The sequence below is a fragment of the Streptomyces sp. NPDC054796 genome (genome assembly GCF_053611545.1).
In genome coordinates this window covers 57,672-115,342 of the sequence record NZ_JBSHAO010000024.1, presented here as the reverse complement: position 1 = coordinate 115,342, position 57,671 = coordinate 57,672, and the positions used below count along the sequence as shown (strand labels likewise).

The following is a 57,671-nucleotide window of genomic DNA, read 5'->3' as shown; positions in this document are numbered from 1 at the left end:
TCGCCCGGCGGTGTCGCCTGGGACTGCCAGGGTGCTACGGCGAACAGGCCGCAGGCGGCGAGGACTCCGGCGAGGCTCCCGCCGAGCAGGCGTTTTCTCATGGTTCGCGGCTCCTTCTTCGTTCGGGCATGGGGGTGCCCTGAAGGCAGCCACGCGCCTGGGCCGCCGTGGGGGGAAGTACGCGAGCGAGCCTGCCGGTGACGGCGTGAGCACGTCAAGAGGTGACGCAAGGGTTTCCAGTGACTTGCAGAAAGTTCTTGCCGCGCGGAAGCCCGCATGGCGGCTTTCACGGAAGTCCATGAACCCGCGCGAAGAGTCCAAGGCGGTCCTCTTGCGCACCGTCAGCACCAACGGCGAGTGTCCTGGACGGAGTTCACGCATCCGACGTGCAGTACACCTGCTGGAGCAGTACACCTGCTGGAGGTCAGATGAACGACCAAGGGTTCAGCCGACGTTCCGCGCTGCGCGCGGCGGGGGTCGCCGGTGCCGGGCTGGGCATCGGTTCGATGAGCGCCCCTTCCGCCTTCGCTTCGGCGCAGGGGGTGGAGGCGGAGGCGGGAGTGGGCTCGGCGGCGGGGGCCGCGCCCGCCGCTCCCCCGCGCAGGGGCGAGACCATGATCGGCGTGCCCTTCGAGGGACGCGGCACCGTCCGGATCGGCATCATCGGGCTGGGCCAGCGCGGCGGCAGCATGATCGACCTGTATCTCGCGCTGGAGGGCGTACGGGTCGTGGCGCTGTGCGACCCCGTCAGGGAGAAGGCCGAGAGAGCGGCGAAGAAGGTCACCGACGCGGGCCAGCCAGCGCCCGCCCTCTACACCAAGGGCGACCACGACTTCGAGAAGCTCTGCGAACGCGGCGACCTGGACTTCGTGTACGTCGCCACCCCGTGGGACTGGCACTTCGAGATGGCCAAGGCCGCGATGAAGGGCGGCAAGCACGTCGGCGTGGAGTGTCCCGTCGCGCTGGAGCTGGACCAACTGTGGGAGCTGGTCGTCCTCTCCGAGCGCACCCGTCGGCACTGCATGCAACTGGAGAACTGCGCGTACGGGCAGAACGAGATGCGTGTGCTGCGCATGGCGCACGAGGGGCTCTTCGGCGACCTCCTGCACGCGGCGGGCGCCTACCTCCACGACCTGCGCGGGCTCATGTTCGACCCCGACTACTACGAGGGCCCGTGGCGCAGGCTCTGGCACACCCGCCTCCGGGGCGATCTGTACCCCAACCACGGCTTCGGGCCCGCGGCCAACTACATGGACATCAACCGCGGTGACCGGGCCGTGCGCATCGCCACCTTCGGCTCGCCCTCGCTCGGGCTGGCCGCGTACCGCGAGGAGAACATGCCGGCAGGGCACGAGAGCTGGAAGGAGAGCTACATCGAGAGCGACCTCTCGATCAGCCTCGTCCAGACGGCGAAGGGGCGGGTGATCCGGCTGGAGCACGGGGTGTCCAACCCGCACCCGTACAGCAGGCTCAACATCCTCGGCGGCACGAAGGGCGTCTTCGAGGACTATCCGCCCCGCATCTACCTGGAGCCCGACATGAGCGGGGACGAGTGGGGCGACTTCGCGAAGTACGAGAAGTGGGACCACTGGCTCTGGAAGGAGCACGCCGACCCGCCCGGCGGGCACGGGGGCATGGACTACATCATGCTGTTCCGGCTGATCCAGTGCATGCGGCTCGGCCTGGTCCCGGACTTCGACGTCTACGACGCGGCGACGTGGACCTCGCCCGTACCGCTGAGCCACGCCTCGATCAAGGCGCACGGCGCACCGCAGCGGATACCGGACTTCACCCGGGGGCTGTGGGAGAAGGAGCGGGACGGGGTGGACTCGGAGAAGCCCGAGGGGTAGGCGCGAGGGGCACCGGCCACGTTTCGCGGGGGCCGGTCTGTGCCTCGAACCACGAAAACCCCCGGTCGGCACCGTCACGTAGCACCATGAAGCGCGCTGCGCGGCCTGAACGGTGTCGGCCGGAGGGGAACGCCGGGGAAACGTCAGGAAGCAGCCGGATGCTGATCAGCCTCGGTCAGCTCTCCAGGGACGCCTTGTCCCCCATGACCACCACGGGGTGCTGCTTCGGATCGAGGGTGCGCAGCAGGTGCCGCATCGCGGACTTGGACATGCTGACGCAGCCCGAGGTCCCGCTGCCGTGGTCCATGTGCAGCCAGATGCTGCCGCCCTTGGACTGGCCCTGGGGGCGGGTCGGGTCGAGCGGGCTGGTGCCCTTGACCCGGTTGTAGTCGACCGCGATGACGTGATCGAAGTCGTGCCGCGTCGACTTGGGCCAGGACGGGGAGGGCGTGAAGGCTGAGGTGTGCGAGTACGGGAGCTTCGCGCCGGGGTCGGCGAGGAGACCGCCCGCGTCGGAGAGGGTGAAGACGCCGACGGGGCTGCGCTTGTCGCCCTCGTGGTGGTCGGGGGTCCAGCCCTTCTTGCCGTTGTGGGCCGCCCATCCGCTGTCGCGGGTCCACTTGTCGCCCTTCTTCGTGAAGAGCTTGACGGTGGACTCGGCGGAGTCCTCGCCCTCGCCGTAGACGGCCACGACCTGGCGCGAGTTCTCGGGAATCTTCTTCTGAAGGCGGTCGCCCACGCCGGGGATACGGGTGGGGTCGGCGGCCCGCACGGTGGTGTCTCCGGAGGATCCCGCGGCCTTCTTGGCGCCGGAGTCCCCGCCGCTCGCCTCGCTCCCGCCGCCGCACCCCGCGAGGGTGAGACCCAGCGCGAGGGCCACGGCCGTCGCACCCGCGGCGGTCCTCGCTCCCGTCGCCGTCCTCGCCCGCGCCCCGGCCCCCGGGCGCCCGCGCGAGGACGCGTCGCCCGCGTGGTCGCCGGCCTGCCGGTTCTCTTCCGTCGTGCTCTCTTCGGTCACCTGTGTCATGCCGCTCCGTACTCGCCGGGCCCCCGGTATGTGCATGCGCCCTATCGTCCCACTTGCTCCGTCGTGTGCGCGCGTGCACAGCCGTATCGCCTCCCTGAGCAGGGACGATGCCCTGGAATCCGGGCCTGGGGCCGCCCCGTCGCATACCACCTCGCGGCCGGGGCGCAACCGGGAGCGGGCGCGCGGTGGCCCGTGAGCGACAGCGGTGGCCCCTGAGCGACACGAGCGACGGCCACGCGAGGAGAGCGGGCGGAGCCCGTGAGGGAGGGAAGCCGGGTCCGAAAAGACGGGTTCCGGACGAATCCTGCACCGAAAAGTCAGCTTTGGGCCCCGTCGGTCCTTGATCTGTAAAAACCCATTGATTTACCGCCCCTAATTTCGCGAGCCTTTCACGGCCCCCCGCCCACAGCGAGCCGCTCGGGATGCCATGCTGATTCGCGATCTTCCCTTCTCCGACCCCGGCGTACCCGATGTCCGCTCGGGCTACCGCTTCCTGCTGTGGCTCGGACGTATGCAAGTCGGGGGCCAGGCCAAAGCCCTCGCCTGGGGTCTGCTGCATCTCATGGGCGTGGCCGGGCTGCCGCTGGTGGCCGGTCTTGCCGTGCAGGCCGCCGTGACCCGCTCCGGGACCGGCCTCGCCGAGGCGGGCGCCATGATGGCGCTCATCGCGGTGGCCGTGACCGCGGGCGACACGATGCTGCACCGCACCGCCGTCACCAACTGGATCACCAGCGCCGCGCGGGTGCAGCAGCTCCTCGCCCGCAGAACCGCCGAACTGGGGTCGGCGCTGACCAGAAAGGTGGCCGCCGGAGAGGTCGTCGCGGTCTCGACCGGCGACATCGAGAAGATCGGCTGGTGCGTGGAGTCCTTCTCCCGCTTCACCGCCGCGCTCCTCGTCACCCTCGGCGTGTGCGCGGGACTCGTGGCGTACGAGCCCGAGTTGGGCCTGCTCGTCCTTCTCGGGGTGCTGGTACTGGCGCTGACGGTGCTGCCGATGCTGCCGCGCGCGACCCGTCGGGCCGATCTCCAGCGGGAGAAGGCGGGCAGGGCCACGGAGCTGGCCGCCGACACCGTCGCGGGGCTGCGGGTGCTGCGCGGCATCGGCGGCGAGGAACTGTTCCTGACGCGGTATCGCCGGGCCTCCCAGGAGGTGCGGCGCGCTGCCGTGCGCACGGCGCGGATGTGGGCGCTGATCGAGGCCGTCCAGGTGGCCCTCCCCGGGCTGCTGCTCGTGGCGGTGGTGTGGCGCGGCACGCATCTGGCCCTGAGCGGACGGATCGAGGTGGGTGAACTGGTCACGGTGTACGGGGCGGTGACCTTCCTCCTCTTCCCGTTGCGGCTCTTCCAGGAGTTCGCCATGGCGTACTCCTTCTCCCGGCCGTCGGCGAAGCGGGCGGCGCGGGTGCTCTCGCTCCGCCGCGGCGCGGAGGGTACCGAGGGCGCGGAGGCCGACGGCACCGGGTCCGATGGCTCACGGGAGGAGGCGGCCCGGACCGGGCCCAGCACAGGCACAGGCACGGACACGTACCCGACGGGCGCCCGGAAGCCTGGCGACGCGCTCGCGGGCGACCTGTACGACCCCGCGACGGGCCTGCTCGCCCCCGCCGGGCTGCTGACGGCCGTGGTCTGCGGCGACCCCGACGCCGCCGGCGCGCTCGCCGACCGGCTCGGCGGCCACCCGCCGGACGGGGACGGCGGCGCCGCGGCCGTACGACTGGGCGGCGTCGCCCTGGACAGTGTGCCGCTCAGCGCCGCCAGAACCGCGGTCCTCGTCCAGGACAAGGACCCCGTCCTGCTGTCCGGCACCCTTCGCGAACTGCTCGACGTGCCCTCCTCGACCGCGACCGTCAGCGAGCCCGCGCCCGCGCCCGTGACGCCCGCCCTGGCGCTGGAGGCGGCGCAGTGCTCCGACGTGCTGGAGGCGCTGGTCCAGGGCAGCCCCGACGCGGAGGGCGACCCCATGCGGGCCACCCTCACCGAGCGCGGCCGGTCACTGTCGGGCGGCCAGCGGCAACGGCTCGCGCTGGCCCGCTCCCTGATGGCCGACCCGGAGGTGCTGGTACTCGACGAGCCGACCTCGGCCGTGGACTCCCACACCGAGGCCCGCATCGCCCTGGGCCTGCGACGGATACGCGAGGGCCGCACCACCGTCGTCTTCTCCTCCAGCCCTCTCCTCCTGGACCGGGCCGACAAGGTCGTCCTCGTGCAGGACGGCGAGGTCACCGCCACCGGGCAGCACCGCGAACTCCTGCGCACCGACCCGGCGTACCGCGCCGCCGTCACCCGCGAGACCGGCGACGGCGAACCGCCCGGGACCACCGCCGCTGACACCAGGAACGGCCGGTCGGGCCCGCAGAACCAGCGCGGACCCCACACACACCACGCACAGCACACACAACAGGAACCGCACCAGGGCCGACGCGGCCGACTCGCGGGGTCTGAAGGGGCTGAGAGCGCATGAGCCGGAGATTCGGCGTCGCACCTCCCTCGTACGATCCGGCGGGCTCCGAGTCCGCCACCACGCTCCCGGTGGGCGCGTCCGCGACGGTACGGGCCTATGTACGCAGGCTCGTCCGGCGGCATCGCGGCGCCTTCGCCGCCCTGGTGACGGTCAACTCCCTCGCCGTGCTCGCCTCCATGGTGGGCCCCTACCTGCTGGGGCGGATCGTGGAGGGCCTCTCGGAGGGAGCCGACGCGGGAGAACTCCAGCTCGGCCGCACCATCGCCCTGTTCACGGTGGCCCTCGCCGTCCAGACGTACTTCATACGGCAGGTGCGGCTGCGCGGGGCGATGCTCGGCGAACGGATGCTGGCCGATCTGCGCGAGGACTTCCTCGTGCGCTCGGTCGGCCTGCCACCCGGTGTGCTGGAGCGCGCGGGCACGGGTGATCTGCTCTCGCGGATCACCACGGACATCGACCGGCTCGCCAACGCCATGCGCGAGGCCGTGCCCCAGCTCGCCATCGGGGTCGTCTGGGCCGGGCTGCTGCTGGGGGCGCTGGCCGTCACGGCGCCGCCGCTGGCGCTCGTCGCGCTGATCGCGCTGCCGGTGCTGCTGACCGGCTGCCGCTGGTACTACCGCAGGGCGCCCTCGGCCTACCGCTCGGAGGCCGCCGGTTACGCCGCCGTCGCCGCCGCTCTCGCGGAGACCGTGGACGCGGGCCGCACAGTGGAGGCCCACCGGCTCGGGGAGCGCCGGGTGCGGCTGTCCGAGCGGCGGATCAAGGAGTGGACCGCGTGGGAGAGATACACCCTCTGGCTGCGCACCGTCCTCTTCCCCACCATCAACGTCTCCAACGCGCTCATCCTGAGCGCCGTCCTCATCCTCGGCGGCGTCTTCGTCCTCCACGGCTGGATCGGCGTGGGCCAGTTGACGACAGGGGCGCTGCTGGCACAGATGCTCATCGATCCGGTCGGGCTGATCCTGCGCTGGTACGACGAGCTTCAGGTCGCCCAGGTCTCGCTCGCCCGCCTGGTCGGGGTGCGGGAGATCGAGCCGGACTCCGGTGACGGGGCCCTCGCGCCGAGCGGGCGTGACGTGCGCGCCGACGAGGTGCGCTTCGGCTACCACGCGGGCACGGACGTGCTGCACGGCGTGACCATGAATGTCCCCAGCGGCACCCGGGTGGCCCTCGTCGGCCCCTCGGGCGCGGGCAAGTCCACGCTGGGGCGCCTGCTGGCCGGGATCTACGGGCCGCGCACGGGCGAGGTCACCCTCGGCGGCGCCGAGCTGGCCCGGATGCCCGCCGAGCGGATACGGCAGCACGTCGCGCTGGTCAACCAGGAGCACCACGTGTTCGTGGGCTCCCTGCGCGACAACCTGCTCCTGGCCCGTACGGACGCCGGGGACCCCGAGCTGTGGGCCGCGCTGGCCGCCGTGGACGCGGACGGCTGGGCCGGGGCGCTCGCGGACGGGCTGGACAGCGAGGTCGGCTCGGGCGGCCTCGTCGTCACCCCGGCGCAGGCGCAGCAGATCGCGCTGGCCCGGCTGGTGCTCGCCGATCCGCACACGCTGGTGCTCGACGAGGCGACCTCGCTTCTGGACCCCCGCGCCGCACGGCATCTGGAGCGCTCGCTGGCGCGGGTGCTGGAGGGGCGCACCGTGGTGGCCATCGCGCACCGGCTGCACACGGCGCACGACGCGGACGTGATCGCCGTGGTGGAGGGTGGACGCATCAGCGAACTGGGCAGCCACGAAGCCCTCGTCGCAGCGGACGGCGCCTACGCGGCGCTGTGGCGCTCCTGGCACGGCTGACGGCCTGGCCTCCGGTTCCACTGGCCCAGTCACCGGCCCCGCTCCCCCGCCTCCGGCCCCCGGGCCCGACGCCGAGGGGCGGGGGCGGGCGCGGGCGCCGGTGTCAGTGCTGGCGCCAGGACCAGGATCGAGGCGGGCCGACCAGCGGGGACGGGCCGCCCTGCGGAGGCCGCCCGACCGGCGGCAGTGGCGCGCGGCGGCCGGGGCCGCGCGCCGGGGCGTCAGCCGAGGACGCCCAGCGCTGACAGCGCCCCCGCGCCGCCGAGCAGCATGAACAGCGGCATCAGCACCTTGGTCTCCACCTTGGCCCCCGCGCGGAAGCGCAGGAAGCGCGGGGTGCCCAGTGGATACCAGCGCTTGCCCGCTATCGGCAGCGGCCACAGGATCGGGCAGCCGGAGATCGTGAGCGCGTCGCCGATGCTGTGGACCAGGGCTCCGAGGACGATCGGCAGCCCGAGCCAGAGATAGTCCTGGCCCTCGCCCGTGAAGAGCCAGTCCGAGCCGTTGCCCGGCTTGTCCATGATCCCCGCGAGGATCCACGCGGTGGCCGCTCCGAGCAGCCACACGAGCACGTCGCTGGAGACGCGGGCTGCCCGCCACAGCAGTCCCTCGACCGCCAGCACCATGTGGATGAAGAGGATCACCAGCACCGCCCAGCGGCCGCCGAAGACCGCGGCGGCCGAGAACCCGGCGCCGATGAAGACGGCCCAGGGCCAGGTGTGGGTCAGAGTGCGGTGACCACCGGAGCGGCGCCGTTCGCCCTGGCCCCTGGTGGCGTTGTAGACGGTCTCGGAGAGCTTGTCGATCACTCCGCAGAGGCCGCGGGAGATGGGCCCGAAGGCCCTGGAGATGGTCGCGGACTTCTGGTCCAGGTCGGGAGCGAGCGCCGCTCCCGAACAGATCAGGGCGCCCGCGACCAGCACTGGCCACGGCATCGGGTGGTCCAGCGCGGACGCCGCTGCCCCCACCCCCAGCCAGGCGGCTGCCCCCGAGAGCGAGTGCGCCGGTCCCATCATGGTCGTTTCCCACCCCTGTTGTCATTCGCGGTGCCGTTGGGCCGACCGGGACAGGAGCGGTGGCTCCGCGCGGCTCCGTCACCGTCGCGCGTGAGGGCATCACCCGTGACACGGACGGAGATGACGCCTTCGCATGCGACGGCCGCTGAACTGACGCTTCCGCTTCTGATGCCCGGTCGGCGACACAGCGTAGCGCCACATGATCACCGTAACCGCACCGGTTCTCTGATCCGGGGCCGGGGAAGGCAGTATGGGGGTTGTGACAGCCACCCTTATCGATCAGATCCCGAGCGACGCCGACCCCGATGCCCTTTTCGAGAATTTCTCGGGCTGGGCCGAAGAGCGGGGTATCTCCCTCTATCCCGCCCAGGAGGAGGCGCTGATCGAGGTGGTTTCGGGGGCGAACGTCATCCTTTCGACGCCCACCGGGTCCGGCAAGAGCCTGGTGGCGGCCGGTGCGCACTTCGCCGCGCTGGCCAAGGACGAGGTGACCTTCTACACGGCTCCGATCAAGGCGCTGGTGTCGGAGAAGTTCTTCGACCTGTGCAAGCTCTTCGGCACCGAGAACGTCGGCATGCTCACCGGCGACGCCTCCGTCAACGCCGACGCCCCCGTCATCTGCTGCACCGCCGAGGTGCTGGCGTCCATCGCGCTGCGGGACGGCGCGAACGCGGACATCGGTCAGGTGGTCATGGACGAGTTCCACTTCTACGCCGAGCCGGACCGGGGCTGGGCCTGGCAGATCCCGCTGCTGGAGCTGCCGCAGGCGCAGTTCGTGCTGATGTCGGCGACGCTGGGCGATGTCACCCGCTTCGAGGAGGACCTGACCCGGCGCACGGGCCGCGAGACCGCCGTCGTCCGCTCCGCGACCCGCCCTGTGCCGCTCAGCTACGAATACCGCACCACCTCGCTCACCGAGACCCTGACCGAGCTGCTGGAGACCCACCAAGCCCCGGTCTACATCGTCCACTTCACCCAGGCGCAGGCTGTGGAGCGGGCGCAGGCGCTGATGAGCATCAACATGTGCTCGCGCGCGGAGAAGGACGAGATCGCCAAGATCATCGGTAATTTCCGCTTCACCACGAAGTTCGGCCAGAACCTCTCGCGCTATGTGCGGCACGGGATCGGCGTCCACCACGCGGGCATGCTGCCGAAGTACCGGCGGCTCGTGGAGCGGCTGGCCCAGGCGGGGCTGCTGAAGGTCATCTGCGGCACGGACACGCTGGGTGTCGGCGTGAACGTGCCCATCCGCACGGTGCTGTTCACCGCGCTCTCGAAGTACGACGGAAACCGCGTGCGCACGCTGCGCGCGCGGGAGTTCCACCAGATCGCGGGCCGCGCGGGGCGGGCGGGCTTCGACACCTCGGGCTTCGTCGTCGCACAGGCGCCCGAGCATGTCGTCGAGAACGAGAAGGCCCTCGCGAAGGCCGGTGACGACCCGAAGAAGCGGCGCAAGGTCGTCCGCAAGAAGGCGCCCGAGGGCTTCGTCAACTGGAGCCAGCAGACCTTCGAGAAGCTCATCGGCTCCGATCCCGAGCCCCTCAACTCGCGTTTCCGTGTCACCCACGCGATGCTGCTGTCCGTCATCGCGCGGCCGGGGGACGCCTTCACGCAGATGCGCAAGCTGCTGGAGGACAACCACGAGGACCGCCGCTCCCAGTTGCGGCACATCCGGCGCGCCATCGCCATCTACAGGTCGCTGCTGGACGGCGGCATCGTGGAGCAGATGGACGAGCCGGACGCGGAGGGCCGGACCATCCGGCTGACCGTCGACCTCCAGCAGGACTTCGCGCTCAACCAGCCGCTGTCCACCTTCGCGCTGGCGGCCTTCGACCTGCTCGACCCCGAATCGCCCTCCTACGCACTCGACATGGTCTCGGTGGTCGAATCGACCCTGGACGACCCGCGCCAGATCCTGGCCGCCCAGATGAACAAGGCCAAGGGCGAGGCCGTCGCCCAGATGAAGGCCGACGGGGTCGAGTACGAGGACCGGATGGAACGGCTGATGGACATCAGCTACCCCCAGCCGCTGGAGGAACTGCTCTTCCACGCCTACGGCCTCTACCGCACCTCCCACCCCTGGGTCGGCGACCACCCGCTCTCCCCGAAGTCCGTCATCCGCGACATGTACGAGCGGGCGATGACCTTCACCGAGTTCGTCTCCTTCTACGAACTCGCCCGCACCGAGGGCATCGTGCTGCGCTACCTCGCCAGCGCCTACAAGGCGCTCGAGCACACCGTCCCCGACGAGCGGAAGTCCGAGGACTTCGAGGACATCATCGAGTGGCTCGGCGAGATGGTCCGTCAGGTCGACTCCAGCCTGCTGGACGAGTGGGAACAGTTGGCGAACCCGGCGGACGAGACCGCCGAGGAGGCCCAGGAGCGGGCCGACCAGGTGAAGCCGGTGACCGCGAACGGGCGGGCCTTCCGCGTCCTGGTCCGCAACGCGATGTTCCGCAGGGTCGAGCTGGCGGCGCTCGACAACGTCGCGGAACTCGGCGCGCTGGACGGCGAGGACGGCTGGGACGCGGAAGCCTGGGGCGAAGCGATGGACGCCTACTGGGACGAGTACGACGACCTGGGCACCGGGCCGGACGCCCGTGGGCCCAAGCTCCTCCAGATCGAGGAGGTGCCCGAGGACCGCCTGTGGCGCGTCCGCCAGACCTTCGCCGATCCGAACGGTGACCATGACTGGGGCATCTCCGCCGAGGTCGATCTCACGGCCTCCGACGAGGAGGGGCGCGCGGTGATCAAGGTCACCGACGTCGGCCAACTGTGAACGCCGCTGAGGCCGTGATGAAGGAGCACAAGAGTTGACCAGACCCGACCCCAGCCCGAGCCCGGCCGAACAGCTCGTCGGCCTTCTCGACCTGGAACAGATCGACCTCAACATCTTCCGCGGCCGGAGCCCTCTGGAGTCCCTCCAGCGGGTCTTCGGCGGACAGGTCGCCGGACAGGCGCTCGTCGCAGCGGGACGCACCACCGACGGGCAGCGCCCGGTGCACTCGCTGCACTCGTACTTCCTGCGCCCCGGGGTGCCGGGGGTGCCGATCGTGTACCAGGTCGAGCGGGTCAGGGACGGGCGGTCCTTCACGACGCGCCGTGTGGTGGCCGTCCAGCGGGGCAAAGCCATCTTCAATCTCACCGCTTCCTTCCATCAGCCGGAGCCCGGCTTCGAGCACCAGGTGCCGATGCCCGAGGTTCCGGACCCGGAGACGCTGCCGAAGCTGCCCGACGAGATCCGCGCGCACCTCGGCGAATTCCCCGAGTCGCTGGAGCGCATGGAGCGCCGGATGGCCTTCGACATCCGTTACGTGGAGCGCCTGCGCTGGGACACGGGCGAGCTGCGGGACGTGGAGCCGCGCAGTGGCGTGTGGATGCGCGCCATCGGGTCGCTGGGCGACGACCCGCTCGTGCACACCTGCGCTCTCACCTACGCCAGCGACATGACGCTGCTCGACGCCGTGCGCATGCCCATCGAGCCCCTGTGGGGTCCGCGCGGCTTCGACATGGCGTCGCTGGACCACGCGATGTGGTTCCATCGGCCCTTCCGCGCCGACGAGTGGTTCCTCTACCAGCAGGAGTCCCCCATCGCCACGGGCGCCCGGGGCCTGGCCCGCGGTCAGATCTTCAACAGCGAAGGCCAGCTCATCGTGTCCGTGATGCAGGAGGGCCTGTTCAGAAAGCTGGACGGCTGACGGGCGAGCCCTTCCGCAGCCACCCGCGCCAGCCCTGACGGCCCTCCGCCCTGGCCGTCCCTCCGCCACGTGGCTCCTGCTGCTCCGCTCCGGTCACACCGCGCCGGTCCGGCGCGGTGGCCTCCTCCCGCTGACGCGGAGGGCGAGAGGTCATGGCGAGCACCGGATCGCGGACCGGTCCCTGCCCGGAGCCGGAACCCGGCGCGAGACCGGAGCCGGCGTAGGAGACGGAACCCGAACCAGGGTCGGGGCCTGGCTCAGCACCTGGGCCCGGCGCGGGGGAAGAACCGTCCGCGGGAGGAGCCCCCGCACCGGCATGGGGAGAGAGCCTGGCCAGGGAATGGGCTCCGGGCCCGGAACGGGGCAGCGGGCAGGGCTCGGACGCGCGGGCCTCCTCCAGCTCGGCGCCGAGCATCAGCCGGTGCCCGGCCACCTCGTCCTCCTCCAGCGCGCGGCACAGCTCATCGACCGCCTCCTGAGTGGCCACCCCCTCGTGCCGCACCGTGACCAGCGCGGGGCGCAGAGCGGCGAGGCAAGCGCGCTCGGTGGCGTCCGGCACGGCCTCGGCCAGCGCGTCCTCGTCCAGCACCGACGCACGCGCGGCGGCCCGTTCCCAGGGGCCGGGGGCCTGCCGCACCAGCTGTTCGACACGGCGGGCGCGCCACAGCACCGGACGGTGGTCGGCACCGCGGTCCAGCAGGGCGCGCAGCTCCCCCGGGGTCCTTCCCGTGAGCAGTCCGGGGCGGCGCTCGCCGAAACCGCGCAGTTCCTCGGCCAGATAGAGCCAGACCACCGCGCGATAGCGATTGACGTAGAACCTCACCGGGCCGAAGCAGCCGCACCTCGCCAGGCGCGTGAACCGGGCCGGGCTCACTTTCAGCAGCGCCGCGCCCTCCGCCGCGCCCACGACCCGCAGCCGCTCCCGCAGCGCGCGCAGCGCACCCTCGGAAGCCGCCAGCCGGTCCACTTCCTCGCGCGGCACCCGGCGCGGCCCTCCGGCCGCACCGGGGACGGTCCGCACCACATCGAGCTGCACGGCGAGCTCCATCTCGCCGGGCCTCAGCCCCCACTCCTTCGCGGCCGTGCGCATCGCGACGTTCTCAGGCATCGCTCTCATCCCCCACTCACCTCGTGGTCACCCGCAGTGACTCAACTACTGTGAGTAATGACGATAGCTCGCGAGGAGGAATCCCGCCGCCCCTGTGGATAACCCACACCGTCGCAGGTCAGAGCGCCTTTGGCCGCGTCAGGCGCCTGCTAGGCGCCGTTCCGCACCGCCACGCCCAGATGCTCTCCGACCCGGTTCACGAGCAGGGTCATCTCGTACGCGACCTGGCCGATGTCGGCATCAGCACCCGCCAGCACGCACAGACAGCTTCCGTCGCCCGCAGCGGTCACGAACAGCACCCCCTCCTCGAACTCGATCATGGTCTGCCGGACCTGTCCCGCTCTGAAGTGCTGGCCCGACCCCTTGGCGAGGCTGTGCAGTCCCGACGAGACGGCCGCGAGGTGCTCGGCGTCCTGCCGCTCCAGGCCCTGGCTGTTCCCCGTCACCAGCCCGTCGTTGGAGAGCACCAGCGCGTGCCGTACGGAGGATATGCGCTGGGTCAGATCGTCCAGCAACCAGTCGAGCCCTGTATTCAGTGCCATCCCCGTGTCCCCCTTCTTCTGGGCAACTGCCGTGCCACCCTTACCCATGACAGTGCGGTGAGCAACCATCAAACGGTTCTGGATGCCCATGGCGCGCGAAGCGGTCCCGACTGCCGCAGGATGGGCGTATGGCACACAAGATGACCAAGGACGAGTGGCAGGCCTTCGTCTCCGAGGGCAGCCGCACAGGCAAACTGGCGACGGTACGGGCCGACGGCAGCCCCCATGTGGCACCGGTCTGGTTCCTCCTCGACGGGGACGACCTCCTCTTCAACACCGGAGAGGAGACCGTAAAAGGGCGCAATCTCGCCCGTGACGGCCGGATCGCGCTCTGCGTGGACGACGAGCGGCCTCCGTTCTCCTTCGTCGTACTGGAGGGGCGCGCCGAGCTGAGCGACGACATCGACACGATGCTCCACTGGGCGACGCGCATCGCCGCCCGCTACATGGGTGAGGACAAGGCGGAGCAGTTCGGCGCGCGCAACGCCGTCCCCGGAGAAGTGCTGGTCAGGGTGCGTGTGGACAAGGTGGTCGCGCTGGGGGACATCGCCGACTGACGGCGCGGGCCGCGTCCGTCCTCTTCACCGGCTCCCGTCAGCCCCCGCCCCCGTCACCCGGCTCCGCGTCACCCGTCCGTGCGCGCGGGAGCGCTCAGGTGCTCGCCCACCCGCCGCACCAGGCGCGTCATCTCGTAGGCGATGAGCCCCAGGTCGGCCTGTATCCCGCTGAGCACCGCGAGCGCGGAGCCCTGGCCCGCGGCGGCGATGAAGAGGTAGCCGTCCTCCATCTCGACCATCGTCTGGCGCACCTGCCCCGTGCGGAACTGGTGCCCCACGCCCTTGGCGAGGCTGTGGAAGGCGGAGGCGACGGCCGCCAGGCGTTCGGAGTCCTCGCGGGGGAGGTCGCCCGAGGCGCCCACGACCAGGCCGTCGTTGGAGAGCACCACCGCGTGCCGTACCTCTCCGACCCTGTTCGCGAGGTCGTCGAGCAGCCAGTCCAGTGTCTTGGAGCGGTGCGTCGCGTCGGACACGGCTGCCTCCCAGTGCGGCTGACCGGGCCCAGCGCCCGTACGACGGCCGCCCGTACGACAGTAGTGAGGGGCACACATGTGCGCCAGACACCCCGTGCGCGGCAACGGTGTCCAGGAGTCACGACGGGCCCGGCGTCCGACAGCCCGCGTAGTGCGCCGTACGGCCTTTCGCCCACCCCGTACGGCCAGGCGGACCCGTACGGCCCTGTACGGCCCGCTGGGCGCGACCCCACGACGTGCCTGCCCGAGCCGGACCCGAACGTGCGGCAGGAAGGCGCGATGATGGGCGCATGGCTCACGAGACGACCCACGACCCGGCACACGTCCGCGCGTTCTTCAGCGAGCGGGCCGCGGCCTGGGACGCCCGCTTCCCGCACGACGGCCCCGCCTACGCCGCCGCGGTCGCCGAACTCGGCCCGCTCCACGGCCGTACGGTGCTCGACGCGGGCTGCGGTACCGGCAGGGCACTGCCCGCGCTGCGCGCCGCGACCGGCCCCACGGGCAGGGTGCTGGGCGCCGATCTGACGCCCGCCATGCTGGAGGCCGCCGTACGTGCCGGGCGGGACCGGGACGCGCTGCTGCTCCTCGCGGACGTCTCACGGCTGCCGCTGCGCGACGGCGCGCTCGACGCCGTCTTCGCCGCCGGGCTCGTCTCCCACCTCCCGGAGCCGGAGGCCGGGCTGCGCGAACTGGCCAGGGCAGTGCGGCCCGGCGGCGTCCTGGCGCTCTTCCACCCCGTCGGCCGGGCCGCGCTCGCCGCGCGCAAGGGCCGCACGCTGACCCCGGACGACCTGCGCGCCGAGCCCAACCTGCGTCCGCTGCTGGCCCGTACGGGGTGGCGGCTCACCTCTTACACGGACGAAGACGACCGCTACCTGGCGCTCGCCTCGCGCACCGCCGTCTGAACCACACCACGCCCGCCCCGGAGCCCCCGCTCGCTCTCAGTGCCCCGTGCCGTGCGGCACGGGGCACGCGGAACGGCCCTGGCCCCCAGGACCGCCGGAGCCGCTCTTGCCGGGGAAGGTCCCCAGGTCACCGACGCGGTAGCCGGACGGGTAGCCCGGATAGCCCTTGATCTCGGGGTTCTGGCGGGCGAAGTGGGGCGCGCGGCGCGGCGGGAGAAGCCGGACGGCGCGCGCCCTCAACCGCAGCGCACCCCGCACCGCCTTGCGCACCAGGGGGCGCGGCTGGTCGTAGCGGAAGGCGCGCAGCAGGGAGTCGTCGAGCAGCGCCAGGCTCGCGCCGCGCACGGCGGGGGCCAGCGGACGCGGGTACCAGGAAGCCATCAGGGCGAGCGTGGAGTCGGAGACCCGGCGGGCGCCCTCGTCCCAGCCGAAGTGCGCCGCCTCGTAGTCGTCCAGGCAGCGCTCGAACTCCTCCCAGCTCTCCGGGATTCCGCTGATGCCCATGCGGCGGCCGAGGGCGCGGTAGTAGTTGGCCGTCGCGCGCTGCTCGTGCCGGGTCAGCGGGCGCCAGCCGTACGCGTCGAGCCAGCGCTTGGGCATCACGACGAACGTGCACAGTACGTAGCGCATGTCGTCGTTGGAGATGTCGTAGCTGCGGTGCATCTGGTTGATGCGGCGCACCGCCGTGCGGCCGTCGTCGGACTCGAAGCCGTGCTCCATCACGGCGTCGAGGAGGAGAGCGGTGTCGTCGTAGCGCTTCTGCGCGCGGTCGGTCAGCTCGGCGGTGCGCGCGAGCAGGTTTCCGATGCTGGGGACGGCATAGGTGCGGTACAGGGCGAGTTCCAGCGCCCGTGCCATGTCCCAGGGGAATTCGTAGGCCGAGGAGAGCCGGTAGATCTCCGCGTAGTCCCGCTCCGGGTCGAGCCTCAGAATTTCCTTGAGCCGGTCATAACGCTGCACGTAGCGTCGTCCCCTCTCTGCCTCGCGCCTGCGCCCTGCCTCTGTCGGAGGGGCAACTCTAGGGTTAGGGTGCCCCGGAACTGATCGAAAGGGGAGGCGTGGTGACCGCCGAAGAGGACGACGCACTCTACGTGCTGACGGCTGTGCTGCTCACGCCCGCCCAGTTCCCGAGCGTCCTGGGTGACGACTACCCGGAGGCGTGTGCCGCGCTCGGTCTCGAACCCTTCGCCGAGGGCTACGGCCTGGTGCTCGGCCAGGACGGCGAGGGCGCGCGCTGGACGGTGGCCACCGAGGACGTCACCCTCGTCGCCTGCGCGATCGCCGCCTGGGACTGCGGGATGGAGTACGACCTCTCCCCTGACGACCGCAGCATCGCCGCCGTGCTGCCCGGCTGGCCACTGGCCCTCGCCGTCGCGGCCCCCGGGGTGCCCGAGCCGCACGACCCGGCGCCGGATCCGGAGGCCGACGGCGGGCGCGCGGCGCTCGTGCCGCCGGACACCGAGCGCTGGGGACCGGCGCAACGGCGCCTCGGTGCGGACGAGATCGCCCTCCAGTGGGCGGTCTGGCGCGAACAGGTCGACGGCGACGTGGAGTTCGTGGACCCCGGTGCCGGTGAGGGCTCCGACGGGAGCGTGCGCCGGGTGCTGGACGAGGTGCGCGCGTATCTGGAGGAACCGCCACCGCCCGGACGTGTGCGTTCCGCCTTCGCCTCGGGCGAGTCGCGCACGCTGCGTGCCGACGGTCCTGGCTGGAGCATGGTCGCCCGTACGGACGACATCGCCTTCCTGCTGCTCGACGACGAACCCGGCGAGGTGCTTCCCGTGGGGCGCGGTCCCGAACTGCCGGGGCTCCTCGAAGCGCTGGACGGGATCGCGGTGCGCCCGGCGGCCTGAAGCCCCGCCCCACCGACTGTCCCCGCCCGCTGTCCCCGTCTGCCGCCCTCCGCCCGCTGTCTTCCGGCCCGCTGACCTCCGGCTCTGCCCGCGTCCCCGCCTCGCGGCCCGGACGCGGCGGCGACAGCGCCCTTAAGCTCGTACGCGGCCCGCTGTCCCGCCGCCCCGTCGCGTCACCCGGACGAGGACGCCCGGACGGGTTTCGCGGGCCGCCGCACGCGCACGCCGTACGTACCGCCGCACGTCCTGGGGAAAGGACAGCACCGTGCTTCGAGCGCGAGGAAGTCTCCTGGCAGTCAGCGATCTGCACATCGCCTACGACGAGAACAGAGCGCTGGTCGAGAAGATGCGGCCGGACTCGGACGAGGACTGGCTGATCGTCGCGGGCGACATCGCGGAGAAGGCGGCCGACGTCGAGTGGGCGCTGCGACTGCTCAGTGAGCGCTTCGCCAAGGTGATCTGGACCCCGGGCAACCACGAGCTGTGGACGCATCCCCGGGACCCCTGTGGGCTGCGCGGCGAGGAGCGCTACCGGTATCTGGTCGACAGGTGCCGCGCCCTGGGGGTGCTCACGCCGGAGGACCCCTATCCGGTGTGGGAGGGCGAGGGCGAGGGCGGGCCCGTCGCGGTGGCCCCGCTGTTCGTGCTCTACGACTACTCGTTCATGGCGCCCGGTGCCACCACGAAGGCCGACTCGCTGCGCATCGCGGAGGAGGCGGGCGTGGTGTGCACGGACGAATTCTTCCTGCACCCCGACCCGCACCCCGGCAGGGACGCGTGGTGCGCGGCACGCGTGCGGGAGAGCGAGCGGCGGCTGTCGGCCCTCGATCCCTCACTGCGCACGGTGCTCGTCAACCACTATCCCCTGGTGCGCGAGCCCACCCGCGTGCTGCGCTATCCGGAGTTCGCCCAGTGGTGCGGCACCGAACTGACCGCGAACTGGCATCTGCGCTTCCGCGCCGCCGCCGTGGTCTACGGTCATCTGCACATCCCCCGGACCACCTGGCATGACGGGGTGCGCTTCGAGGAGGTCTCGATCGGCTATCCGCGCGAGTGGCGCCAACGGTCACCGCGGCCACTGCTGCGGGAGGTCCTGCCCACGACCGCCCCCGGGGAGCCACGCGACGACCGCAGCGGCCGGAGCGACAGCTTTCCCTAGCGGCCCAGCTCCTTGCGGGAGACGCGGCGGAGCCTGCGCCGCTGCGACGGATCGAGCGCCAGATAGGCGACCGCCGGAACGCCGACGATCACCGCTACGGCGATCCAGAACGACGTCAGCCACCACAGGAGCAGCCCTACGGCCACACCGCCGACGGCGACCTTTCCTCTGTTGGTCATTTCTGCCTCCTCTGCGCAGCGGCGGCTGCCGCTGTCTCCATTGAACGCCCATTCCCCCCGGCAGGTTCCATTCCGCCGGGAATGGGCGTCCTCCGGAAAATGCGAAGAGGGCCCCGAAGACGTTTCCGGTACCGGTACACGGTGAGGTACCCTCGGCGCCCTCCGGCTCCACTAGTCAAATTTGAGGAATACGTCAGTACCGTGGCTCAGACCGTGGCACCACCGCCCTCCCTGCTCGCCGAACTCGCCGACTGCGCGGCCGTCCTGCTGCCCGCCGACCCGCCCCGCTCCTCACAGATCGCCTTCTGGCGCCCGGACGGCACCCCTCCGCTCCGTACCGACGACACCGGCGACACCGACGGCTTCGGCGCGCGCGGCGACGCCGCCGCTCCCCTGACCGTCGCGCTGCCCGACGAGGAGGGACACGCGCGCCCGTGCACCGTGCCCGCGCTGCGCCTGCCCGTACGCGAGGCGCTTCCCGTGCTGACGCGCGCCCGCGCGGGGGCAGGCGAAGGCGGCAACGGTCCCGGAGACGGAAGCGGAAACGGAAGTGCCGCGGCCTTCTGGGGCAGCGCGGCTGTCCTCGCACTGCACCTGGCCGCGCGCGGACGGCTGCTGCCCGGGCTGAGCCGCGAGGACCACGACGCCTGGCGGATGGGCCCGCTGGAGGCGGCCGACATCGAGCGGCTGAGGGACCTGGCCGCGTCGATGCCGCCGTACGCGCACGCGGTCCCGCTGCCCGGCGAGGGCCCGCTGCGGCTGCCCCGGCCCGAGGCGCTGGTGCGCGCCTTCCTCGACGCCGTCGCCGACGGGCTCCCCCGCACCCCGGCCGCCGCACTGGCAGCGGGCGGCCCCGCCTTCGCCGCCGACCCGCCCCAGCGGTTGCCCGAGCAGCGCGCGTGGGCCGCCGATGTGGCGGCGGGCCATGACGCGGGGGTACGGCTGTCGCTGCGCGTCGAGGTCACAGGGCTGGAGGCGGACGGGGAGGACGAGACACGCGAAGCGGAGGCGGGCGCCGCGGAGGCGGGCGCCGCGGAGACGGGCGCCGCGGAGACGGGCGCGGCGGCCCCCGCCCGTTCCGGCGGGCCGCGCTTTCGCGGGGTGCTGCAACTGCACAGCCTCACCGATCCCACGCTGGTCGCCGACGCGGCCGAGGTCTGGGCGGGCGGCACGGGAGGCACGCGCAGCGCGGGTGGTGCCGCCGAGGAGTTCGGACCGCGCGCCCGTACGGACACCCTGCTCACGCTGCGCCGCGCGGCGGGCGCCTGGGAACCCCTCGCCCCACTGCTGTCGGCCGCCGTACCCGACGCCGTCGAGCTGGCCGACGAGGAGATCGCCGAGCTGCTCGGCGCCCCCGTCTCCCGCGCCCTGGCCGCCGCCGGGCTCCAGGTGCACTGGCCCAGGCACCTCGCCCAGCGCCTCACGTCCCGCGCGCTCGTCAGCCCGAGCGGCGACCAGGAGGCACCGCCCCAGGGCGCCCCGCACGGGGCCCGCGGCCCGGACGGGTCCGCGCTGCCCTCCCTCCTCGGCGCCGAAGCGCTGCTCAGCTTCAGCTGGCGCTTCGCCGTAGGAGACCAGGAACTGACCCGCGACGAACTGGACCGGCTGGCCGAGACGGGCCGCCCCCTGGTGAGGCTGCGCGGCGAGTGGGTGCTGGTGGACCCCGAGGCCGTACGCAAGGCGCGTCGCCGCCAGGACCGCCGGCTCACCTCGCTCGACGCGCTCGGCTCCGTGCTGACCGGAAGCGTCGAGGAGGACGGCGAGCGGATCGAGGTGCGGGCCACGGGCTGGCTGGAGACGCTGCGGGAGCGGCTGGCCGACCCGGAGAGCGCGGACCGTGCCCCTCTCGCGCAGCCACCGAAGCTCGACGCGACGCTGCGCGACTACCAGTTGCGCGGCCTGGACTGGCTGCACCGGATGACGTCGCTGGGGCTCGGCGGATGTCTCGCCGACGACATGGGCCTCGGCAAGACCATCACCCTGATCGCGCTCCATCTGCACCGGCAGCAGTCGCCCGCGTCGGCCGGGCCCACCCTGGTCGTCTGCCCCACGTCCCTGATGGGGAACTGGCAGCGCGAGATCGAGCGGTTCGCGCCCGGCACGCCGGTGCGCCGCTACCACGGCACCGGGCGGAGCCTGGAGGGGCTGGCCGAGGACGAGTTCGTGCTGACCACCTACGGCACCATGCGGCTGGACGCGGCACAGCTCGCCCGACTCCCCGCCACCGGCCCCGAAACCGGAACCGGCGCCGGAACCAGCACCGGAGCGAGCACCGGAACCGGCTCCGAAGCCCCCGCCTGGGGCATGGTCGTCGCCGACGAGGCGCAGCACGTGAAGAACCCGTTCTCGCAGACCGCCAGGCAACTGCGCACCGTCCCCGCGCGCGCCCGGGTCGCGCTGACGGGCACGCCCGTCGAGAACAACCTCTCGGAGCTGTGGGCGATCCTGGACTGGACGACTCCGGGGCTGCTGGGCCGCCTCGGCACCTTCCGCAGGCGCTACGCCGATGCCGTCGAGGGCGGCGACCCAGCGGCCGGTGAACGGCTGGCCCGCCTCGTGCGGCCCTTCCTGCTGCGCCGTCGCAAGACGGACCCCGGCATCGCGCCCGAGCTGCCCCCGAAGACCGAGACCGACCGCGCCGTCGCGCTGACGACCGAGCAGACCGGACTCTACGAGGCGGTGGTACGGGAGGGCCTGGCCGAGCTGTCGGGCACCGACGGCTTCGCGCGCCGGGGGCTCGTCGTCAAGCTGCTGACCTCGCTCAAGCAGATCTGCAACCACCCGGCCCAGTACCTCAAGGAGGACGATCCGCGCCTTCCGGGCCGCTCGGGAAAGCTGGAACTGCTGGACGAGCTGCTGGACACCATCCTCGCCGAGGACGACGGGGAGGACGGGGAGACGGCGGGCGTGCTGGTCTTCACCCAGTACACGCGGATGGCGAAGCTGCTGGAGCGGCATCTCGCCGCCCGTGGGGTGCCCACCCAGTTCCTGCACGGCGGCACCCCCGTCGCGCGGCGCGAGGAGATGGTGCGCCGCTTCCAGGAGGGCGCGGCGCCCGTCTTCCTGCTCTCCCTCAAGGCCGCCGGTACGGGGCTGAACCTCACCAGGGCCTCCCATGTCGTCCACTTCGACCGCTGGTGGAACCCGGCCGTCGAGGCGCAGGCCACAGACCGCGCGTACCGCATCGGGCAGACCCGTCCCGTCCAGGTGCACCGGCTCATCACGGAGGGCACCATCGAGGACCGCATCGCCGGGATGCTCCGGCGCAAACAGGAGCTGGCCGACGCCGTGCTCGGCTCGGGTGAGGCCGCGCTGACCGAACTGACCGACGCCGAGCTGGCCGACCTCGTCGAGCTGCGGAGGAACGAGCGATGACAGGAACCGGCGCGTCCGGCGACGACGAGCGGACCTTCGACGCGCTGCCGCCCGCACAGGGCCGCGGCTTCGCGCGCACCTGGTGGGGTCTGCGGTGGCTCAAGGCCCTGGAGGACACCGCGCTCGACAACCAGCAGCTCAAGCGCGGCCGCGGGTACGCGCGGCAGGGCGCGGTCGGCGCCGTCTCGGTGCGTCCGGGGCGGATCACCGCTGTGGTACGGGACCGGGACGGCACTCCGCACCGCGCTGACGTCCTGCTCCAGGAGCTGAGCGAGGCGCAGTGGGACATGCTGCTGGAGGTGGTGACGGGCGAGGCGGGGCACATCGCGGCCCTGCTGGACCGCGACATGCCGCCGCACCTGGTGGAGGACGCGGCGGACGCCGGGGTCGATCTCCTGCCCGGCATCGGCGATCTGGAGCCCCAGTGCGCCTGCGAGGCGTGGGACCACTGTCTGCACACCTCGGCGCTGGCCTATCAGATGGCGCGGCTGCTGGACCAGGACCCGTTCGTGCTGCTGCTGTTGCGCGGACGGGGTGAGCGGGCGCTGCTCGAACAGCTCCAGGAGCGCAGCGCGGCCCGCGCGGCGGGTGCCCCGCGCGCCGCTCACACCTCGCACGCGCCGCACGACGCCCTCCGCGACGGGCCGGACGACGGCGAAGGGGGTCTCGGCGGCGTCCCCGCCGACGAGACCTTCGCGCTCGGCGCGATCCTGCCGCCCCTCCCGGAACCGCCACCGCATGTACCGGAGGCGGGCTCTCCGCCCGCGCTCGACGGGGGCACTCCCCCGGCCGCCGGGCTGGACGTGGCGGCCCTGGAGTTCCTGGCCTCGGACGCGGCGGAGCGGGCGCGGCGGATGCTGGCGGAGGCGCTGTCGCCGGGACACGCAGAGAGCGTGCCGGCCGGGCCGCTCACCGAGTGGCAGGACGCGGTGCGGCTGGCCGCGGCCCGCCCCGCACCGTGGATCGCGGCGCGGCTGGCCGGGGGCCGCGGCCATGCGGGCTCGGGTCGTACGGGTTCGGGTCGTACGGGTTCGGGCCGCGCGGTCCGGCAGCTCGAACCCGCGGTGCGCGCCTGGGAGTACGGGGGCGCGGCGGCGCTCGACGTGCTGGAGGAGAGCTGGGCCCCGGAGCCCGGCGCGCTGGCGCGCGCCCGTGACCAGTTGGAGTCGGCGTGGGCGGACGACGACGGAGCGCGCCCCCGGCTGCGGGCCACGCGCAACCACTGGACGGTGGTGGGCCGGGGCGCCCAGTTGCGCTACGGGAGGGACGGCCGCTGGTGGCCGTACCGCAGAGAAGACGGCGCGTGGTGGCCCGCCGGGGGCGCGGAGCGTGACCCGGCCGCCGCACTCGCCGTGCTCCTCGCGCACGGCAACGGGAACGGCGTGGAAGACAGCGCGAAGGGCAGCGGCGAGGGACGCTGAGCCCCGCCATGCGAGGTGCCAAGGCGTCGGGGGGGGGGGGGGGGGGACCCCCCCCCCCCCCCCGGGGGGGGGGGGCCCCCCGCCCCCCCCCCCCCCGCCGCCCCCCGCCCACGCCACGGGGCCGGGGGCGTACCACCGCGCCCGGGGCTGGGGGGGGGGCCCCGGCCCCCCCCCCGGGGTGGGCCCCGGGGGGGGGGGGGGGGGGGGGGCCCACCCCCCCCCCACGGCGGTGCGCGGCGCGCGCGGCGACGCGCCGCGTCCTCCGGCACGTCGCGCGTCACGCCGCACACGTCACACCGGAGACGTCCCGGCCTGGACCGGGCCCGGATCGGGCCGGACCGGCCGCTCAGGCGGCCTGTTCGAGCACCGGAAGATAGCCGCCGGACTGTCCGGAGGCGGTGGGGTGGTAGGACTCCTCGACCGGGAAGGTGACGCTGTGCAGCCACGGCGCGGCGGAACAGATCTCGTGCCCGCCGAACGCGGAGCGGACGTCGCCGTAGGTGAAGCCGTGGTCGGCAGCGCGCTTGGCGGTGACGTCGCTGAGGTCGTCGGAGGCGGCGTTGATGGCCGCCCTGGACTTCTCGCTGATGCCGGCCTTGCACTCTCCGTTCAACTGGTACATGCGCGGATACCCCAGGACGACGACCTCGGCGGAGGGCGCCTTCTGGTGGATGGCGTCGTACACCGCGTCGAGCTTGCCCGGGAGCGTCTCGGCGATGTACGTGCGCGCCTGGGCGACCCGTGCCAGGCACGCGCGCTCGCCCTGGAGGACGCAGGTCGTCATGGTGTCGCCGAAGCCCGCGTCGTTGCCGCCGATGCTGACGGTGACCAGCCCGGTGGAGGCGTTGAGGGGGCCCAGTTGTCCGGCGATGACGTCGGTCGTACGGGCACCGGCACAGGCGGTGAAGGCGAAGGAGGAGGGGGAGTTGGCGGCGCTCCACAGCCGTGGATACGCCTTGGCGCTTCGTTTGCAGGCGCCGCTGCCCGATTCGTAGCTCCCGGCTCCGACGCCGGAGGAGTACGAGTCGCCGAGCGCGACATAGGCGGGGCCCGCGTCCTGCGCGGTAGCGGGCGCGGCCCCGGAGAGAGCGGTCAGTCCGACGAGTGTCGCCACGGCGGTTGCCATGGACGTCCATCTGCGCAGCTTCATGGAACCTCTCATGGGTGACATGGAGGGAACATCTGCCACATAGGTCGTAGCAGCGCACATCCCGAACGAGAAGTGTCCATGCCAAGAATTACGTTGACTGCTACGGACTTGAACGACCGGGACCGGAAGGAGTGCTGACGACTCACCGGAACGAGGCCCGCCGTACACCCGAATGCCGCCCCCGAGTGCCGCCCAGCACTGCGAACGGGATGCCGAACGAGTGGTTCCGCAGAGACAAGATCCCTACACGCTCCGTCACTTGACAAAGGTATGGGCAGCGCACAGTGGGGAGGTGGGCGCTTTCACCAAGGGTTGGCCGAAGGGGTTGTCCAAGGCGCGGCCCGTCCGTAGCGTGACGGCCGTGAAGCGCTCCTCCCGGGACATAAGGACCGCCAACCGGTATCAGGTGCTCCGTCACGTCATCGGCGAACATCCCGTCTCCCGGTCCGCGTTGGCGATGCGGACGGGACTCAGCCTGGCGACCGTCGCCACGCTCACCGGGGAGCTGCTCGCCCTCGGACTGCTGACCGAAGCGGGCCACGAGGACTCCGCGGGAGGCCGCCCTCGCGCCCTGGTGGCCCCCGACGCCGGGGGCGGTGCGCTCGTCGGCGTCGACGTCGCCGAGACGTATGTGCGCGCGGAGGTCTACGACCTGGCCTTCGGCGTCCTCGCCACGGCGCAGGAGCAACTGCGCCCCGGCGAGCGGGCACCCGCCGAGGTCGTCGGCCGCATCGCCGACTCCGTGGAGCGCGCGCTCGACGCCTCGGGGGCCGAGGGGGGCCAGGTGCTGGGCGTCGGCGTGAGCATGCCCGGGATGGTGGACCGCGAGGGCGGTGTCTCGGTCTACGCCGCCAACTGGGGCTGGCACGACGTCCCCCTGCTCCGGCTCCTCGGGGAACGACTCCCCCACCCCCTCCACCTGGACAACCCGTTGCGTGCCTGCGCGGTGGCCGAGCTGTGGTTCGGCGCGGCGCGCGGATGCGAGGACTCCGTAGTCGTCAACCTCGGTACCGGCGTCGGCGCGGGTCTGGTACTTGGCGGTGAGTTGCACAGGGGCAAGGACAACAGCGCGGGCGAGTGGGGCCACACCCCCCTCGTCCTGGACGGGCATCCGTGCCTCTGCGGCGACCGCGGTTGTGTGGAGGCGTACGTCGGCGCCCACGGCATCATGCGCGCGCTGCGCGAACTCGCCCCCGGCAGCCCGCTGCACCACCCGGACGACCAGACCGCGACCATCGAGGCGCTCGGACGCGCCGCGGCCGACGGTGACCCCGTGGCCGTGCGGGTCGTCGCCGGGACGGGGCGGCTGCTCGGCGCGGCGCTCGCGGGCCTGGTCAACCTGCTCAACCCCGAGGTCGTCGTCCTCAGCAGTTGGGTGGCGTCCGCGCTCGGGCAGCCGCTGCTCGACGCGGTACGCGCCACCGTCGCTGAGCGTGCCCTCGCCCGCCCCCTGAGCGGCACCTCGATCGTCCTGTGCACCCTCAGCAGCGACCCCGTCAGCCTCGGCGCCGCCACCTTCGCGCTGGAGGGTCATCTGGCCGCGCCGCGAAACCGCACGCGCCGCCGAAGGAACAGCGCCCACACCCCACAGCCCTCTCGCACCGCCCGCACCCCTTGAGGAGAGCGATGAGCACGACGTACTACGAGGACGTGTCCCCCGGCAGCGGCACCCTCGCGCCACGTGCCTGGTCCGCCGCCTCCGACGCGCACAGGCTCAGCCTGAACGGGAGCTGGCACTTCCGTTTCTCCCCCACCGCGGAAGGCTTCGGCACCGGCTTCGTCCACGACGACTACGACTCCTCGGGCTGGGACAGGACCGCCGTGCCAGGCCACTGGGTGCTCCAGGGCCCCGAGGCGGCGCGCCCGGAGGAGCAGGTGCAGCGCGGGAGTTACGGCGCCCCCGCGTACACGAACGTCAAGTACCCCTTCCCCGTCGACCCGCCGCACGTGCCCGACGAGAACCCCACGGGCGACCACCTCCGCTTCTTCGACCTCCCGGAGGACTGGCCGGACGGCGGCGAGGCCGTGCTGCGCTTCGACGGTGTGGAGTCCTGCGCCCGCGTCTGGCTCAACGGGCAGGAGCTGGGCACCTTCCAGGGCTCACGGCTGCCGCACGAGTTCGCGGTGGGGGAAGCGCTGCGTACGCGCGGCAACGTGCTGGCCGTCCGCGTCCACCAGTGGTCGGCAGGCAGCTATCTGGAGGACCAGGACATGTGGTGGCTGCCCGGCATCTTCCGGGACGTCACCCTGCTGCACCGCCCGGAGGGCGCCGTCGCCGACTTCACCGTCAGCGCGGACTACGACCACGTCAGCGGCGAAGGCACCCTGCTGGTCACCTCGGAGCCGGGCGGCACGGTGAGCGTGCCCGAGCTGGGCGTCGAGGCGGCGCCCACCGGCAAGCCCGTGCGGCTGCCGGTGGAACCGTGGACGGCGGAGACGCCGCGGCTGTACGAGGGGGTGCTGAGCACGGAAGGGGAGCGGGTGCCCTTCCGGGTCGGCTTCCGCACCGTCGCCGTCGAGGACGGCCTGCTGAAGGTGAACGGCAGGCGGGTCCTCTTCCGCGGGGTGAACCGGCACGAGTTCCACCCGGAGACCGGCAGGGCCGTGGACGCGGCGACGATGCGCCGCGACCTGGAGCTGATGAAGCAGCACAACATCAACGCCGTGCGCACGAGCCACTATCCGCCCCACCCCGCGTTCCTGGACCTGTGCGACGAGCTGGGCCTGTGGGTCATCGACGAGTGCGATCTGGAGACCCACGGCTTCGTCTTCACCGACTGGCGGCACAACCCCGTCGACGACGTCCGCTGGACGCCCGCGCTGCTGGACCGGGCGCGGCGGATGGTCGAGCGCGACAAGAACCACGCCTCGGTGATCATCTGGTCCCTCGGCAACGAGTGCGGCAGCGGACGCGGTCTGTCCGCCATGGCCTCCTGGATCCGCGAGCGCGACCCCTCGCGCCCCCTCCACTACGAGAACGACCCCGCCTGCCCGGACAGTGACCTCTACTCCCGCATGTACGCGCGGCACGACGAGGTGGAGCGGATCGGGCGCCGCGAGGAACCCCCGCTGGAGGACGCCGAACTCGACGCGCACCGCCGCTCGCTGCCCTTCCTGCTGTGCGAGTACGGGCACGCCATGGGCAACGGGCCCGGCGGGCTCAGCGAGTACCAGCGGCTGTTCGAGAAGTACGAGCGGTGCCAGGGCGGGTTCGTCTGGGAGTGGATCGACCACGGGCTACCGCGCCGCACGGACGACGGCCGCGCGTACTTCGCCTACGGTGGCGACTTCGGCGAGGAGCTGCACGACGCCAACTTCGTGTGCGACGGACTGCTCTTCCCCGACCGCACGCCCTCGCCAGGGCTCGTCGAGTACAAGAAGGTCATCGAGCCCGTCCGCATCGAGGGCGACGCCTCGGCGGGCACCGTCACCGTCACCAACCAGCACGACTTCACCGGCCTCTCGCACCTCGCCTTCACCTGGTCGTACGAGATCGACGGCGAGACCGTGGACAGCGGCCCACTGGCCGTGCCCGTACTCGCGGCGGGCGAGCGGGCGACGGTGAAGCTGCCGCCCGCGCCGGACAGCCCGCGCGCGCGTGGGGACAGGGAAACCGGAGGCGGGGACACCGGAGGCGGGGACACCGGAGGCGGGGACACCGGCCGCGCCGCCGAGACCCAGTGGACCGTACGCGCGACGCTCGCCCACGACACCTCCTGGGCCCGTGCGGGGCACACCGTCGCGTGGGGCCAGCTACCCGGCGCACCGGCGCGCGAGCAGCGTCGCCCGCGCGCGCTCGGCGCCCCCGTACGGCCCCGCCGCGAGGACGCGGGGACCCCGCGCGAGGGCGAGCGCCATGGCGCCCCGTACCGCCTCGGGCCCGCCCGCTTCGACGCGGCGACGGGCGTGCTCACCCACCTCGGGGCCCTCGCGCTGACCGGGCCCCGGCTGGACGTGTGGCGGGCGCCGACGGACAACGACGAGGGTGCGCCCTGGCAGCCCGACACGCGGTACGGGCAGGTGTGGCGGCAGCGCGGGCTGCACCGGATGCGGCACAGGACAGACGCGGTCGAGGCCGACGGCGAGGCCCTGGTGGTCCGCACCCGGGTGGGCGCCGCCGCGACCGACCTGGCGCTGCGCACCACCTACCGCTGGACCGCCTCGGCGGAACGGGTGCGGCTCGCGGTCTCCGTCGAGCCCGAGGGCGACTGGGACTTCCCGCTGCCCCGGCTCGGGCTGCGCATGGGGCTGCCGGGCGCCTACGGCACGGCCACCTGGTTCGGCGGCGGCCCAGGCGAGTCCTACCCGGACACCCGCGCCGCCTCCCGCACGGGGCTGTGGCACAGCACGGTGGACGCGCTCCAGACGCCGTATGTGCGCCCGCAGGAGAACGGGGCGCGCTCCGACGTGCGGTGGGCAGAGCTGAGCGCGGACGGGAACGGAAGCGGGGGTGGGCCGGACGGTACGGACGGGACGCGGGCGGACGCCGCCCCGGCCGGGGGGCGGCTGCGCGTCGAGGGCGACTCGCACCCGTTCTGGTTCACGGCACGCCGCTGGACCAGCGAGCAGCTGGAGGCGGCGGAGCACACCACCGACCTGGTGCCAGGGGACACGGTGTGGGTCACCGTCGACCATCTCCAGCAGGGCATCGGCTCCCAGTCCTGCGGCCCTGGCGTACTGCCGCAGTACCGGCTGGAGGCGGCTCCCGCCGAGTTCTCCGTCGTCCTCGCCTTCCGCGAGGAGGGGCAGGGCGGGGCGGAACGGGGCTGAGCGCAGGGCCCGGGCGCGTGGCCGCCGCCGCCCGCCCGGCGCCCGGCACCCGGCTCAACGAACAGGCAGCCAGACGGAAGGCCCAACGGACGGACGGTCCGCCGGCACGCTTATCGCGTTACCGCCGACGGACCGGCCGCCACGCCCCCGATCTCCCCCGTCGTCCTCATCTGCCGCACGGCGCCGCTTACGCGCCGCCCTTGATCCCCATGCCCGCGTATCCCGCGTGCTGGGTCAGCTCCTCCTTCGAGGGGGCCTGCCCGTCGGGCCGCCACAGCGGCGGCTGGACGAGGCCCGGCTCCAGCAGCTCGAAGCCCTTGAAGTAGGGCAGCACCTCGTCGTACGTGCGCAGGGTGAGCCTCGCCGTCGCGCTGTCGTAGACGTGCGCGGCCTGGCCGATGGCGTCGCGGTCCTCGTCGAAGTCACTCGTGACGTGGGAGAGGATCAGCGCGCTGCCGTCCGGCAGCCGGTCGGTCAGCTCCTTGAGGATGCCCGCGGGGTCCTCGTCCTCGGTGATGAAGTGGAGGACGGCGACGAGCATCAGGGCCACGGGCTTGTCGAAGTCGATGAGCTGCCGCATGCCGTCGTGCTCGATGACCGACTTCGGGTCGCGCAGATCCGCGAGCACGAAGTCCGCGTTGCCGAGGTTGGTCAGCTTCGCACCCGCGTACGTGGCGACGATCGGATCGTTGTCGACATAGGCGACCCTGGCGTCCGGAGCCGCGGCGCGGGCGACCTCGTGGGTGTTGGGCGAGGTCGGGATGCCCGTGCCGATGTCGATGAACTGGCGGATGCCCATGTCCACCGCCGTGCGCACGGCGCGGTGGTGGAAGTCCCGGTTTCCGCGCGCCGTGGTGCGGATGTGCGGCACCAGCTCCAGCACCCGCCCGGCCGCGGCGCGGTCCACCTCGTAGTTGTCCATGCCGCCCAGGTAGAAGTCATACATACGCGCCGGGTGCGGCTTGGTGGTGTCGATCTGCTCGGGGCTGAAGCCCGTTTCCGACACGACGTCCTCCGTCTCTCTTTTTGCTGGTCAGGCGAGCAGGAAGTCGGCGTCGCCGGCCTTTGCGCCTTGAATGAACTTTTCGATCTCGTGCGAGGTGTAGATCAGGGCGGGCCCGTCAGGATCCGCTGACTGGCGCAGGGCCACCCTGCCGTCCGCGAGCTTCAGTGCCTCGACGCAACTTCCCCCGTTGCCGCCGCTCCACGGCTTGTGCCAGCCCTCGGTCCCGAGGTGTTTCGCCGGCATGCCGTTGTAGATCTGACCCATTTCAGAGCTCCTTGCGCATTGCACTGAGGATCGCCTCAGTCCGTGCCACCGGCGCGGCCTGAGCGCACATCCGGTCCAGTGCTTCCAGGAACGACGAGACATCGTCGCGCTGGTCGAAGTAGACGGCGCCGACCAGACTCTCCGAACAGGCGAAGTCCGGCAGTTCCTCTATGGGGAACCTGAAGAGGTGGAACGGGCCGTACATGGCCGGGTGAGGCCCCACACTGAAAGGCATGATCTGAAGCCTGATGTGGGGCTGTTCACTGGCCTCGATGAGGTAGTCGATCTGCTCGCGCATGACTTCGGGCCCGCCGATGGAGCGGCGCAGTACCGTCTCGTCCATCACGACCCACAGCATCGGGGGCTCTTCGCGCCGGAGGACCGTCTGACGCTCCAGCCGCAGCGCGACCTGGCGTCTGATCTCCTCCTCGGGCGCCTGCGGCATCCCCGCGCGCAGCACCGCACGCGCGTAGCCCTCGGTCTGGAGCAGACCGGGCACGTAGTGCGGCTCGTAGGCGCGGATGACGTGGGACTCGCTCTCCAGGCTGACGAAGGCGCTGAACCACTCCGGGACCACGTCCCGGTACCGGTGCCACCAGCCGGGCTGGTTCGCCTGCCGGGCCAGCGCGATGAACTCGTCTATCTCGTCCTGACCGCTGACGCCGTACGTGCTCAGCAGCTTCTCGACGTACGGGACTTTGAGGCCGACCTCGGCCTTCTCCATCCTGCGCACCGTGGCGTGGGTGACATCGAGAGCCTGGCCCGCCTGCTCGTACGACAGGCCCGCCTTCTCCCGCAGGTGCTGGAGCCGCTTGCCGAGCACCACTCGCAGCACGGTGGGGGCGGCGCCACCGCCGGAGCGTGAGTCCACCACCACTATTGCTCGCCTCCAACTGCCGTCATGGTTACGCAGTTTGGCATGTGCTCCAGGTAAGGCAACAGCCTGCCCCCTGCGAATCTGTAAATTACAGATTGATCCTTGCCATCCGTCACTGGCGCAACGCATAGTGGACCGGTGGCTTCCCCCCATGACGCCCCCTCCTTAGAACACCAGCACGGTGCCCTGCTGGCACGCCCGCTCAGGGACTGGTTCCACCTACCCGCCCTCGACACCTCCGTGGCGACGGCGCGAAGACGAGTGCTCGACCGCCTCCGTGAGTGGCGTGTCGACCAGGAGTCCCGCGACGACGCCGAGTTGCTCGTGTCCGAGCTGTTCACCAACGCGGTGCGGCACACCACGAGCGACCGGGTGAGCTGCGAGCTGTGGGTCATCGGCGTGCGACTGCGCGTCGAGGTGACCGACCAGGGCGGCGGCAACCGTCCCGTCGAACCGCGGGTGGGCGACTGCCCGGACGCCGACGGCGAGAGCGGCCGTGGCCTGCTGCTCGTGAGCGTCCTCGCGGACGACTGGGGCATCCGCCCCGAGTGCGGCGACGGAGGCGAGAAGGGGCACGCCGTGTGGGCGGAGCTGCCCTGCGCGCGCACCCTGCGCTGACCGACTGACACCGCGTGCCTGTGACGCCAGGGCACCGGTGCACCACGGCGTCCACGGAGTGAGGCCCGGCACACACCACTGCCGGGCCTCACCCATGCCGCCCGTGCCATCCATGTTCACCCGTGTCACCGGCTCCGTGACGCCACCGGTGCCGGGCCGCCCCCGTGGCGGCCGTGCTCCCCGTGTGCCCCCTCCCCTGACACCGTCGTCCCGCTGTGCGGACACCCCGGCGACCGCGTACAGCCGTGGACTACGCTGCCGCGCATGGACACCACGTACTGGCACGCGGTCACACCGCCCCCCGCGTCCCGCTGAGGGCGCACTTCCGCTGACGGGCCGCGAACGCCCGCCCACTACGGCAGCCCGAGGCCGCCGCGGTCCTCCGTGACCCGCACCGCCGCCCGGCTGCCGATCACTGCTGCGCCCATCCGTGACCCCTTGCTCGACTCGCTCGACCTCAACGGATCAGGACGCGTCTCCCATGTCTTCTCGTTCTTCCTCCTCGCGTGCCGCCATGCGCTCCCGCGCGGCCGTGCCCGCGCACACCGGTCTCCCCGCGGGCGCCGCTCCCGCAGACGGACCCTCGCCCTCCGGCTCCCCCACCCCCTCCGAGGCACCTCGCGCGGCCTCCGGGCCGCTGCTGGTGCTGGCCGCCGCGGCGCTGTGGGGCACGACGGGCACCGCCGCCAGCTTCGCGCCCTCCGGCGCCTCGTCGCTCTCCATCGGCGCCGCCACCATGGGCGTGGGCGGGCTGCTCACCCTCCTCATCGCCGGGCGCTCGGCGCTGGGGGTGCTGCGGGGCGGGCGCGCGACGCTGCTGTCCGCGCTGGTCGGGGGCCTGGCGGTGGCCGTGTACCCGCTGGCCTTCTACACCTCCATGGCCTGGTCGGGAGTCGCCACGGGCACCGTCATCACCATCGGCAGCGCGCCCGTCTTCGCCGCCCTGCTGGAACGCGTGCTGGACGGCACCCGGCTCACCGCACGCTGGACGGCCGCGACGGTGGCCGCTGCGGCGGGCTGCTGCGCACTGGCGCTGACCGGGCACGGCGGCGCGGCGACGGGCGGGAACGTGCCCGGAGGGGTGGCGCTGGGGCTCCTCGCGGGTGCCTCGTACGCCGTCTACACGTACTGCGGAGCGGGCGTCATCCGCGCGGGCCACTCCTCGCGGGCCTCGATGGGCGCCCTCTTCGGGCTCGGCGCCCTGGTGCTGCTGCCGGTCTTCGCGGCGACCGGGGGCCCGCTGCTGGGCGAGGGACGGGGCATCGCCGTCGCGGCCTATCTGGCCGTGGTGCCGATGTGCGTCGCGTACGTCCTCTTCGGCGCCGGGCTCGCCCGCGTCAGCGCCAGCCAGGCGACGACGCTCAGCCTCTTCGAGCCCGTGGTGGCCGCGGTCCTGGGCGTCGCGGTGGTCGGCGAACGCCTCGGCGCCTGGGCGTGGACGGGCGTAGCCCTGGTCCTCCTGGGCCTGCTGATCCTCACGGCCCGCCGGCCCTGACACCTGGGACCCGCCGGTCCTGGCGCCCGACTGGCACATGACGCCCGGCACCCTACGACGCGGCCCCGCCCCCTCGCGCGAAGGCGGAGGGGGCGGGGCCGTGAGCCGGGGCGGGAAAGCCGGGGCGGCTTCGTGCTGCGGCTGCGCGCGAGAGACGTCCCCCGCGAGGGTTACACGCGGCGGCGCTGGCGCTGGCGCCAGACGCCCAGGGCGAGGACCAGTGCGCCGACGACCACGGACATGATCATCTGCTGGCGTCCCTCGGCGTCGTAGAACATGTAGCCGATCACGAAGAGGATCAGCGCGATGGTCGCGTACGTGAGGTACGGGTACAGCCACATGCGCACCGTGTGCCTCTCCGGCATGTCCCGCTCGATGATGCGCCGCATCCGCAGTTGCGAGAAGCAGATGACCAGCCACACGAAGAGGGCCACCGCGCCGGAGGAGTTCAACAGGAACTCGAAGACCGTTTCGGGCGAGGTGTAGTTGAAGATCACGGCGACGAAGCCGAAGGCGACCGAGGACCAGATGGCGGCGGCCGGTACGCCCCGCTTGTCGGTCTGTCCGAACGCCTTGGGCGCGTCGGAGCGCTGTCCCAGGGAGAAGGCCATGCGGGAGGCCGTGTAGAGACCGGAGTTGAGGCAGGAGAGCACGGCCGTCACCACGATCACGTCCATGATCGTCCCGGCGTGCGGGATGCCGATCTCGTTCAGCGAGGCGACATAGGGGCCCTCCTTCAAGAGGGCGTCGGAGTTCCACGGGAGCAGCATCACCGCGAGGCCGATCGAGCCCAGGTAGAAGATGCCGATGCGCCAGATGACGCTGTTGGTGGCGCGGCGCACCATCTTCGACGGCTCGGCGGACTCGCCCGCGGCCAGCGTGACGATCTCGCTGCCCATGAAGGAGAAGACCACCAGGAGCATCCCGGACAGGATCGCGCCGGGCCCGTTGGGCAGGAAGCCGCCCTGTCCGGTCAGGTTCTCCGTACCGACCGCGTCCGTCCCGGGGAGCACCCCGAACACGGCGAGGCCCGCGATCACGATGAACGCCACGATCGCGACGACCTTGATCCCCGCGAACCAGAACTCGAACTCCCCGTAGGAGCCGACGGAGGCGAGGTTGGTCGCGGTCAGGACGACCATCACCAGCAGTGCCCACGCCCACTGGGGCACGGCGGGCACCCAGCCGGTGAGGATGGTGGCCGCCGCCGTCGCCTCGACGGCGAGCACGACGACCCAGAAGAACCAGTACAGCCATCCGATGGTGAAGCCCGCCCAGCGCCCCAGGGCGCGGTCGGCGTAGGTCGAGAAGGAGCCGGAGGAGGGGTCGGCCGCGGCCATCTCACCGAGCATGCGCATCACGAGGACGACGAGCAGTCCCGCCAGCGCGTAGGAGATGAGGATGGCGGGTCCGGCCTTGGCGATGCCCGCGCCGGAGCCGACGAAGAGTCCCGCACCGATGACGCCGCCGATCGCGATCATCGAAAGGTGGCGGTTCTTCAGTCCGGCCTTGAGCGAGTCGCCCGGGGGCGTTCCGGGGTCACCGGATGCCGCTGCCTCTGAGGCGCTCGGCGTTTGCAGGCCCATGCGTAGTCCTTTGAATCCCAGGTTTTAGCCCTGCACTGAGCCCGGATCGAAGATCCCAGTTGAATTTCGGGCAGGGACCGCTTGCGTCAGTGGGCCACTACAACCCTGTTCCCAACGTGAGGTCAATGTGATCTGTCTCATAGGTTGCGTCCCGCCCAACGAGACAGAAGTGAGGGCCACGGAACAACGGCCGACCCCGGGACGTTGCCCTTTTACCAAGCCTTGACCGACGATCCGGTGAGGGGACCCGTCGGGCAGTGGACGGAGGCAGCTCATGGGCAGCGAGGCGAACGGTCACGGAACGGAGCGTGGCGGCGAGGGCTCCGGTGACCGCGAGGAGCGCTGGGACGATCTCGTCCTCGACGAGGACTTCATCCGGAGCGCGGAGGTGAACGAACCGGCGGCCCGCACCCGCATGCTCCGTGAGCGCTGGCGGGACCGGCCTCCGGAGCCGCAGCCGTGGCGCGCGGACGAACCCCCCGCGGGCTGGTTCTTCAGCAAGGGCCGCCGCCGGGCCCGTAAGCGCCGCAGGGGCAAAAACGGCTGAGGAATCCGGGTCCGCGGGCACGCGTACCGACGGGCCTTTCGTAGCAGGGCCGGGTCCCCGGGGCGCGGGGCCCGGCCCGTTACGTGGTCGCAACCTCCGCGGCGGCGACAGGCAACGTGACCGGTGGCAGGATGCAACGGCACTTGCCCGTCTGTTCGAACCCACCCGTTCGCGCGGGTCACCGACACATCCCCGGAGGCGCTGTGTCCCCATGGTCTTCTCGTAAGTCCCTTCCGCGGACCCTCACCGTCACCGCGTGCGCGGCGCTGCTCGCGGCGCTCACCTCCGCCTGCTCCAGCACGGAGACCACGGGCAAGGGCGGCAACGAGGTGGAGCTGGTCTCGGCGGGGCAGCTCAAGACCTGTACGCACCTTCCGTACGAACCCTTCCAGTTCCGGGAGGGCAAGAAGGTCGTCGGCTTCGACGTGGACCTCGTGGACCTCGTGGCCAAGGACCTGGGAGTCAAGCAGGAGATCGTCGACACGCCCTTCGAGGGCATCCAGTCCGGCGAGGACCTCAACGCGAACAAGTGCGATCTGGCCGCAGCGGGCATGACCATCACGGACGTGCGCGAGAAGAACGTCGACTTCTCGGCGCCGTACTTCGAGGCGACGCAGGCCCTCATCACCAAGAACGGCGCGGACTACAAGTCCCTCGCCGCTCTCAAGGGCAAGAAGCTGGGCGTCCAGGAGTCCACGACGGGCGCTGAGTACGCGAAGAAGAACGCCAAGGGCGTCGAGCAGGTCACCTTCGAGGACGTCGGGCTGCTGCTCACCGCCGTGCAGACGGGCCAGGTGGACGCCGCCATCAACGACAACGGCGTCCTCTACGACTACGCCAGGAAGAACAAGGACACCGAGGTCACCGCCGAGTTCGACACCGGCGAGCAGTACGGCATCGCCGTCCGCACGGGCAACGACGCGCTGCGCAAGCAGATCGACAAGACGGTCAAGGACGCAAAGGCGGACGGCCGTTACGACAAGATCTACAAGAAGTGGTTCGGTGAGGAGCCGAAGTGACCGCTTCCCCCGCCCGTAGCCGCACCCGATCCCTCTCCCGCCGCCAGCGGGCCCGCGCGATCCGCGGCACGCAGTACGGGGTGCTCGTCCTGGGGCTCCTCGTCGTCGCGCTGGCGGCCGACTGGGGCGAACTGCGCCGCGCCTTCTTCGACATCGAGGTCGCCAGGGCGCAGTTCCCCGACGTGATCACGACGGCGCTGGTCAACACCGTCGTCTACACCGTGCTGGGCTTCGGCTTCGGCCTGGTCCTCGGGCTGCTGCTGGCCCTGATGCGGCTCTCGAAGGTGCCGCCGTACCGCTGGCTGGCCGTCGGGTACATCGAGTTCTTCCGCGGTGTGCCCGCGCTGCTGGTCTTCATCGCGCTGGGCTTCGGTGTTCCGCTCGCCTTCCAGGTGTCGATCAACCAGTACGTGACGGTGATGCTCGCGCTCGGCCTCGTCGGCGCCGCCTACATGGCGGAGACGATCCGCGCGGGCATCCAGGCGGTTCCCAAGGGGCAGACGGAGGCGGCCCGTTCGCTGGGCATGTCGCAGTCGCGGGCCATGTTCTCGATCATCATCCCGCAGGCGTTCCGCATCGTGCTGCCCCCGCTGGCGAACGAGCTGATCCTGCTCACCAAGGACTCCTCCCTCGTCTATCTGCTGGGGCTGTCCATGGGGCAGTACGAACTGGCCAAGTTCGGCCGCGACGCGCTCAACCAGCACCGCAGCCTGACCCCGATCCTCATCGCCGGACTCTTCTATCTGGCCATCACCCTCCCGCTCGGCCATCTGGTGCGGCGCCTGGAGGCCCGTACCGCGAGAGCCAGGTGAGCGTGCGGGAGCGTGCGGCGGGCCGGGCGGGACGAACGAGGCGGCAGCGGAAGGACGGCGTGAGGCGCGGGTGAGCGTGAGCGAGGCGAACGTGGGGGGACGTGAGGCGGGCGTGGACGCGACAGGCAGGATCGGCCCAGCGGGCGCGGCGGGTACGTCGGGCACAGCGGGCACGACGGGCGCCGGGACGGGCGGCGCGGCGGCCATCGAGATCACCGGGCTGCACAAGTCCTTCGGTGACCTCGAGGTCCTGCGCGGCATCGACCTGTCGGTGTCCCCCGGAGAAGTGGTCTGCGTCATCGGCCCCTCCGGGTCGGGGAAGTCCACGCTGCTGCGCTGTGTGAACCTGCTGGAGGAGCCGACGTCGGGCACGGTGACCGTGGCGGGCGCCGAGGTGACCGATCCGGATGTGGACATCGACAGGGTGCGGCGCAGGATCGGGATGGTCTTCCAGTCCTTCAACCTGTTCCCGCATCTGACCGCGCTCGGCAACCTCACCATCGCACAGCGGCGCGTCCTCGGCCGCGGCAAGGCCGAGGCCGAGGAGACGGCCCGGCACAACCTGCGCCGCGTCGGGCTCACCGACAAGGAGAGCGCCTACCCCGCGCAGCTCTCGGGCGGCCAGCAGCAGCGCGTCGCCATCGCGCGCGCCCTGTCCATGGACCCGCGGCTGATGCTCTTCGACGAGCCGACCTCGGCGCTCGACCCCGAGCTGGTCGGGGACGTGCTCGCGGTGATGCGGACGCTGGCGGACGAGGGCATGACGATGCTCGTCGTCACGCACGAGATGAGCTTCGCGCGGGAGGTCGCCGACCGCGTGGTGTTCATGGACGGCGGGGTGATCGTCGAGGAGGGGGCGCCCGAGCAGGTCGTGGTCGAGCCCCGGCACGCGCGCACCCGCGCCTTCCTGGCCCGGGTGCTCGATCCCGCGGCGGCCGAGCTGCCCGCAGCGCGGGACGAGGAGTCCGGCACGGAGTCCGGTTCGGGGCCCGGCGCGCAAACCGCCGCGGAGACCGGCCCTGAGACTGGTCCGGAGACCGGTCCGGAGACCGGCGCACGTCCCTGAGCACGGCGGACTCCCCGCACGGGCGCCCAGGCCGACGGCCCTCGGCGTGCCGAGCATCACGCGCGCGCCCGCGCGCATTTGAGCTGGCCGAGGAGCCCCGGAGAGAGCCGGGAAGCGCCGCCCCCATGCGGAACGGAGAGGGCCGCGGGGGAAAGAGCCCAAAACGGCACGCCCTTGCCGCCCGAAAGGGGCACACTGGGCGGTGTCGGCACGGTCGGCCCCGCCGCCTGGCCGTCCGGCGCGAGTGCGGCCCCCGGGCCCCGCGTGTGCCTCGCGTGCCTGTTGCCCATGTTCGTCCTTGTTCGTGAGCGGGAGAAGACTCCCCTCACGAATTCGCACAAACGAGCGACACGGACGCCGCGCCCCTGGGAAACTCACTTCGAGCGGTGAGCGAGCGTTGAGACCGGCGAAAGGCGAACGACCATGGCAGACGGCCCGATCGGCGACCCCAGAGGGGCCATGAGCGAACCGGCGGGCGTGCCGGGCGGCAGCGGCGACAGTGGCGACAGCGGCGTGCCCGGCGGTGAGGGCGCCGGAAGCGATCTGCTCGACCGCGCCCACCCGTACCGCCGCGAGCTGCTCGCGCACTGCTACCGCATGCTCGGCTCGGTGCACGATGCCGAGGACCTCGTCCAGGACACGTATCTGCGGGCCTGGCGCGCGGCGGACCGCTTCGAGGGCCGTTCCTCGCTGCGTACGTGGCTGTACCGCATCGCGACGAACGCCTGCCTGACCGCGATCGAGAGCCGTGGGCGCCGCCCGCTGCCCTCGGGCCTCGGCGCGCCCAGCGACGATCCCGAGCGTCCCGTCGTCGAGGCCCCCGAGGTGCCCTGGCTGGAGCCGATCCCGGACGCGATGTTCGCGACGTCGCAGCCCACCGACCCCGCGTCGGTCGCCGTCTCCCGCTCCAGCATGCGGCTGGCGCTGGTGGCGGCGCTCCAGCATCTGCCCGCGCGTCAGCGCGCCGTGCTGCTGCTGCGCGATGTGCTCAAGTGGCGGGCTGCCGAGGTCGCCGAGCTGCTCGACACCACCACGGCGAGCGTCAACAGCGCGCTCCAGCGGGCGCGGGCCCAGCTCGAGGCGGCGGCGCCCGTCGAGGAGGAGCTGGCCGAGCCGACCGACCCGGACCAGCGCAAGCTGCTGGACCGGTACGCGGCGGCGTTCGAGCACTCCGACGTGAGCGCGATCGTGGAGCTGTTCAAGGAGGACGCGGTCTGGGAGATGCCCCCGTTCCCCGAGTGGTTCTACGGAGCGGAGAACATCGGCCGTCTCATCGGCACCCAGTGCCCGATCGGCCCCGGAGAGGGACTCATGCTGCCCACGGCGGCGAACGGACAGCCAGCCTTCGCGCTCTACAGCCGTCATGAGGGCGGGGACTACCTCCCCTTCCAGGTGCATGTACTCACGCTGGACGGGGACCGTGTGGAGCGGGTCGCGGCGTTCTTCGGGGACGCGCTGTTCCGCGTCTTCGGCCTCCCGGAGTCCCTGCCGGCCGACACACCGCACGGCATGTACGGCGCGAACGGCGGACACGGCGACACCGGCAGCGGCACCAGCACCAGCGGCAGCGGCAGCGGCTGAGCGCGGCCGGGGCCGTGTGTCCCGGGCGGCCCCGGCAACCTTCCCCGCACGGGTGGCGACTGGGAAACGACAGTCGCCACCCAGGGAACGGACGTACCCCCATGAGCCGCACACCTCCCGACTCCCCCGGGCGCCCCACACGCCCCGGGGACCCCACCCCCGTAGGCACGCGGACGCGCCCCCCGCACCGGCGCCGCACCGGTCTGTTCGCCGCGGTACCGCTCGCGCTGACGCTGGCGGGCGGCACGCTGCTCGGCCTCGGGCCCGCCGTCGGCTGGCCCGCCGACTGGCCAGGCGGCGACGGGCGGGCAGACGCCGCCATCGCCAACGCCCCCGCCCACGGGCCCAAGGCATGGGCCGAGGAGGCCGACGGCTTCGCCTCCGTCGACGCGCTCGGCCAGAACGGCACCTACGGCGGGCGGGACGGCAAGACGGTCACCGTCACCACGGAGGAGGAGCTGAAGAAGTACGCGACCGCCGCCGAGCCGTACACGATCCGGGTGGCCGGAGCGATCAAGTACGCCGAGAAGGGCGAGGAGATCAAGGTCGCCTCGGACAAGACGATCGTGGGCGCCGGGAACTCCGGGGAGATCGTCGAGGGCGGCTTCTTCCTCGGCCAGGGCGTCCACAACGTGATCATCCGGAACCTCACCATCCGCGACACCTACGACGGCGACTGGGAGGGCAAGGAACACGACTGGGACGCCATCCAGATGGACGGCGCGCACCATGTGTGGATCGACCACAACGACCTCACGCACATGGAGGACGGCCTCGTCGACAGCCGCAAGGACACCACGAACGTGACGGTGTCCTGGAACCGCTTCCAGCAGCACAACAAGGCGTTCGGCATCGGCTGGACGGAGAACGTCACCGCCGACCTGACGATCCATCACAACTGGTTCCGCGAGACGCAGCAGCGCAACCCGTCGACGGACAACGTCGCCCACGCCCACCTCTACAACAACTACCTGCTGGACGAGCCGGACGGCGAGGTGGCCTCCGCTTACGGCAACTGGTCGCGCGGACACACGAAGATGGTGCTGGAGAACAGCTACTTCGACGGTTTCCACGACCCGTACATGGCCGACGAGACCGCCGAACTCGTGCAGCGCGGCAGCATCACCAGGAACACGTCGGGCCGCACCGACACCCGCGGCGACGCCTTCGACCCGCGCGACTTCTACGACTACACGCTCGACCCGGCCAAGGACGTCCCCGCGCTGCTGCGCGAGAGTTCGGGCCCGCGGCCCGACATCGGCGCCAAGAAGACGGGTGCCAAGAAGACGGGTGCCAAGAAGACGGGTGCCACGAAGGCGGGCGCCAAGGCGGCGAGCGAGATCACCGTGGCCAAGGACGGCAGCGGTGACCACACCACCGTGCAGGGCGCGGTGGACGCCGTGCCGGAGAACAACGGCTCCCCGGTCACCATCTCCGTCGCACCCGGTGTCTACCGCGAGACGGTGAAGGTGCCGCGCACGAAGCCGCACATCCGCCTCCGGGGCACGGGCGGGGACAGGGACGACGTGACCGTGGTCTACGACAACGCCTCCGGGACGCCGAAGCCGGGCGGCGGCACGTACGGCACCAGCGGCAGCGCGACCGTCGCCGTCGAGGCCGACGACTTCCAGGCGCGCGACCTCACCATCGCGAACGACTTCGACGAGTCCAGAACGGACATCACGAACAAGCAGGCGGTCGCACTGCGCACCAACGGCGACAAGATCGTCCTCGACGGCATCGCGGCGCTCGGCAACCAGGACACCCTGCTGCTCGACTCCGCGGCGAAGGGCACCGTGGGGCGGGTCTATATGACCGGTTCCCGCGTCGAGGGCGACGTGGACTTCGTCTTCGGGCGGGCCAGTGCCGTACTCCACGACACGGACATCGTGCTCCTCCCCCGCGACAGCGACCCCGGCGGCTACGTCACCGCGCCCTCGACCGTGGCGGGACAGCACGGGATGCTCATCACGAAGAGCCGGATCGGCGGCGACGTGCCCGCCGACAGCTTCTACCTCGGCCGCCCCTGGCACGCGGGCGGTGACGCCGCGCTCGACCCGCAGACCGTGATCCGCGAGACCGAGCTGAGCGCGGCGGTGAAGGACGCGCCCTGGACGGACATGAGCGGCTTCCCCTGGGAGGAGGACCGCTTCGCCGAGTACCGCAACACGGGTCCCGGCGCCGCCACCGGCGCTTCCTCGGCCGACCGGCCGCAGCTCAGCGACAAGGAGGCCGCCTCGTACGAGGTCGCCGACTGGCTCGACGGCTGGACCCCCGCCGGCTCCTGAGACCACACCCCGCGAGTCCACGGGGGCCGCCGTCCCGTACGCGTACGGGACGGCGGCCCTCTCGCACGAGCCGTCTCATACGGCCCGTCTCACGCGGCCCGTCTCACGCGGCCCTGTTCACACGGCCCGGCTCACACGCCCAGCAGGTGGTCCATCGCGAGCTGGTCGAGCCGCTCGAAGGCCATGCCGCGCGCGGCGGCGGCCTCGACGTCGAAGTCCTCGAAAGCGGACCGGTCGGCGAGCAGCGCCGCCGGGGTCTCGCCCTCGTCGAGGGTGGTCAGCTCCAGCTCGTCGAGCCGCGAGGCGCGCAGCGCCTCCTGGACGGCGGGGTCGGCGCGGAAGGCGGCGGCACGCTCGCGCAGGATCAGGTAGTTGCGCATACAGCCCGCTGCCGAGGCCCACACGCCCTCGTAGTCCTCGGTACGCGGCGGCTTGAAGTCGAAGTGCCGCGGCCCCTCGTACCCCGCGCGCTCCAGCAGGTCCACGGTCCAGAAGGCGGCACGCAGATCGCCGGCGCCGAAGCGCAGGTCCTGGTCGTACTTGATGCCGTTCTGGCCGTTGAGGTCCAGGTGGAAGAGCTTGCCCGACCACAGCGCCTGAGCGATGCCGTGCGGGAAGTTGAGCCCGGCCATCTGCTCGTGGCCGACCTCCGGGTTGACGCCGAACAGCTCCGGGCGCTCCAGGCGCTCGATGAAGGCCAGGGCGTGGCCCACCGTCGGCAGGAGGATGTCGCCGCGCGGCTCGTTGGGCTTGGGCTCGATGGCGAAGCGCAGCCCGTAACCCTGCTCGGTGACGTACTCGGCGAGCAGGTCGAAGGCTTCCTTCATGCGGTCGAGCGCGGCCCGTACGTCCTTCGCCGCACCGGACTCGGCGCCCTCGCGTCCGCCCCAGGCGACATACGTCTCCGCGCCCAGCTCGGCCGCGAGGTCGATGTTGCGCATGGTCTTGCGCAGCGCGTAGCGGCGTACGTCGCGGTCGTTGGCTGTGAAGGCGCCGTCCTTGAAGACGGGGTGCGTGAAGAGGTTGGTGGTCGCCATGGGGACGCTCATGCCGGTGGCGTCCAGCGCCTGCCGGAAGCGCTTGACGTGCGCCTCCCGTTCGCCCTCCGGGGTCGTGAAGGGGATGAGGTCGTCGTCGTGGAAGGTGATCCCGTAGGCGCCCAGTTCGGACAGCCGCCGCACGGCCTCGACCGGGTCGAGCGCCGTCCGGGTCGCGTCTCCGAAGGGGTCCCGTCCCAGCCAGCCCACGGTCCACAGACCGAAGCTGAACTTGTCCTGCGGCGTCGGCTCGTAGCTCATCTCGTCGCCCTTCTCCTCGCGCACGTCCTCGTGCGCACGGGTATTCGTCATGGCCGTTGACAAATTAGTATGCGCTCACGACCTGTAGCGAGGGAAGAGGGAGCCGCGAGGCATGTCCGCACCAGAAGGTCCGCTCGTCATCGGCGTGGACAGTTCCACGCAATCCACCAAGGCACTCGTCGTGGACGCGGCGACCGGCCAGGTCGTCGCACGCGGCCAGGCCCCACACCCCGTGACCTCGGGCTCCGGCCGCGAGACGGACCCCGAGAAGTGGTGGGAGGCGCTGGAGGCGGCGCTCTCCCAGTGCGGGCGCGCGGCCCAGGAGGCCGCCGCCGTCTCCGTCGGCGGCCAGCAGCACGGCCTCGTCACCCTCGACGCCGACGGGCGGCCCGTGCGGCCCGCGCTGCTGTGGAACGACGTGCGGTCGGCGCCGCAGCGCGACGCGCTCGTCGAGCGGCTGGGCGGGCCCGAGGCGTGGGCCGAGCGCGTGGGCAGTGTGCCCGCGACGTCCTTCACCGTCACCAAGTGGGCCTGGCTGCGCGAGCACGAGCCGGACGCCGCGGCGGCCACGCACGCCGTGCGGCTGCCGCACGACTATCTGACGGGGCAGCTCACCGGAGAGGGCACGACGGACCGGGGCGACGTCTCGGGCACGGGCTGGTGGGCCTCCTCCACGGAGGCGTACGACGAGGAGATCCTCGGGCTCGTCGGCCTCTCCCCCGCCCTGCTCCCGCGCGTCCTCGCGCCCGGAGAGGCTGCCGGAACGGTGCGCTCCGGGCTGCCGCTGCCCGCGGGCGCCCTGGTGGCCACGGGCACGGGCGACAACATGGCGGCGGCGCTCGGGCTCGGGCTGCGCGCGGGACAGCCGGTGCTCAGCCTCGGCACCTCCGGCACCGTCTACGCCGCCTCCCCGCACCGCCCCGCCGACCCGACCGGCACGGTCTCCGGCTTCGCCGACGCGCGCGGCGAGTGGCTGCCGCTGGCCTGCACCCTCAACTGCACGCTCGCCGTCGACCGGGTGGCCGCGCTGCTCGGGCTCGACAGGGAGGCCGTCGAGGGCGGCGGCGAGGTCGCGATGCTGCCCTTCCTGGACGGCGAGCGCACGCCCAACCTGCCGTACGCTTCCGGCCTGTTGAACGGCCTGCGGCACGACACGACGGGCGGCCAGGTGCTCCAAGCCGCCTACGACGGCGCGGTCTTCGCACTGCTGCGCGCGCTGGACGAGGTCCTGGACGAGGAGACCGACGCGGACGCGCCCCTGCTCCTGATCGGCGGCGGCGCGAAGGGCACCGCCTGGCGGGAGACGGTCCTGCGCCTGTCGGGGCGCCCCGTGCGGGTGCCGCGGGCCGAGGAACTGGTCGCGCTCGGCGCCGCTGCCCAGGCCGCCGGACTGCTCCTGGGCGAGGACCCGGCGGCGGTGGCCCGGCGCTGGGGCACGGCCGACGGACCCTCCTTCGACGCGGTGAAGCGGGACGACGCGGCGCTCGCGCGCATCGCCGACACGCTCTCGGGCGGGGATACGCTGCTGCGACGGCACTGACGTCCACACTGACGAGGGCGCCTGCCCGCGCCGGTGAGGGGCGGGTGTCCGGGCCGGTCCCGGTGGACGGGCCCGGCACTCGCGGTGTCCGCAGGAGCGGGGTGCGGTGGCGGTTCGTGGTGACGGGTGGCTGGTGTCTGTTGTCTGGTGGCCGTGGGCTGGCGGCGGGGGCCGTTCCGGTTCACGGTCGCGACGATGACGTGCCGGTTTTGGGCCCACGTCAGCACCCTTCCACGTCCGCCCACGTTCACGACTGCTCACGCCTGTTCACGCCTGTTCACGCCTGTTCACGTCGTCGGCGCGTCGCCGCCGCACGAGGAGGAGTCGATTCCCATGGCAGCTCCGGCGCCCACGTCGCAGCGGGAGATGCGCAGGCGCAACCTGTCACGCGTGCTGTACGCGGTCGCCGAGGGCGGCCCGTCCTCCCGTGCGACCGTCGCCGCGCACATCGGCCTGACCCGCGCGGCCGTCTCCACGCTCACCGACGAACTGCTGCGCGCCGGGCTCCTCGTCGAGCTGGGCCCCGGCCGTTCGGGCGGGGTCGGACGCCCTGGCAGCGCGCTGGCCCTCACCGACAGCGGGCCCTGCGGGATCGGCGCGGAGATCGGGGTGGACCACCTCACGGTCTGCGCGGTCGATCTGCGGGGGCGGGTGCGTGCCCGTACGAGCGAGGAGGCGGCCAACCGGGACAGCGAGCCGTCGGCCGTGCTGGCGCGGCTCGGCGAGCTGACGCGACGGGTCACCGAGGACGCCGCAGCCGAGGGGCTGGCCCCCGCGGGGCTCGCGCTGGCGGTTCCCGGGCTCGTCACGCGCGGCACCTCGACCGTCGTCCGTGCCCCCAACCTCGGCTGGCAGAGCACGGACATCGCCGCCCACTTGAATCATCTGGACGGGCCGGGCGGGCCGCTTCCCCTGGCCGTCGACAACGAGGCCAACCTCGGTGCCCTGGCCGAGCTGTGGCTGGGGCGTGGCGAGGGGTCGGCCCGCGACTTCATCCACGTCTCCGCCGAGGTCGGCATCGGCGCGGCCATCGTGCTCGACGGCGAACTCCTGCGCGGCACACGGGGCTTCGCCGGGGAGCTGGGCCATGTTCCGGTGCGCCCGGAGGGGCCCGCGTGCGCGTGCGGCGGGCGCGGCTGCCTGGAGCAGTACGCCGGTGAGGCGGCGCTGCTGCGGGCGGCGGGGATCACGGCGGGGGCCGGGACGGGAGGGCGCGGCGGCACGGGCGGCGGGGCGACTCAGGGTGACGCGCTGGCCGCGCTCGCCGCCAGGGCGGGGGACGGCGACACGGCGGCACTGGATGCGCTGAGCGGCGCGGGCACGGCGCTGGGCATCGCCCTCGCGGGCGCCGTGAACCTGCTGGACCCCCGCGCCGTGGTGCTGGGCGGGGCGCTGGCGGGGCTGGCCCCCTGGCTCCTGCCGTCGCTGGAGGGCGAGTTGGAGCGGCGCACCGCCGTGCCGGACGGTGTACCGGAGGTGTCGGTCTCGGCGCTGGGTCCCGAGGGGCCACTGCTGGGCGCGGCGCACTCGGTGGTACGGGCCGTGCTGGACGACCCCGGCGGGTATGTGCCGGTCCGGCGACGCGGCGCGTAGGGGCGACGGCACACGGGCCCGACCGGGCCTGACCAGGCCGGACGGCGCACCGCGACCGGTCGCCGGTGGTGCGACCAATGGCAGTTCCGAGCAGTGTTGTCAGCGCGTGGCCGGGATGCGACTATCAACGCGCGTCAACTTGTCATGTACGTGCCCCCATTTCACCCCCCACTGGGAGACACGATGAGCCTCGCACGGCACAGCCGCATCTTCAGCCACTCCAGCAGTCACACCAGTCCCTCACGACGCTCCCTGCTGCGTGGCGGGCTCGCCTTCGGGGTGGCCGCCACAGGTACCGTTCTCGCCACCGGGTCCGCGCTCGCCACCGGCAGGGGCAACGGCGCACAGGGCGTCGCCGACATCCCCGGCGCCGAGTGGATCCCGGCCAACAGCGCTAACTTCACGGCCGCCGACCGCCCCACGGAGTACCCGGTCGAGTTCGTCGTCATCCACGTGACCCAGGGCAGCTACGCGGGAACCGTCCAGCACTTCCAGAACGCGTCCGCGCAGGTCTCCGCGCACTACGTGGTGCGCTCCGAAGACGGGCACGTGGCCCAGATGGTCCACGACAAGGACGTCGCCTGGCATGCGGGCAACTGGGACTACAACACCCGCAGCATCGGCATCGAGCACGAGGGCTTCATAGACGACGCGGCGTGGTTCACGGACGCGATGTACCGCTCTTCCGCCGCCGTCACAGCCGCCGTCTGCGACGCCTACGGCATCCCCAAGAACCGCGAGCGCATCATCGCGCACAGCGAGGTCCCCGGCGCGGACCACACGGACCCCGGCCCCCACTGGGACTGGGACCGCTACATCGGCCTCATCAACGGCGGCTAGGCGCCCGTGCGCCCCCCGTCGCGTCGCGTCGCGGCCGACGGGGGAGCGGCGTGCGCGTCAACGCGGCTACGGCCCCGGCGGTTCAGTTCGTGAAGCGCGCCCCACACGGACGCGGCGGTCACTCCCGCGGCCTTCAGCCCATGGAGGCGTTCTAATCAACAGAAGCGGGGAGTTCAGCCGTTCGAGCGATTATCGGGCGAACGGCTTTCCGGGACGCTCCGGAGCCGCGCATGCTCAACCGCGTGACGGGACGACACCGGTGGAGACAGACCTCGGCAACAGCCCTTGCCTGCACGACACTCGCGATGATCTGCGCCGCGCCCGCCGTCGCCGACACGGTGCCCGGCTCTCCCTTCGCCGCCCCGGAGAGCCAGCGGGCACGCGCCGGTGCGAGCGCCGGGCTCTCCGTACGGGCGGGTGAGACCGAGGTCCGCGCGAACGCCCGGCACGGCGGCTGCGGTTCCCTCTCCGTGCGCGTTCCAGGGGTGAGCGTGGATCTGGTGACACGGCACCACTGCTGGTGCCCCCCACCACCTCCACCCCCGCCGCCTCCGCCACCACCACCTCCACCGCCCACTCCCACACTGCCGCCTCCCCCGCCGAGCAGCAGCCCGCCGCCGGAGCCGACTCCCACGCCAACGCCGACGCCCACCCCCACGCCGCCGCCGAGCAGCACGCCGCCCCCCGAACCGAGCAGTCCTCCGGCACGCCCCGAGGCTCCGGCGCCCGAGCCGAAGCCCGTACCGCCGAAGCCGGAACCGGAGCCCGAGCCCAGCGCGTCCTCCCGCGCGCCCGAGCCCGAGTCACCGGAGCCCGAACCGGAGCCGGACGATCCGAAGCCGCCGCACGCCGAGGCCGCGGCCCCCGCACCGGCCCATGTGACGCCCGACAACGAGCGCCCGAGCGGCAGGTTCCCGATGGTCACCCGCACCCTGCTCATCCTGGCCCCTGCCGTGCTGGCCGCCGCCGCGCTGCGCCCGCGCGGGAGCGGCGGTTCGGGCTCGGGCAGCTCCGGCTCCGGGACCGCTTCGGGCGGCGGAGGCCCCGCCTCCTCCGCATAGCCCCGCTCCCTCCCGCTCCCGAGCCGTCACTCCGGTGACCGGCGCCGACCCCGCTCCCGGCCACAGGCCCCGTACACAAGCCCTCTTCCGGGAGGGCGCAGGAGAACACCCATGTCCGACTGGCTGGTTCTGACCCTCGCGGTGCTCGCCGCGTGCGCGTTCGTCGTCGTCATCGTGCTGCTGCGGCAGCGGCGCGTGGGCGAGGACGACGACCCGTCCGAGACGCCCGACGTCATCGAGTACATGACCATGATGATCGGCGTGGTGTACGCGATCGTGCTCGGTCTCGCCATCGCCGGAGTCTGGGAGGCCCGCAACATCGCCGACGACTCGGTGAAGGCCGAGGCCCAGGCGCTGTACGAGGTGCACCAGCGCGCCGAGGTCCTCCCGCAGGCCGACCGTGAGCGCGTCCGCGACGACGTGGACGCCTATGTGCGCTACACGGTCGACAAGGAGTGGCCGTACATGGCGAAGCACGGCAAGGTCACGGAGCACGGCGCGAAGCTGATGGACCGCATCCGGCACGACGTGGTCTCCTTCGAGCCCAGTACCGTCCAGCAGGAGCAGTCCTACCCGTCACTGGTCGACCAGGTCGCCGAGGCCGACGCGGCCCGTACGGACCGCGCGTCGAGCGCGGAGCCGACGATGCCCGGCGTGGTGTGGGTGGGGCTCATCGTGGGGGCCGCGGTGGCGGTCGGGATGCTCTTCACGCTCCAGATCCAGCGCTCGGGGCGGGAATTGCTGCTCGCGGTCCTCTTCACCTCGCTCATCGCCTTCCTCGTCTTCCTCGTGTGGCACTTCGACTCGCCCTTCGCGCGGGGCCTCACGGACGCGACGGAGTCCTTCACGTCGCTCTTCCCGCATGTGAGCTGAGCACCGTGTGACCCGCCCGCCGTACTGCGTGGAGGGGGCGTGTGACAGGTGCGCCGTTGGCCGCATCCCGCTGGGTCTCACACCGCCGCGGGCTTTCACCACGTTCACGCCTCCCCCGACTGCCCGGGGTGGCATCCCCCGCGGCGGAGCAGTGTCATGAACTGACGCCCATACGTGGTCACACGCGTGGAGTCGTGGCCTGGCCCCCGCCCGCAGTCGGTGCGGTATCGGGGTGCCAGCTCCTGCCAAGAGGGAGGGCGGCACAGTGGCCGACAATGAGATCGCGTCACCTTCGCGCCCGCCCCTCCCCGGAACACGCGAGCAACCCGGGCAACAGGGCGAAGTGGCCGTAGTGGGCTCGGGTGCGGCGGGGCTCGCCGCCGCTTTCCGGCTCCGGCAGGCGGGATACCGGGTGCGGCTGTTCGAACAGGGCGACCGGCTCGGCGGCCGGATGCGGACTCTTCACCGCGACGGCTTCCTCATCGAGGAGGGAGCCACCCAGCTCGCCCGGGGCTACGGCAGCTTCATGGGTATCGCGCGCGACGCCGGGCTCGGCGGTGAATTCGTCCCGGCCTCGTCACTTCTCGGAATGCTCGATCGCTTCGGCACGACCCATAACTTCGCGGTCGAGCACCTTCCGCGTGATGTGACGCGGACCGGTCTGATCTCCCCGAGGAACAAACTGGCGCTTGCCAGAATCGCGTATGACCTCATGCGATACCGGAAACAGCGGGATGTCGAGGATCTCTCCAGACTAGCCGGGATCGATCATCTCTCCGCTGAGCAGTACGGCCGACAGCGCGTGGGCGACGAGGTGTTCGACCACTTCATCGATCCCGTCGTCCGTGGTTTCGTCGGCACCGCGCCCTCCGAGATCTCAGCCGCCTGCATGCTGTACGCCTTCGGGCTGTTCATGCGACCTCAGCCCTTTTTGGCCCTCCGCCAGGGCATGTCCTCCTATGCGGACCTCCTCTGCCGCCGCTTCGAGGTCACCCTGGGGGCGCGGGTGACCTGTGTGGAACGACACCGCGACGAGGTCAAGGTGGTCTGGCGCGACGTGGAGACGTCAGAGCACACCGCGTCCTACCAGGGCGCTGTGATCGCTACCTTGCCCGAGCAGGCGGCCCGGATCCACAAAGGACTCGGCTCCTGGCGGAAGGAGTTTCTGGCCGCCAAGGTCGGCAACGCCACCATCACCGCACTCCATGTGGCCATGGACCGGGTTCCCGGCACCACCGCCTCAATGGTGTACGCGACCGAGCACTCACATCACAGCGCGGTGCTCGCCGCCAGTCTGGAGCACAACAAGGTTCCTCACCGCATCCCGGCCGGCAAGGCGCTCGTCACCCTCTACGCCTCTTCGGCCTGGAGCCGACAGCTCATCGATCAGGACGACGGTCTGATCACACGGAAGCTGATCGAGGCGGGCAGCGCGTTGGTCCCGGCCGTGGGAGACCACACGCTGTTCACCCACGTCACCCGGTGGCCCTATTCCTGGATGCAGAGCTACCCCGGCTACTGGACGGCCATGCGGGAGTTCCAAGCCCGCAGCCGACGAGAGGACTCCCTCGTCCGACTGGCCGGGGACTACTTCTGCACCTCCAGCGTCAATGCCGCCTCGGCCTCCGGTGAACGCGCCGCCCGCAACCTCATCGCCGCCATGCGAGGAGACAGAAGTACGTAGAAAGAGCCGCCCGGCGGCACACGCCTTCCGCATCGGGCCGCTCTGCTCTCACCACCTCCTGCCGCATATGGCGAACGCAGAAATACACCGGGCCTCCAGAAAAGGGACAACCGTGCCACAAGACGTCGCGTTGCACATTCCCTTCCTCAGCCGCATCAGCCCGGACTTCGACCGTGCTCGGGACTGCCATCTCGACTGGCCTCGCGCCGTGGGGCTGTTCCCCACCCCCGCCGCTGAACAACGCCATTCCCAAGGCCACTACAGCGAACTGGCCGCACGCTTCCACCCGTCAGCGACCGGCGCCGATCTCGACCTGGCCGTCGACCAGCAGAGCTGGTACTTCCTCTTCGACGACCACTTCGACGGCCCTCGCGGCCGGGACCCCGGCTACGTCACAACGGTCACCACGGCTCTCACCGCGGTGCTCGACGCGTCCACGTGCGGGCCGCCTTCCTCCGACGGCCCACCAACCATCCGCGCCTTCGCCGATCTGTGGGCACGCAGTCGTGACGGGATGTCAGCATCCTGGCGGCACCGCGCCGCGCGGCACTGGCGCGCCTATCTGCGCAGCCACATCACCGAGGCCGTCAATCGGTGTCAGGGCAAAGTCCCCTCGTTCGCCGACCAGCTAGAGCTGCGCATGGACAGCATCGGAGTCGCACCGGTCCTCGACCTAGCCGAAAGGGTCGGCCACTTCGAGATTCCCGAACGCGCCTACCACAGCGCTTTGCTGACCACGATGCGCCGGGTAGCCCATGAGGTGGTCATTTTCGACAACGAAATCGTCTCGGTCGAGAAAGAGGAAACCAACGGGGACTGCAATCTCGTTCTGCAACTCCAACGGGAGAACCACTGCTCCAGGAGCCACGCGATCGGGACGATCAGCGCGATGGTCCGGCAACGCTCCGAGCTGTTCCTCACTCTGGAAAAGCAGCTTCCCGAGCTGTTTCTTCAGCTCGCCCTCGATGAGTACCAGCAAGCGGCCCTCCAGCGATACCGGGCCGATGCTCTGCGGTCCATGATGCGAGGCGCCCATGACTGGGGCCGGCGATCCGAGCGGTACGCCACAAGGCCGGCGGCACCTGTGCCGGGTCCGCTGAATCCGCCGGACAACCGCTCCGATCGGCTGAAGCCACCACCTGATTTCCAAGGAGCCGCAACACATACCTGACCGGGAAGATCCACGGACAGCGAAGGCGGAAACACCATGCGGAAAGCTTCGAGCTACGCGAAAGACCCCGGCCGGCCCATCCTGCTGCCCTTCCCCGACGGCTGGTTCCCCGTCGCCTTCAGCACCGAACTGAAGAAGGGGTCGGTTCTGCGCAAGAGGCTGGCCGGGGAGGACGTCGTCCTCTATAGGACCCGCAGCGGTCTGCTGCGTGCCGTGCGGCCGTACTGCCCCCATCTCGGGGCCCATCTCGGAGTAGGCGGCACCGTAGAGAACGAGAACCTCGTTTGCCCGTTCCACCGCTTCGCATACGACCCCTCGGGGACATGCGTGGCCACCGGATACGGGACACCGCCGCCCAGGACAAGTCTGCGACTGCGGCAATCACACGAGTGCGACGGCGTCATCTGGGTGTGGCGGCATGCCGAGAACGCCTCTCCCGACTGGGTGATCCCCGAAGGCACGAGCACCGGCTACTCGCCCCCGCACCTGCGCACCCATGAATACGACAGCTATCCGCAGGAGTTTGTCGAGAATCTCCACGATCTCGGCCACTTCGCTCCTCTTCACGGGTACCTGAGCCACAGGATGACGGTGCCCACAGAATTCTCCGACCACCACTACCACCTCGCCATGGAGGTTCGACGCTCCTTCCCCGGCTTGGGGCCCGCCACGATGCACTGGGACGTCGACGGCTACGGACTGGGCTTCATCACCGCCCGGATCGCCATTCCTCGCTGGCACCTCCGGATGCTCGGCGAGATGCTCCTCCTGCCGCTGGAACCCGGAAAACTCCGCGTGGTCTCCGTAACCCGGCTCAAGCACCCCGATCTGCGGTGGATCCCCTCATCACACCTGCGGACAGTCCTTCAGGCCGGAATCGAGCAGGCATTCCTCCAGCTCATGCGGCCCGTGTCCACATGGACCAGCCGGGAACTCAACCAGGACAAGTCGATCTGGCAGACCAAGACCTATCTGGAACGCCCCCGCCTGGCCAAGGGCGACGGCCCGATCACTGCCTACCGACGATGGGCCGCACAGTTCTACAGCCACCCCGTCACGGCGCCGAAGCCCGCTGCGGATCCAGGCACTCTTCAAGCGCGTTGACGGGGCGACGGGGGACGAACCACCGCGCGCCCCTGCGGGCCGGAGCCGGGCCTCCGGGCAGGGTCACGGTCAGCCCTTGACCCGCTCGCGGATCCAGATACCGGCCTCCTTGAGGACTCCGGTTCCCGTCCACTGGTCGCCGTCGCAGGTGCCCGGCTTGAAGACGGCGCCCGAGCGCTCGTCGTCCGAGAAGTTCCAGTTGGTCCAGGAGATGCCCTTCTCCGCCATCAGGTCGAGGTACTTCTGCGCCGAGGCGAAGTCATTGGCCCCCTCCCCCGCGTAGTTCTGGGTGCCGAACTCGGTGACGAACACCGGCAGCCGGTCCGCCGCCCTGGAGAGCGCGCCGAGGTACTCCGCGCCGTGCGAGGCGGCGTAGAAGTGGAAGGTGTACATGATGTTGTCGGCGTCGACGGGGTTGTTCACGACTTCCTGCTCGTCGGAGCCCTCGGAGACCCCCAGCGAGGACCAGGCGCGGGTGCCGACGAGGACCACGCCGTCCGGGTCCTGGGCGCGGACCACCGGGATGACCTCCTCGGCGTAGGACTTGATGTCGGCCCACTCGACGCCGTTGGGCTCGTTGGCGATCTCGTAGAAGACATTGGGCTGGTTCGCGTACTTCGCGGCCATGTCCGTGAAGAAGCGCTTGGCCAGGGCGGTGTTCTGGTTCGGGTCGCCCGGGGTGAGCTGGTGCCAGTCGATGACCGCGTACATGCCCCGGGCGATGGCCTGGTCCACGATGCGCTGGGCGAGACGGGTGAAACCCTCGGGGTCGGTCTCGTAGCCGCCCTCCTGGACGTACGTGGACACGCGCAGGACGTCGGCGCCCCAGTCCTGGGACAGCGCGTCGAGGGACCCGTCGGTGGCGCACTGCGCGTACCACTGGGTGCCGTGGGTGCTCATGCCCTTGAGCTGCACCGCCTGGTTCCGCTCGTTGCACAGTCGCTCGCCGCAGACGGAGAGCTGCCCGTTCTCGGCGACGGCCGAGCCCGCGGGCGCGGCGATCCTGGCGGCGGCCCTGTCGGCGTCGGCGGTACGAGCGGTCCGGGCGGTGTCCTCGCCCGCGTCGGCGCTGGACCACGGCGGGAGCGCGAGGAGTAACGCGGCGAGCGCCGCGGCGCACAGGACGGTCCAGATGGTGCGGCGTCTGCTGAGGTGCTGGTGCACGGATGCCTCCTGCGGAAGGTGGGGGGCGAGGCTCGTGAGGGGGACATGTCATCCCCGGGCAATGCGGGAGTGGCGTGAAAGTTAGGGACCCCGCCTATCGGCGTCAAGGGGTTAGGAAAGTTTCCTTACCCTCGACGGCTCCTCCCCCTCCCCCGGCGCGGCCCGTGCGTCAAGTGAGATGCTGACGGCCCGAGAGACGAGATCACGAAGGAGTCCGGGTGTCCCTGCTCTTCCCCGCGCTGCACGCGGCGTCCTCGCGCCCCGCGCTGCGCTTCGGCGACCGCGAGCTCAGCTACCACCAACTCGCCGCCGCAGCGGGCGACGTCGCCGCACGCGTCGAGTCCGCCGGACGCGTGGCGGTGTGGGCCACCCCCGGCCTGGAGACGAGCGTCGGCGTGGTGGGCGCGCTACTCGCCGGAGTGCCCGCGGTCCCGGTCAACCCGAAGAGCGGTGAGCGCGAACTCGCCCACATCGTCACCGACAGCGCACCGAACCTGGTGCTGGCCGAGCCGGGCGCCGAGCTGCCCGACGCGCTGGCCGCGCTCCCCCGCGCCGACGTCGATCTCACCGGCGAGCCCACCGACTCGGTGTGGTCGCTGCCGCCGGAGCCGGGGCCCGAGTCCGCCGCGCTCATCGTCTACACCTCAGGCACCACGGGCCCGCCCAAGGGCGTCGTCCTCTCCCGCCGCGCCATCGCCAGCAGCCTGGACGCGCTGGAGGACGCCTGGCGGTGGACGGAGGACGACACGCTGGTGCACGCGCTGCCGCTCTTCCACGTCCACGGCCTGATCCTCGGCGTCCTGGGCCCGCTGCGGCGCGGCGGCGCCCTGCGCCACCTGGGCCGCTTCACCACGGAAGGCGTCGCGCGGGAGCTGTCCTCGGGCGGCACGATGCTGTTCGGGGTGCCGACGATGTACCACCGGATCGCGGAGGCCCTGGCGTCGGACCCCGCGCTGGTGTCGGCGCTGTCGGGCGCGCGGCTGCTGGTCTCCGGCTCAGCCGCGCTGCCGCTGCCCGACCACGAGCGGATCACCGAGGCCACGGGGCGGCACGTCATCGAGCGGTACGGGATGACCGAGACGCTGATGAACACCAGCGTGCGCGCCGACGGCACACCGCGCCCCGGCACGGTCGGGGTGCCGCTCAAGGACGTGGACGTGCGTCTCGTCGACGACGCGGGCGAGCGCGTCACGGCCCAGGACGGCGAGACGGTCGGCGAACTCCAGGTGCGCGGGCCCAACCTCTTCACCGAGTACCTCAACCGGCCCGACGCCACAGCCGAGGCGTTCGACGGCGGCTGGTTCCGTACGGGCGACATGGCCACGCGGGACGCGGACGGCTACGTACGGATCGTCGGCCGCAAGGCGACCGACCTCATCAAGAGCGGCGGCTACAAGATCGGTGCGGGCGAGATCGAGAACGTGCTGCTCGCCCACCCCGGCGTCGCCGAGGCGGCCGTGGCGGCGGAGCCCGATCCGGACCTGGGCGAGCGGGTCGCCGCCTGGATCGTCCCCGCCGACCCGGCGAACCCGCCCGACACGGAGGAGCTGGCCGCGCTGGTGGCCCGTCAGCTCGCCCCGCACAAGAGGCCGCGCACCGTGCGGTTCCTCGACGCGCTGCCCCGCAACGACATGGGCAAGGTCATGAAGCGCGAGCTGCCCGACCTGCCCGTCCAGGGCGGCTCCAGCCAGGCGCCCTGAGCGCGGGGCAGGACGGGGCGGGACGGGGCTGCCGGGCGACGCCGGGGCGGGCCACAACGCGGTGTCCGCGACCTCCGTGAGGAAGTCGCGGACACCGTTCCTGCGTTCCGTTCGCCGGGGATCTCGCACGGTCGGCGGGCTCACGCTCACCCCGACGGCCGTGCCCTCGTCATCCGGGACCCGGGCCGCCTGGCCCCGGGCCGTGGAAGACACCCGGACCAGGGCCGGGACCACCCGGGCCGCCGGGACCACCGGGGCCGGGACCGTGGAAGACACCCGGACCAGGGCCGGGACCGCCAGGGCCAGGACCGTGGAAGACGGGGCCGGGGCCACCGGGACCGCCAGGACCGGGGCCCATGAAGTGACCGGGCGGGCCGACCGGCTCGGGGACCTTCTCGGGAGCCGGTCCGTCGCCGTTGCCCAGGGTCTGGCGGGAGAACTGCGTGCGGTACAGCTCCGCGTACAGCCCGTCCAGTTCGAGGAGTTCCTCGTGGGTTCCGCGTTCCTTGATCTGCCCCTTGTCGACGACCAGGATCTGGTCGGCGTCCCGGATCGTGGAGAGCCGGTGGGCGATCACCAGGGAGGTCCGGCCCGTGAGCGCGGTCTTGAGAGCCCGCTGAAGGGCCGCCTCGGACTCCGAGTCGAGATGCGCGGTCGCCTCGTCCAGTACGACGACCGGCGGGGCCTTCAGCAGGAGCCGCGCCATGGCGATGCGCTGCTTCTCACCACCGGAGAGCCGGTAGCCGCGGTCGCCGACCATGGTGTCCAGACCGTCGGGCAGCGAATCGACCAGGTCCCAGATCTGCGCGGCCTTGCACGCCTCCTTCATGTCCTGCTCGGTGGCGTCCGGGCGGGCGTAGGCGAGATTCTCGCGGATGGTGGTGTGAAAGAGGTGGGCGTCCTGGGTGACCATGCCGACCGTCTCGTTCAGCGACGCCAGGGTGAGGTCCCGCAGGTCCTTGCCGCCGATGCGCACCGTGCCCTCGTCCGGGTCGTAGAGCCTCGGCACCAGGTGGGTGATGGTCGTCTTGCCCGCGCCCGACGGGCCGACCAGCGCCGTGAGCTTCCCCGCCGGAACGGTGAAGCTCAGGTCCTGGAGGGTCCAGGCGTTGTCGTCGTCGCGCTCCGGCATGGGCGCGGCGATCGA

General features: G+C 71.8%; 47 protein-coding genes (2 of these 47 cut by a window edge). 30 read left to right on the top strand and 17 right to left on the bottom strand.

The window, feature by feature from the left end; all coding sequences use genetic code 11:
* Positions 1-101: the beginning of an alpha-amylase gene (locus ACWGJ2_RS21025; RefSeq protein ID WP_453347664.1), read on the bottom strand. It extends 1,267 nt beyond the left edge of the window; the window shows 101 of its 1,368 coding nt (coding positions 1-101); the start codon lies at positions 99-101; the stop codon falls past the left edge of the window.
* Between the two features lie 327 nt (positions 102-428).
* Here ACWGJ2_RS21025 and ACWGJ2_RS21020 point away from each other — a divergent pair, with 327 nt between their 5' ends.
* Positions 429-1,850 carry a Gfo/Idh/MocA family protein gene (locus ACWGJ2_RS21020; protein ID WP_453347663.1) on the top strand — a complete coding sequence of 474 codons (1,422 nt, stop codon included), beginning with the start codon at positions 429-431 and terminating at the stop codon, positions 1,848-1,850.
* Positions 1,851-2,025: 175 nt separating this feature from the next.
* Here the strand turns inward: ACWGJ2_RS21020 and ACWGJ2_RS21015 are convergent, their stop codons facing one another.
* Complete coding sequence (locus ACWGJ2_RS21015) at positions 2,026-2,877, bottom strand: L,D-transpeptidase family protein (RefSeq protein WP_453347662.1); 852 nt, start codon at positions 2,875-2,877, stop codon at positions 2,026-2,028.
* A gap of 427 nt (positions 2,878-3,304) precedes the next feature.
* Between ACWGJ2_RS21015 and ACWGJ2_RS21010 the strand changes: the two genes are divergently transcribed.
* Entirely contained in the window at positions 3,305-5,338 is a 2,034-nt protein-coding gene (locus ACWGJ2_RS21010) for an ABC transporter transmembrane domain-containing protein (protein WP_453347661.1), read from the top strand.
* A complete protein-coding gene (locus tag ACWGJ2_RS21005) occupies positions 5,335-7,131 on the top strand; it encodes an ABC transporter ATP-binding protein (RefSeq protein ID WP_453347660.1) in 1,797 nt (598 codons plus the stop codon). Before ACWGJ2_RS21010 ends, ACWGJ2_RS21005 begins: the two co-directional genes overlap by 4 nt.
* A gap of 221 nt (positions 7,132-7,352) precedes the next feature.
* Here ACWGJ2_RS21005 and ACWGJ2_RS21000 read toward each other — a convergent pair whose 3' ends face one another.
* Positions 7,353-8,147 (bottom strand): metal-dependent hydrolase, encoded by a 795-nt coding sequence (locus ACWGJ2_RS21000; protein ID WP_453347659.1) that lies wholly within the window; start codon positions 8,145-8,147, stop codon positions 7,353-7,355.
* Between the two features lie 250 nt (positions 8,148-8,397).
* Between ACWGJ2_RS21000 and ACWGJ2_RS20995 the strand changes: the two genes are divergently transcribed.
* Entirely contained in the window at positions 8,398-10,926 is a 2,529-nt protein-coding gene (locus ACWGJ2_RS20995; protein ID WP_453347658.1) for a DEAD/DEAH box helicase, read from the top strand.
* A gap of 34 nt (positions 10,927-10,960) precedes the next feature.
* A complete protein-coding gene (locus ACWGJ2_RS20990) occupies positions 10,961-11,845 on the top strand; it encodes an acyl-CoA thioesterase (protein ID WP_453347657.1) in 885 nt (294 codons plus the stop codon).
* Here the strand turns inward: ACWGJ2_RS20990 and ACWGJ2_RS20985 are convergent.
* Both ACWGJ2_RS20985 and ACWGJ2_RS20980 read right to left on the bottom strand, forming a co-directional pair.
* On the bottom strand, positions 11,826-12,962 hold the full coding sequence (locus tag ACWGJ2_RS20985; protein WP_453347656.1) for a DUF6397 family protein: 1,137 nt from the start codon (positions 12,960-12,962) through the stop codon (positions 11,826-11,828). The two genes, ACWGJ2_RS20990 and ACWGJ2_RS20985, sit on opposite strands and share 20 nt — an antisense overlap.
* Positions 12,963-13,102: 140 nt before the next feature.
* Positions 13,103-13,495, bottom strand: coding sequence for a roadblock/LC7 domain-containing protein (locus tag ACWGJ2_RS20980; RefSeq protein ID WP_453347655.1), 393 nt, complete (start codon positions 13,493-13,495; stop codon positions 13,103-13,105).
* 128 nt (positions 13,496-13,623) lie between these two features.
* Here ACWGJ2_RS20980 and ACWGJ2_RS20975 point away from each other — a divergent pair, with 128 nt between their 5' ends.
* Positions 13,624-14,052, top strand: a complete 429-nt coding sequence (locus ACWGJ2_RS20975; RefSeq protein ID WP_453347654.1) for a PPOX class F420-dependent oxidoreductase — start codon at positions 13,624-13,626, stop codon at positions 14,050-14,052.
* A 68-nt stretch (positions 14,053-14,120) separates the two neighbouring features.
* Here ACWGJ2_RS20975 and ACWGJ2_RS20970 read toward each other — a convergent pair whose 3' ends face one another.
* Positions 14,121-14,525, bottom strand: a complete 405-nt coding sequence (locus ACWGJ2_RS20970) for a roadblock/LC7 domain-containing protein (RefSeq protein ID WP_453347653.1) — start codon at positions 14,523-14,525, stop codon at positions 14,121-14,123.
* A gap of 290 nt (positions 14,526-14,815) precedes the next feature.
* Between ACWGJ2_RS20970 and ACWGJ2_RS20965 the strand changes: the two genes are divergently transcribed.
* Positions 14,816-15,430, top strand: coding sequence for a class I SAM-dependent methyltransferase (locus ACWGJ2_RS20965; RefSeq protein WP_453347652.1), 615 nt, complete (start codon positions 14,816-14,818; stop codon positions 15,428-15,430).
* Positions 15,431-15,466: 36 nt separating this feature from the next.
* Here the strand turns inward: ACWGJ2_RS20965 and ACWGJ2_RS20960 are convergent, their stop codons facing one another.
* Positions 15,467-16,390, bottom strand: a complete 924-nt coding sequence (locus ACWGJ2_RS20960; protein WP_453347651.1) for an oxygenase MpaB family protein — start codon at positions 16,388-16,390, stop codon at positions 15,467-15,469.
* A 101-nt stretch (positions 16,391-16,491) separates the two neighbouring features.
* On the opposite strand from ACWGJ2_RS20960, the gene ACWGJ2_RS20955 reads away from it, so the two are divergent.
* Both ACWGJ2_RS20955 and ACWGJ2_RS20950 read left to right on the top strand, forming a co-directional pair.
* Positions 16,492-17,283: a hypothetical protein gene (locus ACWGJ2_RS20955; protein ID WP_453347650.1), complete on the top strand. Its 792-nt coding sequence runs from the start codon at positions 16,492-16,494 to the stop codon at positions 17,281-17,283.
* A gap of 265 nt (positions 17,284-17,548) precedes the next feature.
* Positions 17,549-18,442 (top strand): metallophosphoesterase family protein, encoded by an 894-nt coding sequence (locus ACWGJ2_RS20950; protein WP_453347649.1) that lies wholly within the window; start codon positions 17,549-17,551, stop codon positions 18,440-18,442.
* Here ACWGJ2_RS20950 and ACWGJ2_RS20945 read toward each other — a convergent pair.
* Both ACWGJ2_RS20945 and ACWGJ2_RS20940 read right to left on the bottom strand, forming a co-directional pair.
* Positions 18,439-18,621, bottom strand: a complete 183-nt coding sequence (locus ACWGJ2_RS20945) for a hypothetical protein (protein WP_453347648.1) — start codon at positions 18,619-18,621, stop codon at positions 18,439-18,441. The two genes, ACWGJ2_RS20950 and ACWGJ2_RS20945, sit on opposite strands and share 4 nt — an antisense overlap.
* 291 nt (positions 18,622-18,912) lie before the next feature.
* The gene (locus ACWGJ2_RS20940) at positions 18,913-19,737 is read right to left on the bottom strand and encodes a pentapeptide repeat-containing protein (protein WP_453347647.1); all 825 of its coding nucleotides are present in this window, start codon (positions 19,735-19,737) and stop codon (positions 18,913-18,915) included.
* Here ACWGJ2_RS20940 and ACWGJ2_RS20935 point away from each other — a divergent pair.
* Both ACWGJ2_RS20935 and ACWGJ2_RS20930 read left to right on the top strand, forming a co-directional pair.
* Positions 19,723-21,996: a DEAD/DEAH box helicase gene (locus tag ACWGJ2_RS20935; protein ID WP_453347646.1), complete on the top strand. Its 2,274-nt coding sequence runs from the start codon at positions 19,723-19,725 to the stop codon at positions 21,994-21,996. The two genes, ACWGJ2_RS20940 and ACWGJ2_RS20935, sit on opposite strands and share 15 nt — an antisense overlap.
* A complete protein-coding gene (locus ACWGJ2_RS20930; protein WP_453347645.1) occupies positions 21,993-23,417 on the top strand; it encodes an SWIM zinc finger family protein in 1,425 nt (474 codons plus the stop codon). The genes ACWGJ2_RS20935 and ACWGJ2_RS20930 overlap by 4 nt, the downstream gene beginning before the upstream one ends.
* A 346-nt stretch (positions 23,418-23,763) precedes the next feature.
* On the opposite strand, the gene ACWGJ2_RS20925 is transcribed toward ACWGJ2_RS20930, so the two are convergent.
* A complete protein-coding gene (locus ACWGJ2_RS20925; protein WP_453347644.1) occupies positions 23,764-24,567 on the bottom strand; it encodes an SGNH/GDSL hydrolase family protein in 804 nt (267 codons plus the stop codon).
* A gap of 361 nt (positions 24,568-24,928) precedes the next feature.
* On the opposite strand from ACWGJ2_RS20925, the gene ACWGJ2_RS20920 reads away from it, so the two are divergent.
* Positions 24,929-26,185: an ROK family transcriptional regulator gene (locus ACWGJ2_RS20920; RefSeq protein ID WP_453347643.1), complete on the top strand. Its 1,257-nt coding sequence runs from the start codon at positions 24,929-24,931 to the stop codon at positions 26,183-26,185.
* 8 nt (positions 26,186-26,193) lie between these two features.
* Positions 26,194-29,337 (top strand): glycoside hydrolase family 2 TIM barrel-domain containing protein, encoded by a 3,144-nt coding sequence (locus ACWGJ2_RS20915; RefSeq protein WP_453347642.1) that lies wholly within the window; start codon positions 26,194-26,196, stop codon positions 29,335-29,337.
* Positions 29,338-29,524: 187 nt separating this feature from the next.
* Here the strand turns inward: ACWGJ2_RS20915 and ACWGJ2_RS20910 are convergent, their stop codons facing one another.
* Genes ACWGJ2_RS20910 through ACWGJ2_RS20900 form a run of 3 tightly spaced genes read right to left on the bottom strand, consistent with a single transcriptional unit; the run spans position 29,525 to position 31,481 of the window.
* Positions 29,525-30,343, bottom strand: a complete 819-nt coding sequence (locus tag ACWGJ2_RS20910; protein WP_453347641.1) for an SAM-dependent methyltransferase — start codon at positions 30,341-30,343, stop codon at positions 29,525-29,527.
* Positions 30,344-30,370: 27 nt separating this feature from the next.
* Complete coding sequence (locus ACWGJ2_RS20905) at positions 30,371-30,607, bottom strand: DUF397 domain-containing protein (RefSeq protein ID WP_453347640.1); 237 nt, start codon at positions 30,605-30,607, stop codon at positions 30,371-30,373.
* Position 30,608: 1 nt separating this feature from the next.
* On the bottom strand, positions 30,609-31,481 hold the full coding sequence (locus ACWGJ2_RS20900) for a helix-turn-helix domain-containing protein (protein ID WP_453347639.1): 873 nt from the start codon (positions 31,479-31,481) through the stop codon (positions 30,609-30,611).
* 141 nt (positions 31,482-31,622) lie between these two features.
* On the opposite strand from ACWGJ2_RS20900, the gene ACWGJ2_RS20895 reads away from it, so the two are divergent.
* Positions 31,623-32,102, top strand: a complete 480-nt coding sequence (locus tag ACWGJ2_RS20895) for an ATP-binding protein (protein ID WP_453347638.1) — start codon at positions 31,623-31,625, stop codon at positions 32,100-32,102.
* A gap of 481 nt (positions 32,103-32,583) precedes the next feature.
* Positions 32,584-33,597 (top strand): DMT family transporter, encoded by a 1,014-nt coding sequence (locus ACWGJ2_RS20890; protein WP_453347637.1) that lies wholly within the window; start codon positions 32,584-32,586, stop codon positions 33,595-33,597.
* A 170-nt stretch (positions 33,598-33,767) separates the two neighbouring features.
* On the opposite strand, the gene ACWGJ2_RS20885 is transcribed toward ACWGJ2_RS20890, so the two are convergent.
* Positions 33,768-35,183, bottom strand: a complete 1,416-nt coding sequence (locus ACWGJ2_RS20885; protein WP_453347636.1) for an amino acid permease — start codon at positions 35,181-35,183, stop codon at positions 33,768-33,770.
* Between the two features lie 274 nt (positions 35,184-35,457).
* Between ACWGJ2_RS20885 and ACWGJ2_RS20880 the strand changes: the two genes are divergently transcribed.
* From ACWGJ2_RS20880 to ACWGJ2_RS20855, 6 genes are all read left to right on the top strand, one after another.
* Positions 35,458-35,730, top strand: coding sequence for an SGM_3592 family protein (locus ACWGJ2_RS20880; RefSeq protein WP_453347635.1), 273 nt, complete (start codon positions 35,458-35,460; stop codon positions 35,728-35,730).
* Positions 35,731-35,933: 203 nt separating this feature from the next.
* Positions 35,934-36,749: a basic amino acid ABC transporter substrate-binding protein gene (locus tag ACWGJ2_RS20875; protein ID WP_453347634.1), complete on the top strand. Its 816-nt coding sequence runs from the start codon at positions 35,934-35,936 to the stop codon at positions 36,747-36,749.
* Entirely contained in the window at positions 36,746-37,561 is an 816-nt protein-coding gene (locus ACWGJ2_RS20870; protein WP_453347633.1) for an amino acid ABC transporter permease, read from the top strand. Before ACWGJ2_RS20875 ends, ACWGJ2_RS20870 begins: the two co-directional genes overlap by 4 nt.
* 205 nt (positions 37,562-37,766) lie before the next feature.
* Positions 37,767-38,627 carry an amino acid ABC transporter ATP-binding protein gene (locus tag ACWGJ2_RS20865; RefSeq protein ID WP_453347682.1) on the top strand — a complete coding sequence of 287 codons (861 nt, stop codon included), beginning with the start codon at positions 37,767-37,769 and terminating at the stop codon, positions 38,625-38,627.
* Positions 38,628-39,050: 423 nt separating this feature from the next.
* Complete coding sequence (locus ACWGJ2_RS20860) at positions 39,051-40,208, top strand: sigma-70 family RNA polymerase sigma factor (protein WP_453347632.1); 1,158 nt, start codon at positions 39,051-39,053, stop codon at positions 40,206-40,208.
* Positions 40,209-40,309: 101 nt separating this feature from the next.
* A complete protein-coding gene (locus ACWGJ2_RS20855) occupies positions 40,310-42,496 on the top strand; it encodes a pectinesterase family protein (protein WP_453347631.1) in 2,187 nt (728 codons plus the stop codon).
* A 131-nt stretch (positions 42,497-42,627) separates the two neighbouring features.
* Here ACWGJ2_RS20855 and xylA read toward each other — a convergent pair whose 3' ends face one another.
* On the bottom strand, positions 42,628-43,794 hold the full coding sequence (gene xylA, locus ACWGJ2_RS20850) for a xylose isomerase (RefSeq protein ID WP_453347681.1): 1,167 nt from the start codon (positions 43,792-43,794) through the stop codon (positions 42,628-42,630).
* Between the two features lie 112 nt (positions 43,795-43,906).
* On the opposite strand from xylA, the gene xylB reads away from it, so the two are divergent.
* The 8 genes from xylB to ACWGJ2_RS20810 all read left to right on the top strand — a co-directional run bounded on the left by xylB (position 43,907) and on the right by ACWGJ2_RS20810 (position 53,660).
* Positions 43,907-45,334 (top strand): xylulokinase, encoded by a 1,428-nt coding sequence (xylB, locus tag ACWGJ2_RS20845; RefSeq protein WP_453347630.1) that lies wholly within the window; start codon positions 43,907-43,909, stop codon positions 45,332-45,334.
* A gap of 333 nt (positions 45,335-45,667) precedes the next feature.
* Positions 45,668-46,927, top strand: coding sequence for an ROK family protein (locus tag ACWGJ2_RS20840; protein WP_453347629.1), 1,260 nt, complete (start codon positions 45,668-45,670; stop codon positions 46,925-46,927).
* 183 nt (positions 46,928-47,110) lie between these two features.
* A complete protein-coding gene (locus tag ACWGJ2_RS20835) occupies positions 47,111-47,767 on the top strand; it encodes an N-acetylmuramoyl-L-alanine amidase (RefSeq protein ID WP_453347628.1) in 657 nt (218 codons plus the stop codon).
* A 242-nt stretch (positions 47,768-48,009) separates the two neighbouring features.
* Entirely contained in the window at positions 48,010-48,828 is an 819-nt protein-coding gene (locus ACWGJ2_RS20830; protein ID WP_453347627.1) for a hypothetical protein, read from the top strand.
* Positions 48,829-48,939: 111 nt separating this feature from the next.
* Positions 48,940-49,701, top strand: a complete 762-nt coding sequence (locus tag ACWGJ2_RS20825; protein ID WP_453347626.1) for a bestrophin-like domain — start codon at positions 48,940-48,942, stop codon at positions 49,699-49,701.
* A 265-nt stretch (positions 49,702-49,966) separates the two neighbouring features.
* A complete protein-coding gene (locus ACWGJ2_RS20820) occupies positions 49,967-51,385 on the top strand; it encodes a protoporphyrinogen/coproporphyrinogen oxidase (protein ID WP_453347625.1) in 1,419 nt (472 codons plus the stop codon).
* A gap of 112 nt (positions 51,386-51,497) precedes the next feature.
* The gene (locus tag ACWGJ2_RS20815) at positions 51,498-52,556 is read left to right on the top strand and encodes a terpene synthase family protein (protein ID WP_453347624.1); all 1,059 of its coding nucleotides are present in this window, start codon (positions 51,498-51,500) and stop codon (positions 52,554-52,556) included.
* A 36-nt stretch (positions 52,557-52,592) separates the two neighbouring features.
* Entirely contained in the window at positions 52,593-53,660 is a 1,068-nt protein-coding gene (locus ACWGJ2_RS20810; RefSeq protein ID WP_453347623.1) for a Rieske 2Fe-2S domain-containing protein, read from the top strand.
* A gap of 69 nt (positions 53,661-53,729) precedes the next feature.
* Here the strand turns inward: ACWGJ2_RS20810 and ACWGJ2_RS20805 are convergent, their stop codons facing one another.
* A complete protein-coding gene (locus ACWGJ2_RS20805; protein ID WP_453347622.1) occupies positions 53,730-54,824 on the bottom strand; it encodes a glycoside hydrolase family 5 protein in 1,095 nt (364 codons plus the stop codon).
* A gap of 218 nt (positions 54,825-55,042) precedes the next feature.
* Between ACWGJ2_RS20805 and ACWGJ2_RS20800 the strand changes: the two genes are divergently transcribed.
* The gene (locus tag ACWGJ2_RS20800) at positions 55,043-56,524 is read left to right on the top strand and encodes an acyl-CoA synthetase (RefSeq protein WP_453347621.1); all 1,482 of its coding nucleotides are present in this window, start codon (positions 55,043-55,045) and stop codon (positions 56,522-56,524) included.
* A 169-nt stretch (positions 56,525-56,693) separates the two neighbouring features.
* On the opposite strand, the gene ACWGJ2_RS20795 is transcribed toward ACWGJ2_RS20800, so the two are convergent.
* Positions 56,694-57,671 carry the final stretch of an ABC transporter ATP-binding protein gene (locus tag ACWGJ2_RS20795; protein WP_453347620.1) on the bottom strand. 1,146 nt of this gene lie beyond the right edge of the window, so only the last 978 of its 2,124 coding nucleotides appear in the window; its start codon lies beyond the right edge, outside the window — the gene reads right to left on this strand; it ends in the stop codon at positions 56,694-56,696.

What these genes read in the sequence shown, in the direction of transcription:
- ACWGJ2_RS21020 (WP_453347663.1), top strand. Translation starts at nt 429, where the DNA reads ATGAACGACCAAGGGTTCAGCCGACGTTCCGCGCTGCGCGCGGCGGGG.
- ACWGJ2_RS21015 (WP_453347662.1), bottom strand. Translation starts at nt 2,877, where the DNA reads ATGACACAGGTGACCGAAGAGAGCACGACGGAAGAGAACCGGCAGGCC.
- ACWGJ2_RS21010 (WP_453347661.1), top strand. Translation starts at nt 3,305, where the DNA reads ATGCTGATTCGCGATCTTCCCTTCTCCGACCCCGGCGTACCCGATGTC.
- ACWGJ2_RS21005 (WP_453347660.1), top strand. Translation starts at nt 5,335, where the DNA reads ATGAGCCGGAGATTCGGCGTCGCACCTCCCTCGTACGATCCGGCGGGC.
- ACWGJ2_RS21000 (WP_453347659.1), bottom strand. Translation starts at nt 8,147, where the DNA reads ATGATGGGACCGGCGCACTCGCTCTCGGGGGCAGCCGCCTGGCTGGGG.
- ACWGJ2_RS20995 (WP_453347658.1), top strand. Translation starts at nt 8,398, where the DNA reads ATGGGGGTTGTGACAGCCACCCTTATCGATCAGATCCCGAGCGACGCC.
- ACWGJ2_RS20985 (WP_453347656.1), bottom strand. Translation starts at nt 12,962, where the DNA reads ATGAGAGCGATGCCTGAGAACGTCGCGATGCGCACGGCCGCGAAGGAG.
- ACWGJ2_RS20980 (WP_453347655.1), bottom strand. Translation starts at nt 13,495, where the DNA reads ATGGCACTGAATACAGGGCTCGACTGGTTGCTGGACGATCTGACCCAG.
- ACWGJ2_RS20975 (WP_453347654.1), top strand. Translation starts at nt 13,624, where the DNA reads ATGGCACACAAGATGACCAAGGACGAGTGGCAGGCCTTCGTCTCCGAG.
- ACWGJ2_RS20965 (WP_453347652.1), top strand. Translation starts at nt 14,816, where the DNA reads ATGGCTCACGAGACGACCCACGACCCGGCACACGTCCGCGCGTTCTTC.
- ACWGJ2_RS20945 (WP_453347648.1), bottom strand. Translation starts at nt 18,621, where the DNA reads ATGACCAACAGAGGAAAGGTCGCCGTCGGCGGTGTGGCCGTAGGGCTG.
- ACWGJ2_RS20930 (WP_453347645.1), top strand. Translation starts at nt 21,993, where the DNA reads ATGACAGGAACCGGCGCGTCCGGCGACGACGAGCGGACCTTCGACGCG.
- ACWGJ2_RS20925 (WP_453347644.1), bottom strand. Translation starts at nt 24,567, where the DNA reads ATGAAGCTGCGCAGATGGACGTCCATGGCAACCGCCGTGGCGACACTC.
- ACWGJ2_RS20915 (WP_453347642.1), top strand. Translation starts at nt 26,194, where the DNA reads ATGAGCACGACGTACTACGAGGACGTGTCCCCCGGCAGCGGCACCCTC.
- ACWGJ2_RS20905 (WP_453347640.1), bottom strand. Translation starts at nt 30,607, where the DNA reads ATGGGTCAGATCTACAACGGCATGCCGGCGAAACACCTCGGGACCGAG.
- ACWGJ2_RS20890 (WP_453347637.1), top strand. Translation starts at nt 32,584, where the DNA reads ATGTCTTCTCGTTCTTCCTCCTCGCGTGCCGCCATGCGCTCCCGCGCG.
- ACWGJ2_RS20885 (WP_453347636.1), bottom strand. Translation starts at nt 35,183, where the DNA reads ATGGGCCTGCAAACGCCGAGCGCCTCAGAGGCAGCGGCATCCGGTGAC.
- ACWGJ2_RS20880 (WP_453347635.1), top strand. Translation starts at nt 35,458, where the DNA reads ATGGGCAGCGAGGCGAACGGTCACGGAACGGAGCGTGGCGGCGAGGGC.
- ACWGJ2_RS20860 (WP_453347632.1), top strand. Translation starts at nt 39,051, where the DNA reads ATGGCAGACGGCCCGATCGGCGACCCCAGAGGGGCCATGAGCGAACCG.
- ACWGJ2_RS20855 (WP_453347631.1), top strand. Translation starts at nt 40,310, where the DNA reads ATGAGCCGCACACCTCCCGACTCCCCCGGGCGCCCCACACGCCCCGGG.
- xylA (WP_453347681.1), bottom strand. Translation starts at nt 43,794, where the DNA reads ATGAGCTACGAGCCGACGCCGCAGGACAAGTTCAGCTTCGGTCTGTGG.
- xylB (WP_453347630.1), top strand. Translation starts at nt 43,907, where the DNA reads ATGTCCGCACCAGAAGGTCCGCTCGTCATCGGCGTGGACAGTTCCACG.
- ACWGJ2_RS20840 (WP_453347629.1), top strand. Translation starts at nt 45,668, where the DNA reads ATGGCAGCTCCGGCGCCCACGTCGCAGCGGGAGATGCGCAGGCGCAAC.
- ACWGJ2_RS20835 (WP_453347628.1), top strand. Translation starts at nt 47,111, where the DNA reads ATGAGCCTCGCACGGCACAGCCGCATCTTCAGCCACTCCAGCAGTCAC.
- ACWGJ2_RS20825 (WP_453347626.1), top strand. Translation starts at nt 48,940, where the DNA reads ATGTCCGACTGGCTGGTTCTGACCCTCGCGGTGCTCGCCGCGTGCGCG.
- ACWGJ2_RS20810 (WP_453347623.1), top strand. Translation starts at nt 52,593, where the DNA reads ATGCGGAAAGCTTCGAGCTACGCGAAAGACCCCGGCCGGCCCATCCTG.